47 protein-coding genes (1 of these 47 only partly in view) are annotated in these 50,507 nt (G+C 44.9%); 27 read left to right on the forward strand and 20 right to left on the reverse strand.

Annotation, left to right across the window (positions count from 1 at the left end; all coding sequences use genetic code 11):
* A protein-coding gene (gene smrB / locus R7M92_RS18075; RefSeq protein WP_318133928.1) for an endonuclease SmrB crosses the window boundary here: on the reverse strand, positions 1-299 show its 5' portion. The gene continues 232 nt to the left of window position 1, outside the view; only the first 299 of its 531 coding nucleotides appear in the window; it begins with the start codon at positions 297-299; the stop codon falls past the left edge of the window.
* 62 nt (positions 300-361) lie between these two features.
* Between smrB and prmB the strand changes: the two genes are divergently transcribed.
* Together prmB and aroC are read left to right on the forward strand one after the other, a co-directional pair.
* Complete coding sequence (gene prmB, locus R7M92_RS18080) at positions 362-1,294, forward strand: 50S ribosomal protein L3 N(5)-glutamine methyltransferase (RefSeq protein WP_005380541.1); 933 nt, start codon at positions 362-364, stop codon at positions 1,292-1,294.
* Between the two features lie 179 nt (positions 1,295-1,473).
* Positions 1,474-2,559, forward strand: a complete 1,086-nt coding sequence (gene aroC / locus R7M92_RS18085) for a chorismate synthase (RefSeq protein WP_053349555.1) — start codon at positions 1,474-1,476, stop codon at positions 2,557-2,559.
* Between the two features lie 223 nt (positions 2,560-2,782).
* Here the strand turns inward: aroC and R7M92_RS18090 are convergent, their stop codons facing one another.
* The gene (locus R7M92_RS18090; protein ID WP_005380544.1) at positions 2,783-3,406 is read right to left on the reverse strand and encodes a trimeric intracellular cation channel family protein; all 624 of its coding nucleotides are present in this window, start codon (positions 3,404-3,406) and stop codon (positions 2,783-2,785) included.
* Positions 3,407-3,738: 332 nt separating this feature from the next.
* On the opposite strand from R7M92_RS18090, the gene R7M92_RS18095 reads away from it, so the two are divergent.
* From R7M92_RS18095 to R7M92_RS18105, 3 genes are all read left to right on the forward strand, one after another.
* Positions 3,739-4,269, forward strand: coding sequence for an elongation factor P hydroxylase (locus tag R7M92_RS18095; RefSeq protein WP_213897693.1), 531 nt, complete (start codon positions 3,739-3,741; stop codon positions 4,267-4,269).
* 25 nt (positions 4,270-4,294) lie between these two features.
* A complete protein-coding gene (locus R7M92_RS18100) occupies positions 4,295-4,558 on the forward strand; it encodes a YfcL family protein (RefSeq protein WP_017635933.1) in 264 nt (87 codons plus the stop codon).
* A 146-nt stretch (positions 4,559-4,704) separates the two neighbouring features.
* On the forward strand, positions 4,705-5,229 hold the full coding sequence (locus R7M92_RS18105) for an NADPH-dependent FMN reductase (protein ID WP_005380552.1): 525 nt from the start codon (positions 4,705-4,707) through the stop codon (positions 5,227-5,229).
* Positions 5,230-5,305: 76 nt separating this feature from the next.
* On the opposite strand, the gene mnmC is transcribed toward R7M92_RS18105, so the two are convergent.
* The gene (mnmC, locus tag R7M92_RS18110; RefSeq protein WP_262606916.1) at positions 5,306-7,324 is read right to left on the reverse strand and encodes a bifunctional tRNA (5-methylaminomethyl-2-thiouridine)(34)-methyltransferase MnmD/FAD-dependent 5-carboxymethylaminomethyl-2-thiouridine(34) oxidoreductase MnmC; all 2,019 of its coding nucleotides are present in this window, start codon (positions 7,322-7,324) and stop codon (positions 5,306-5,308) included.
* A gap of 128 nt (positions 7,325-7,452) precedes the next feature.
* On the opposite strand from mnmC, the gene fabB reads away from it, so the two are divergent.
* The 10 genes from fabB (at position 7,453) to purF (ending at position 21,723) form a co-directional block, all read left to right on the forward strand.
* Complete coding sequence (gene fabB / locus R7M92_RS18115) at positions 7,453-8,664, forward strand: beta-ketoacyl-ACP synthase I (RefSeq protein ID WP_005380557.1); 1,212 nt, start codon at positions 7,453-7,455, stop codon at positions 8,662-8,664.
* A 340-nt stretch (positions 8,665-9,004) separates the two neighbouring features.
* Positions 9,005-10,138 carry a 4-phosphoerythronate dehydrogenase gene (locus R7M92_RS18120; protein ID WP_005380560.1) on the forward strand — a complete coding sequence of 378 codons (1,134 nt, stop codon included), beginning with the start codon at positions 9,005-9,007 and terminating at the stop codon, positions 10,136-10,138.
* The gene (locus tag R7M92_RS18125; protein WP_318133930.1) at positions 10,135-11,148 is read left to right on the forward strand and encodes an aspartate-semialdehyde dehydrogenase; all 1,014 of its coding nucleotides are present in this window, start codon (positions 10,135-10,137) and stop codon (positions 11,146-11,148) included. The genes R7M92_RS18120 and R7M92_RS18125 overlap by 4 nt, the downstream gene beginning before the upstream one ends.
* A gap of 197 nt (positions 11,149-11,345) precedes the next feature.
* Complete coding sequence (locus R7M92_RS18130; protein ID WP_258460710.1) at positions 11,346-15,641, forward strand: FimV/HubP family polar landmark protein; 4,296 nt, start codon at positions 11,346-11,348, stop codon at positions 15,639-15,641.
* Positions 15,642-15,783: 142 nt separating this feature from the next.
* The gene (truA, locus tag R7M92_RS18135) at positions 15,784-16,578 is read left to right on the forward strand and encodes a tRNA pseudouridine(38-40) synthase TruA (RefSeq protein WP_005380566.1); all 795 of its coding nucleotides are present in this window, start codon (positions 15,784-15,786) and stop codon (positions 16,576-16,578) included.
* A 197-nt stretch (positions 16,579-16,775) separates the two neighbouring features.
* Positions 16,776-17,702, forward strand: coding sequence for an acetyl-CoA carboxylase, carboxyltransferase subunit beta (accD, locus tag R7M92_RS18140; RefSeq protein WP_005380583.1), 927 nt, complete (start codon positions 16,776-16,778; stop codon positions 17,700-17,702).
* Positions 17,703-17,748: 46 nt separating this feature from the next.
* A complete protein-coding gene (gene folC / locus R7M92_RS18145) occupies positions 17,749-19,011 on the forward strand; it encodes a bifunctional tetrahydrofolate synthase/dihydrofolate synthase (protein ID WP_053349561.1) in 1,263 nt (420 codons plus the stop codon).
* Between the two features lie 14 nt (positions 19,012-19,025).
* A complete protein-coding gene (locus R7M92_RS18150; protein WP_017820797.1) occupies positions 19,026-19,619 on the forward strand; it encodes an SPOR domain-containing protein in 594 nt (197 codons plus the stop codon).
* Positions 19,620-19,680: 61 nt separating this feature from the next.
* Positions 19,681-20,172, forward strand: coding sequence for a CvpA family protein (locus R7M92_RS18155; protein ID WP_005380590.1), 492 nt, complete (start codon positions 19,681-19,683; stop codon positions 20,170-20,172).
* A 36-nt stretch (positions 20,173-20,208) separates the two neighbouring features.
* On the forward strand, positions 20,209-21,723 hold the full coding sequence (gene purF, locus R7M92_RS18160) for an amidophosphoribosyltransferase (protein ID WP_005380592.1): 1,515 nt from the start codon (positions 20,209-20,211) through the stop codon (positions 21,721-21,723).
* Positions 21,724-21,789: 66 nt separating this feature from the next.
* Here the strand turns inward: purF and R7M92_RS18165 are convergent, their stop codons facing one another.
* Positions 21,790-22,665, reverse strand: a complete 876-nt coding sequence (locus R7M92_RS18165; protein ID WP_005384959.1) for a LysR family transcriptional regulator — start codon at positions 22,663-22,665, stop codon at positions 21,790-21,792.
* Between the two features lie 289 nt (positions 22,666-22,954).
* Between R7M92_RS18165 and R7M92_RS18170 the strand changes: the two genes are divergently transcribed.
* The 7 genes from R7M92_RS18170 to recR all read left to right on the forward strand — a co-directional run bounded on the left by R7M92_RS18170 (position 22,955) and on the right by recR (position 28,700).
* Positions 22,955-24,061, forward strand: a complete 1,107-nt coding sequence (locus R7M92_RS18170) for a response regulator (protein WP_005380606.1) — start codon at positions 22,955-22,957, stop codon at positions 24,059-24,061.
* Between the two features lie 223 nt (positions 24,062-24,284).
* Entirely contained in the window at positions 24,285-24,416 is a 132-nt protein-coding gene (locus R7M92_RS18175; protein WP_005380608.1) for a hypothetical protein, read from the forward strand.
* A gap of 33 nt (positions 24,417-24,449) precedes the next feature.
* Entirely contained in the window at positions 24,450-24,836 is a 387-nt protein-coding gene (locus tag R7M92_RS18180; protein ID WP_373920817.1) for a YbaN family protein, read from the forward strand.
* Between the two features lie 162 nt (positions 24,837-24,998).
* Positions 24,999-25,544: an adenine phosphoribosyltransferase gene (gene apt, locus R7M92_RS18185; RefSeq protein ID WP_005380615.1), complete on the forward strand. Its 546-nt coding sequence runs from the start codon at positions 24,999-25,001 to the stop codon at positions 25,542-25,544.
* An 8-nt stretch (positions 25,545-25,552) separates the two neighbouring features.
* Positions 25,553-27,658, forward strand: a complete 2,106-nt coding sequence (gene dnaX, locus R7M92_RS18190) for a DNA polymerase III subunit gamma/tau (protein WP_318133932.1) — start codon at positions 25,553-25,555, stop codon at positions 27,656-27,658.
* An 82-nt stretch (positions 27,659-27,740) separates the two neighbouring features.
* Positions 27,741-28,070, forward strand: coding sequence for a YbaB/EbfC family nucleoid-associated protein (locus tag R7M92_RS18195; RefSeq protein ID WP_005380618.1), 330 nt, complete (start codon positions 27,741-27,743; stop codon positions 28,068-28,070).
* 30 nt (positions 28,071-28,100) lie between these two features.
* Positions 28,101-28,700 carry a recombination mediator RecR gene (gene recR / locus R7M92_RS18200; RefSeq protein ID WP_318133934.1) on the forward strand — a complete coding sequence of 200 codons (600 nt, stop codon included), beginning with the start codon at positions 28,101-28,103 and terminating at the stop codon, positions 28,698-28,700.
* Positions 28,701-28,751: 51 nt separating this feature from the next.
* Here the strand turns inward: recR and aqpZ are convergent, their stop codons facing one another.
* The 3 genes from aqpZ to R7M92_RS18215 form a co-directional block, all read right to left on the reverse strand.
* A complete protein-coding gene (gene aqpZ / locus R7M92_RS18205) occupies positions 28,752-29,450 on the reverse strand; it encodes an aquaporin Z (protein ID WP_005384951.1) in 699 nt (232 codons plus the stop codon).
* Between the two features lie 229 nt (positions 29,451-29,679).
* Positions 29,680-29,928, reverse strand: a complete 249-nt coding sequence (locus R7M92_RS18210) for a YkgJ family cysteine cluster protein (protein WP_065767476.1) — start codon at positions 29,926-29,928, stop codon at positions 29,680-29,682.
* Positions 29,929-30,066: 138 nt separating this feature from the next.
* Positions 30,067-30,315: a GlsB/YeaQ/YmgE family stress response membrane protein gene (locus R7M92_RS18215; protein WP_222712446.1), complete on the reverse strand. Its 249-nt coding sequence runs from the start codon at positions 30,313-30,315 to the stop codon at positions 30,067-30,069.
* A gap of 188 nt (positions 30,316-30,503) precedes the next feature.
* On the opposite strand from R7M92_RS18215, the gene R7M92_RS18220 reads away from it, so the two are divergent.
* Complete coding sequence (locus R7M92_RS18220) at positions 30,504-30,944, forward strand: YcgN family cysteine cluster protein (RefSeq protein WP_005384948.1); 441 nt, start codon at positions 30,504-30,506, stop codon at positions 30,942-30,944.
* 191 nt (positions 30,945-31,135) lie between these two features.
* Positions 31,136-32,815 (forward strand): mechanosensitive ion channel family protein, encoded by a 1,680-nt coding sequence (locus tag R7M92_RS18225; protein WP_005380681.1) that lies wholly within the window; start codon positions 31,136-31,138, stop codon positions 32,813-32,815.
* A 69-nt stretch (positions 32,816-32,884) separates the two neighbouring features.
* On the opposite strand, the gene R7M92_RS18230 is transcribed toward R7M92_RS18225, so the two are convergent.
* From R7M92_RS18230 to gap, 10 genes are all read right to left on the reverse strand, one after another.
* The gene (locus R7M92_RS18230; protein ID WP_005384942.1) at positions 32,885-33,169 is read right to left on the reverse strand and encodes a putative quinol monooxygenase; all 285 of its coding nucleotides are present in this window, start codon (positions 33,167-33,169) and stop codon (positions 32,885-32,887) included.
* A 17-nt stretch (positions 33,170-33,186) separates the two neighbouring features.
* Positions 33,187-33,582, reverse strand: coding sequence for a glyoxalase superfamily protein (locus R7M92_RS18235; protein ID WP_213960455.1), 396 nt, complete (start codon positions 33,580-33,582; stop codon positions 33,187-33,189).
* 140 nt (positions 33,583-33,722) lie between these two features.
* Positions 33,723-34,022, reverse strand: a complete 300-nt coding sequence (locus tag R7M92_RS18240; protein WP_213960456.1) for a ribbon-helix-helix domain-containing protein — start codon at positions 34,020-34,022, stop codon at positions 33,723-33,725.
* 136 nt (positions 34,023-34,158) lie between these two features.
* The gene (locus tag R7M92_RS18245; protein ID WP_318133939.1) at positions 34,159-35,736 is read right to left on the reverse strand and encodes an alkaline phosphatase; all 1,578 of its coding nucleotides are present in this window, start codon (positions 35,734-35,736) and stop codon (positions 34,159-34,161) included.
* 398 nt (positions 35,737-36,134) lie between these two features.
* Positions 36,135-36,494, reverse strand: coding sequence for a hypothetical protein (locus R7M92_RS18250; RefSeq protein WP_005380688.1), 360 nt, complete (start codon positions 36,492-36,494; stop codon positions 36,135-36,137).
* A 251-nt stretch (positions 36,495-36,745) separates the two neighbouring features.
* A complete protein-coding gene (locus R7M92_RS18255) occupies positions 36,746-37,693 on the reverse strand; it encodes a ChaN family lipoprotein (RefSeq protein WP_138939548.1) in 948 nt (315 codons plus the stop codon).
* A 97-nt stretch (positions 37,694-37,790) separates the two neighbouring features.
* Positions 37,791-38,618 carry a 23S rRNA (guanine(745)-N(1))-methyltransferase gene (rlmA, locus tag R7M92_RS18260; RefSeq protein ID WP_005380691.1) on the reverse strand — a complete coding sequence of 276 codons (828 nt, stop codon included), beginning with the start codon at positions 38,616-38,618 and terminating at the stop codon, positions 37,791-37,793.
* Between the two features lie 96 nt (positions 38,619-38,714).
* Positions 38,715-40,751 (reverse strand): methyl-accepting chemotaxis protein, encoded by a 2,037-nt coding sequence (locus R7M92_RS18265; RefSeq protein ID WP_033907353.1) that lies wholly within the window; start codon positions 40,749-40,751, stop codon positions 38,715-38,717.
* A gap of 198 nt (positions 40,752-40,949) precedes the next feature.
* Positions 40,950-41,834: a D-hexose-6-phosphate mutarotase gene (locus R7M92_RS18270; protein ID WP_318133941.1), complete on the reverse strand. Its 885-nt coding sequence runs from the start codon at positions 41,832-41,834 to the stop codon at positions 40,950-40,952.
* A gap of 156 nt (positions 41,835-41,990) precedes the next feature.
* A complete protein-coding gene (gene gap / locus R7M92_RS18275; protein ID WP_005380697.1) occupies positions 41,991-42,986 on the reverse strand; it encodes a type I glyceraldehyde-3-phosphate dehydrogenase in 996 nt (331 codons plus the stop codon).
* A gap of 337 nt (positions 42,987-43,323) precedes the next feature.
* Between gap and msrB the strand changes: the two genes are divergently transcribed.
* Entirely contained in the window at positions 43,324-43,731 is a 408-nt protein-coding gene (msrB, locus tag R7M92_RS18280) for a peptide-methionine (R)-S-oxide reductase MsrB (protein WP_005380698.1), read from the forward strand.
* A gap of 117 nt (positions 43,732-43,848) precedes the next feature.
* On the opposite strand, the gene R7M92_RS18285 is transcribed toward msrB, so the two are convergent.
* The gene (locus R7M92_RS18285; protein WP_053306675.1) at positions 43,849-44,670 is read right to left on the reverse strand and encodes a DUF2989 domain-containing protein; all 822 of its coding nucleotides are present in this window, start codon (positions 44,668-44,670) and stop codon (positions 43,849-43,851) included.
* Between the two features lie 101 nt (positions 44,671-44,771).
* Between R7M92_RS18285 and R7M92_RS18290 the strand changes: the two genes are divergently transcribed.
* Positions 44,772-45,056, forward strand: coding sequence for a YeaC family protein (locus tag R7M92_RS18290; RefSeq protein WP_005380700.1), 285 nt, complete (start codon positions 44,772-44,774; stop codon positions 45,054-45,056).
* A 95-nt stretch (positions 45,057-45,151) separates the two neighbouring features.
* On the opposite strand, the gene ansA is transcribed toward R7M92_RS18290, so the two are convergent.
* Both ansA and sppA read right to left on the reverse strand, forming a co-directional pair.
* On the reverse strand, positions 45,152-46,165 hold the full coding sequence (gene ansA / locus R7M92_RS18295; protein ID WP_017635822.1) for an asparaginase: 1,014 nt from the start codon (positions 46,163-46,165) through the stop codon (positions 45,152-45,154).
* 164 nt (positions 46,166-46,329) lie between these two features.
* Complete coding sequence (gene sppA / locus R7M92_RS18300) at positions 46,330-48,180, reverse strand: signal peptide peptidase SppA (protein WP_170893557.1); 1,851 nt, start codon at positions 48,178-48,180, stop codon at positions 46,330-46,332.
* 224 nt (positions 48,181-48,404) lie between these two features.
* Between sppA and R7M92_RS18305 the strand changes: the two genes are divergently transcribed.
* Positions 48,405-50,417, forward strand: a complete 2,013-nt coding sequence (locus R7M92_RS18305; RefSeq protein ID WP_318133944.1) for an NADPH-dependent 2,4-dienoyl-CoA reductase — start codon at positions 48,405-48,407, stop codon at positions 50,415-50,417.
* Positions 50,418-50,507: the final 90 nt, after the last annotated feature.

A 50,507-nucleotide genomic window follows, 5' to 3' on the forward strand; every position in this document is an offset into this window, starting at 1 on the left:
TGCATATCGAGGAACACGTCCGGTACATACACGCCACGACGTAGACGTTTGACTTCATAATTGGAGACGTCGTCACGTGCATAACGAGTTGGACCTTCATCGTTTAATAGAGGGACAAACTCGTCTGAAAAGTAAAATTCAGAGTCACTCGCTTCACGGTTGGAGCGCTTGATTTCTTTTTGCTTAGTATTTTTTTTTGGTTGCTGGATTATGGTATCCTGTCGCAACTTTTTTACGCCCTGTACTGCTTCCTGAAACAAGGCGAAATCGTCATCGTTCTCGGTGTCTTTTTTGCTCATTAGGTAAACAATTTCATTAATAAACTTTATTGGCAGTATTGTAGCGCTTTTCGGAGGCAATTTTGGATAAGATTTTTGTAGAAGAAGCGGTATCGGAGCTGCATACCCTTCAAGATATGATTCGTTGGACGGTAAGCCGCTTTAATGCAGCGAACCTGTTTTACGGTCATGGTACTGATAATGCGTGGGATGAAGCAGTTCAGCTTATCCTGCCAACCTTATACTTGCCGATTGATGTGCCTCCGCACGTATTGAACTCTCGCCTAACGACAAGCGAGCGTCTGCGTATTGTTGAGCGCGTAGTAAAACGCATCAACGAGCGTACGCCAACAGCATACCTAACCAACAAAGCATGGTTCTGCGGTCTTGAGTTCTTCGTTGATGAGCGTGTACTTGTACCACGCTCTCCAATCGGTGAGTTGATTCAAGCGGAATTCCAACCTTGGTTGGTGGAAGAGCCTACGCGCATCATGGACCTATGTACGGGTTCTGGTTGTATCGCGATTGCTTGTGCGCACGCTTTCCCTGAAGCAGAAGTGGATGCGATCGACATCTCTACAGATGCTCTACAAGTGGCTGAGCAAAACGTACAAGATCATGGCATGGAGCAGCAAGTGTTCCCAATTCGCTCTGATTTGTTCCGTGATCTTCCAAAAGAGAAATACAATCTAATCGTGTCCAACCCACCATATGTGGATGAAGAAGACATGAACAGCCTGCCAGATGAGTTCACGCATGAGCCTGAGCTTGGGCTAGCTGCGGGTACGGATGGTCTAAAACTAGTGCGTCGTATTCTTGCTAACGCGCCAGATTATCTAACAGATAACGGCATTCTTATTTGTGAAGTCGGCAACTCAATGATTCATATGATGGAACAGTACCCAGAGATTCCATTTACTTGGATTGAGTTCGAGAACGGCGGTCATGGCGTGTTTATGCTAACGCGTGACCAGCTGGTTGAGTGTGCAGAAGAGTTTAAACTGTACAAAGACTAATAGAGTCTTGCACTAAACATCAAAACACCGAGCTTTATGCTCGGTGTTTTTTTATGCATACCTCGCCGATATTAACTCTTTACATCAAAACGTAATAAAGCCACTATGAATCCACGAAGAATTGGAAAGCAGCTATGCTCTGTTTTGAGAGAGCGTGGCGATAAAAACTTGAGGAAGTAATGGCAGGAAACAGTATCGGACAACATTTCCGAGTGACGACATTCGGGGAAAGTCACGGTATCGCACTGGGATGTATCGTAGACGGATGTCCTCCGGGGTTGGAAATTACAGAAGCAGATCTACAAATCGATCTCGACCGCCGTCGTCCAGGCACATCACGTTACACCACACAACGTCGTGAACCGGATGAAGTTAAAATTCTTTCTGGCGTTTTTGAAGGCAAAACCACGGGCACATCGATCGGTTTGCTAATTGAAAACACCGATCAGCGCTCAAAAGACTACTCTGACATCAAAGATAAGTTCAGACCGGGTCATGCTGATTACACTTACCACCAAAAATATGGCATCCGCGACTATCGCGGTGGCGGCCGTTCTTCAGCTCGTGAAACCGCAATGCGTGTGGCTGCTGGTGCAATCGCGAAGAAATACTTAAAAGATGAGTTTGGTGTTGAGATTCGTGCTTACTTGTCACAAATGGGTGATGTATCTATCGACAAGGTAGATTGGAACGAAATCGAGAACAATGCATTCTTCTGCCCTGATGCTGACAAAGTAGAAGCATTTGACCAACTTATCCGTGACCTGAAAAAAGAAGGCGACTCTATTGGCGCAAAAATCCAGGTTGTGGCAACTAACGTGCCTGTTGGTCTTGGGGAACCCGTATTTGACCGTTTGGATGCAGACATCGCGCACGCACTAATGAGCATCAACGCGGTGAAAGGCGTGGAAATCGGAGACGGTTTCGAGGTGGTAACCCAAAAAGGCAGTCAGCACCGTGATACGCTTGCTCCTGAAGGTTTTGGTAGTAATCATGCGGGTGGCATTCTTGGTGGTATCTCGACTGGTCAAGACATTGTCGCAAACATTGCGCTTAAGCCAACATCAAGTATCACTGTGCCGGGTGAGACCATCACAAAAGAAGGTGAACCAACTCAGTTGATCACCAAAGGTCGTCATGACCCATGTGTGGGTATTCGTGCTGTGCCTATCGCAGAAGCGATGCTGGCTATTGTGGTGATGGATCATTTACTACGCCACCGTGGTCAAAACCATGGCGTAACAACTGAAACACCGAAGATTTAAGAGCTTTGTGTCATTCCAGCGAGCTATAGCGAGACTAGGAATCTAATTTCAGCACGATGAAAAGAGAAAGAAACATCTCTGACAACAGAGTGCTCGGATAATAGATCCTGAATCATGCTCCTTCGTCGCTGTTCAGGATGACTGAATATAAAATTATGCCACTCACTGAATCGCGGGTGGCACAATTTTATCAGGCAACCTTTTTTGTTTAAGTAGTTTTTGCTTAATGAATCGAGCCTTCGGTTTCCAAATGGAAAGAAGGCAGACGCCACTTAAAGCGTACCGCAGCCATACGCAACATGTAACCAGTAACCAGTGTAATAATAGTGGCAGTGACATCGGGAACATTGAATTCTAATAGCGCTAAGTACATTCCTGATGCGATAAGAGCGACAGAAGCGTAAAGCTCTTCATGCAGTACCAATGGTGTTTGGCGACAGATTAAGTCGCGAAGTAGCCCACCGAATACACCAGTTACTAACGCTGAAACCATACAAATACCAGGGTGCAAGCCCATGCCCATCGCAATTTTTGTTCCGATGATACTAAACACGATTAAACCTAATGCATCGAGGCGAATGAACAGACCTTTCAGCTTAATCACCCATTTCGCTAAACCTGTTGTTAGCACACCTGCAACACACGTAATTGCAAGGAACTCTGGGTTTTTTACCCAACCAAGAGGGTAGTGGCCTAATAGAATGTCACGTACGGTGCCACCACCAATGGCCGTTGCGCTGGCCACCAACATAACACCAAACCAGTCCATCTTTCTTCTACCAGCACTTAACGCACCTGTCATGGCTTCAGCCGTGATACCAATGATATACAACACACTTAGCAACATAGGGAAACACTCAACGTAAAAAGTCACTACGTTCTACGAGAATCAGCGTAGGCGAAGTAACAACACTTACAAACGGTTCTATCTCTCTTAAAAAGTGATTAAAACCAGCAACATGCTTGTAATCAAACGGCTTAAAAATAGCGGTTTGAACGGCATCAAAATAAGGCGAGAGTGTAGTGGTAAATAAGTACGCTGACGAATGAGAAATTGTATGGAGAAAGCGATGTTCAGATAAATTCAACTAATAACCAAAAATGTGGGGTTGCCTTTACCTCATAGCTAAAAACAGCGACAATATGCAGCGCATGTCAAACTGAAGTACAAACTCGACGATGACCCACGAATACCAAGACTTAATCACCATTTTTAATGACACCTTTTTAGAACAATTTAATACGAAATTAGAGTTAGGTGGTGATGAGCCTATTTATCTTCCTGCTGATGATGAACACCCTCATCATCGGATTATTTTTGCTCGGGGTTTTTACGCCTCTGCTTTACACGAGATTTCGCATTGGTGTGTGGCTGGTCCAGAGCGTCGTTTGCTGGAAGATTTTGGCTATTGGTATGAACCCGATGGGCGAACAGCAGAAGTTCAAGCGGAGTTTGAGAAAGTTGAAGTGCGACCTCAAGCTTATGAATGGATTCTGGCACAAAGCGCTGGCTTCCCTTTTACGGTGAGTTGTGACAATCTACACGGCGATTTTGAACCAGATAGGCTCGGCTTTATGAAAAAAGTGCATAAAGAAGTGCTAGGTATTTTGGACGTTGGCTTGCCTTTGCGAGTGAAAATGCTTTCTGATGCCCTGCGCGCATTTTATCAAACTAAGCCACTGGAAGCGTCGGACTTTTTCGTTAAATAACCACTAATAACCTCAGAGATACACCATGATTATTGAATTTGAAGAAAAACTACTGGAACTGATTGATGCTCGAATTGAAACAGCATCTGACGATGAATTGTTTGCTGGTGGTTATTTACGTGGTCACATCTCTTTATCCGCGGCGTCTTGTGAAGAAGAAGGGATTAGCGATATTACTGAGCTGAAGTCACGCATTGAGAGCAGCTTAGAAAATGCGCGTACCGAGTTAAGCCCGGCCGATCGCGTGATTGTCAGTGATTTGTGGCAAGAGCTCCAGGCTCAGGCTTAATCCCTAAGCAGCGTTCTCCCTTTATTTAATCCTAGTAATTTACTACTTCGAAAAATTCGAACCTCTCCATAAAATTTTTGTGGTTGTAGCGAAACTGTTCAACTTTTATTCTGATCAGCATAAAACGTGAACAAAGGATTACAACCATGAAAATTGTCGCATTTGGTGCATCTACCAGCTCTACCTCAATCAACAAACTACTTGCTACATACGCAGCAAATCAAGTCGAAGGCGCTCAAGTGAATGTTCTAGACTTAAACGATTATCAAGCGCCAATGTTTAGCGAGGACAAAGAGAAAGAAATAGGTCAAGCTGAAGGGGCTGTCGCGTTTTTACGTGACTTGGCGGAGGCTGACGCTCTCGTTGTTTCCTTCGCAGAGCACAACGGTTCGTACCCAGCGGCCTATAAAAACTTGTTCGATTGGGCGACGCGCATTGAGCGTAATGTATTTCAAAACAAACCTGTCGTTTATTTAGCAACTTCCCCAGGTCCCGGTGGTGCACAAAGTGTTCTTGCGGCGGCGACAGGTTCTGCACAATTTTTTGGCGCGGATGTAAAGGCGTCGTTATCTGTGCCGAGCTTCTACGAAAATTTTGACGTGGAATCGGGTAAGGTTGTAAACCCAGAAGTGGCAGAGCAAGTGAAACAGGCAGTTGCACTGCTGAAGTAATCTCAGTACGAGCGACTTAATGAGTTAGCGATTCCCGACACGTATCTGTGTCGGGAATTAAAACGAGAGAATACTCTTACAGCTCGGTAATGGCTTTGCCTTTTCTTAGTTTACGAACCCACATTCGACTTGGGTGAAGTTCGCTCAATACATCAACCGGTAATGGCAGCGGGTCCCCACAGATCTGGGAGGCCAACACTTCAGCTAATAATGGTGCAGAGCTCAGTCCACGAGATCCTAAACCTAAGAAGCAGAATAGGTTAGGGTACTGATGAATGGTTTCTACCTCTTCTTCTTTTTGATTTTGTAAGTTGGCGTATTGCGTTTTGATCGTCTCAAAGTCACCCACATTTCCGACAAATGGTAAGTGATCTCGGCTAACACAACGAATACCTTGGCGAGATTGATTACCAGTGATATCTACCTCTTTTGCCCATGTTTGATTCGGTACACATTTCACTAGCTTTTCCGCATTATCTTTTTGGGCGTTTTCATCAAATTCGTAGTCAAGGTGACTGCGGTCGTAGCTTGCACCGATACACAAGTGTTGATTACTTGGGTTAACAGGTGTCATGTAACCGTCGTAACACAACACCGTTTTCAGCTGACTCAGCGTTTCGGTTGCTGGCGCATGACTGACTTGTCCTTTCACTTGTCCCATTGGTAGGGAAGCGGTTTGACTCAATGTCTGGAACTCATGGCCGTTCGCAATTACAACCGTTGAGTGCTCAAATGTTTGACCACTCGCCGTTAGTAGCCAGAGCTGACGCTTTTCATCCCAATCTAATGCCTCAACAAGATGTTCAAACTTCGTTGAGAGTAACGACGTCTTCTCCAATTGTTTAATTAACCCGCGAGTTAACTCGGCAGGGCACAGCCACCCTCCCATTGGGTAGTGCACAGACGCCATATCAATAGGTAACCCGATAGTGTTCGCAGTTTCCTCGGCGGACAGCTTTTGAATGAGCTCTGGAGTGAAGTTACCCGCAAGCATTTTCTCCAGTTTGTCTGTGGATTTGTCATCCCACATCAACTGAGTTACGCCACACCAGTCATGATCAAAATCGATCTCTTGTGCTGCTTGTTCAACAAACTGACGTGCGAACAAAAATGCAGGAGCAAACACTCGTGAAACACCCGTATGCGGGCCATTAAGCAGTGGATAAACGGCTCCTTGTCGATTGCCTGAAGCTCCTTTGGCTGGTTGTTTGTCTTTACAGTAAAGGGTGACGTTTTGGCCACGACGAACTAACGTTTTCGCTAACGCCGCGCTAGCTATACCACCACCAATGATGGCAATCGAATCAAGATTGCTAGATGCTGAGCGATTGAACCAAGGGAGATGGTTCGATTGCTTTTCACGTTGCTCCATAGAGCCGGCGATCATTTCTCGCTTAGTGCCGAAACCTTTCACCTTTTTCATTGTAAAGCCAGCTTCGTTCAAACCACGACGTACAAAGCCTGCTGCGGTAAACGTGGCAACTGTACAATCTTGCTTGGCTAGCTTTGCCATGTTGTTGAACAGGCCTTGGTTCCACATTTCTGGGTTTTTGCTTGGCGCGAATCCATCTAAGAACCAAGCATCAATCAAACCTTGTTCGTTGTATGGAACTTGCGGCATGCAGTCTTTAATGTCACCAAACCAAAGGTCGAGTGTGATTGCGCCGTCTTCTAAAACAATGCGATGACACTCCGGCACAGCGGCAGGGTAGTGCTTTTGTAACTTTTCCGCGTATTCAGCTAGCTCAGGCCAAGCTTCATGCGCCTTCTTTAAATCGGCTTTGCTTAATGGGTATTTTTCAAAGCTAATAAAATGCAGCTCTTTCAATGTTGCGTCCGGATGCTGACGACGAAACTCACTAAACCACTGGCATACTGCTAAGAAGTTTAATCCCGTGCCAAATCCTGTTTCACCAATGACAAAACGTCTTTGGTCAAATTCCTGCCATCTTTCTGGGAGATGATTTTGTTTTAAGAAAACGTAGCGTGTCTCTTCAAGACCGTTTACGTTAGAGAAGTAAACATCATCAAATTGGTCTGAAACCGGAGTACCAGCTTCGTTCCAACCAAGTTCTGCGTTTTTTATTGAAGTCATAATGGTGCAAATTTGTGATTTGGCGCGGTAAGAATGGGGCGATTGTACGAATTTATGGGAAAGCTGACCACTTTTGTTGACTATCTTAGTTATCATCTAGCGGATTTTTGAATTATAGGAATGTCATAATGAAACGAGTCGTAATCACCGGTATGGGTATTGTTTCAAGTATCGGTAACAACGTCGAAGAAGTTCTAGCGTCTCTTAAAGCGGGCAAATCTGGCATCACTGCATCTGAGCAGTTCAAAGAACACGGTCTTCGTTCGCAAGTATGGGGTGACCTAAAAATCAACCCGGCGGAACACATCGACCGTAAGCAGATGCGCTTTATGGGTGATGCGGCTGCTTATGCATACCTATCAATGGAGCAGGCAATCGCAGACGCTGGTCTTACAGAAGAGCAGGTTTCAAACGATCGTACCGGTATCGTTGCAGGTTCTGGCGGTGCTTCTGCATACAATCAAACGGTAGCGACAGACACGATGCGCGCCAAAGGCGTAAAGCGAGTTGGTCCTTACATGGTTCCTCGTACTATGTCTTCTACTGTTTCTGCTTGTCTTGCTACGCCATTTAAGATTCGTGGCGTGAACTACTCAATGAGCTCTGCATGTGCAACATCTGCACACTGTATCGGCCATGCTATGGAGCTTATTCAACTAGGCAAACAAGATATTGTTTTTGCTGGTGGCGGCGAAGAGCTAGATTGGTCTCAAACTATGATGTTTGATGCGATGGGCGCACTGTCAACCAAATACAATGACACGCCAGACAAAGCATCTCGTACATACGATGCAGACCGTGACGGTTTTGTTATCTCGGGCGGCGGCGGCATGCTGGTTATTGAAGAACTAGAGCACGCACTGGCACGTGGTGCGAAAATCTACGGTGAAATCGTAGGTTACGGTGCGACATCAGATGGCTACGACATGGTAGCGCCATCAGGTGAAGGCGCAATTCGTTGTATGAAGATGGCGATGCAAGACGTTGATGGTGTGGATTACATCAACACGCACGGCACATCGACACCAGTTGGTGACGTGAAAGAGCTTGGTGCTATCCAACAATTGTTTGGTGAGAACAGCCCTGCAATCTCTGCAACAAAAGCAATGACTGGCCACGCACTCGGCGCAGCGGGCGTGCACGAAGCAATTTACTCAACACTTATGCTAGACAAAAACTTCATTGCTCCAAGCATCAATATTTCAAACTTGGACGAAGCAGCACAAGGTCTGGACATCGTGACAGAAGCTCGTGATGCAGAGCTAACGACCGTAATGTCAAACAGCTTTGGCTTTGGCGGCACAAACGCAACTTTGGTTATTAAAAAGTACCAAGGTTAACTGAATTTGTTGGCGCCTTGCGAGAGTACTGTAAACGCCAACAATCCAGTTTCCAGAGCTTGATCAGTCACACTGATCGAACAGACGCAGACTCTATCCCATGGAGAGCGGGATAGGATCCTTTTGTTCTGGAACTTTGCCCGGCTATTTAGCCGGGCTTTTTCTTTTCTCTGTTTCTGCTTTTCTCTAGGCTTCCCGTCAATCGATTCTATAGGAGTTACCTCCTTGAGGTTTATTGGTGTTATATCTTGAGATTTTTCGGGAAAAGGGCACAATCGCTTTAGTTTCGCATCTTGCGAATAAACGAACTCTTACAAATGGATGTTAGAACGCTGGCGCTATGAAAATTATTGTTGATGAAAATATGCCGTATGCTGAAGAACTATTCAGCCAACTCGGTAACGTAATTCTAAAACCAGGTCGTACACTGACCGCCGATGATTTAGTGGATGTTGATGCCCTAATGATTCGCTCAGTCACCAAAGTGAATGCTGACCTGATCAGCAAAGCAAACAAGCTGAAGTTTGTTGGTACGGCCACGGCAGGCATGGATCATGTTGACCAAGCACTCTTAAAAGAGAAAGGCATTTTCTTCACTGCGGCGCCAGGGTGTAACAAAGTGGGTGTGGCGGAATACGCGTTCAGCGTGATGATGGTGCTCGCTCAGCAACAAGGTTTCTCGGTATTTGACAAGACGGTAGGTATTATTGGTGCAGGCCAAGTAGGTAGCTACCTAGAGAAATGTTTGAAAGGCATGGGTATTAAAGTTCTCATCAATGACCCATTCAAACAAGAGGCTGGTGATCCTCGTAGCTTTACTCCGTTGACAGAACTGATTGAAAGCTCAGACATCATTACACTACATACGCCAATCACCAAAGATGGCCCATACCCAACGCATCATTTGATTGATGAGAAGGTATTAAATGGTCTCCGCAGCGATCAAATTTTGATTAACGCGGCTCGAGGTCCCATCGTTGACAACGCTGCTTTGAAGCAACGTCTTTTGAAAAATGATGGCTTTACAGCGGCACTCGACGTATTTGAATTTGAACCAGAGGTTGATATGGAGCTTCTGCCTCTGCTAGCATTCGCAACCCCTCACGTTGCAGGCTACGGCTTGGAAGGGAAAGCTCGCGGTACAACGATGATTTTCAACAGCTACTGTGAGTTCTTAAATAACGAATTACGTGCGCATGCCAGCGATTTACTGCCAACCGCGCCTGTTCCTACTATGGTATTGGACAGAGCTTGGGACGAAGCAACACTGCATAACATCACGCAGTTAATCTATGATGTGCGTAGAGATGACGCTCTTTTCCGCCGTGAAATCAGTAAGCCAGGCGCTTTTGACCTGATGCGTAAAAACTACTGGGATCGCCGTGAATACAGCGCTGTCACGCTAGTGGGTAACAAAACATGTAACCTTGCTCCATTAGCAGAACTAGGTTTTCAGATTGAGGTAAGTCAATGAGCCAGCAATATAATGTTGCCATTTTAGGTGCGACCGGTGCGGTCGGTGAAACAATTTTGGATGTGCTTCAAGAGCGCAAATTCCCAGTAGGCGAAATCTTCCTACTCGCGAGTGAGCGCAGCGAAGGCAAGACTTACCGCTTCAATGGTAAAACGGTACGCGTTCAAAACGTAGAAGAGTTCGATTGGTCTCAAGCGCATATCGCACTGTTTTCTGCTGGTGGTGAGCTATCAGCCAAGTGGGCTCCAATTGCCGCTGATGAAGGCGTGATTGTTATCGACAATACATCACACTTCCGTTACGAGTACGACATTCCTCTTGTTGTGCCAGAAGTAAACCCAGAAGCGATTGCAGAGTTTCGTAACCGTTACATCATCGCGAACCCGAACTGTTCAACCATCCAAATGCTGGTGGCACTAAAACCAATTCACGATGCGGTGGGCATTGAGCGTATTAACGTATCAACTTACCAATCGGTGTCTGGTGCAGGCAAAGCGGGTATCGATGAGCTAGCAGGTCAAACGGCGAAGCTGCTAAACGGTCTGCCCGCAGACAAGAAGCAATTCTCTCAACAGATCGCGTTTAACTGTATTCCACAAATCGATCAGATGATGGAAAACGGCTACACCAAAGAAGAAATGAAAATGGTGTGGGAAACACAGAAGATCTTTAACGATCCATCAATCACAGTCAATCCAACGTGTGTACGTGTTCCTGTATTCTACGGTCACGCAGAAGCACTTCACATTGAGACTCGTTCACCTATCGATGCACAAGAAGTCGTTAACTTGCTTGAACAAACTGATGGTATCGAAGTGTTCCACGGTGAAGACTTCCCTACACAAGTTCGCGATGCGGGCGGTAAGGACCATGTAATGGTTGGTCGTATCCGTAACGATATCAGCCATCATAGCGGAGTAAACCTGTGGGTTGTTGCTGATAACGTGCGTAAAGGCGCGGCAACTAACGCGGTGCAAATCGCAGAAGTTCTGATCCGCGATTACTACTAAGTCGCTTACAGTTCATTTCAAAGCCTCGCACAGTGCGAGGCTTTTTTGTACGAACGAAACAAAATAGTGTGAGATTAGTACGAATATGGCGAGAGCCACACATTTTTTATTCTCAACGCTATAGTTTTGCATGCGATATCCGATATATTTAACCGATCACCATTTCAAATTGTATCTAGCACAAAACTGAGCCTTCTATGCGTCAAAATTATAAGCGTTTGTTAGCAGCCCTTGTGTTGATGAGCGCGACTCAGACATCATCAGTGGTTCAAGCCGAAGGAATTCGTCTTGTTGGACCGTCTGGTGAAGTGCAATCATCTCCGAGCTATGCTGAAGATATTGAGCGAGCATTACCTGCTCCTCCTGCGAATACTCAACCGTCACGTTTCTTTGGTCCGACTGGTGAAAATCAAACACTATGGTCGATCGCTTCAGAATTACGACCTTCACGCGGTGTTACCGTTCAACAAACGCTTCTTGCCATTTACCGAATTAACCCTCAAGCGTTTGAGAACCAAAACATTCATGAATTGATCCCAGGTAGTCGGCTACGAGTACCTTCTCTAGAGCAAGTGCAAAGCGCGACCACAGCGCAAGCTGTTGCGATTATGAAGGCGCATGAAGCTAAGTTAAAACAGCCGAAGCCGACAAATAGAGCGACGCCAGCACAACGAGTCACCGAGCAACCAAAGCCACAAATTAAAGTAGAACCCAAGCCTGCGGCTAAGCCAGAGACAGTGGCAGCAACGGAGCCAAAACCAACTCCGAAAACAATACCCGTCATCCCTGCGCCACCAGTAACCACCTCTCCGCAGGGTGAAAAGCAGGTCAGTGCGCTAAAGGACAAACTTCAAGGCTCACAAAGTGAATTAGAGTCATTAGAAGAGAAGAATCATCGTCTTCGATTGATGCTGTCAGAAGTGCAAAGCGAAGTCGAAACTTTGAAAAGCGAGCTGAATGACGAAGAACGCATTCGCTCGGAAGTCGAGAAGCTGCTTGCTGAAGAACGCCAGCGCCTTGCTGAACAACAACGCATGCAACCAAGCACCATGGACAAAATTTTGTCGAATGGTTGGCTTGTTGGTCTTGCGGCATTAATTCCTGGTGCTTTGATTGCGTTGCTAGTTGTTATGCTTCTTGGTCGACGCTCTAAAGCGAAAGAGGAAGATGCGGCTGCACAGGAACAGCAAAACGTTGATCCTCTTGCGGCGCCAATCGGTTTAGCGGCGGCGGATGAGCTTGATGAAGAGCTCACGCTTGATGATGAATTGTTTGCAGATGAAGATATCAACACACAGTCTTTACAAGAAGAGAAGTCAGATTTAGAAGAAGACGTCTTTGCTAACCTCGACGATGAAGAACTTGATTTCAATCTGGAAGGGGACGATGACCCATTTGCAGATATTGGCGATGACGGTGACCTAGATGTTGGTCTGGATGAGTTTGAGTCATCGAACAATGGTATCCAAGTCAACGGCGAAGAAAAAGCGCTTGGTTTAGAAGAAATGGAGCGAGCCTTAGATGAGGTTGCTCCAGAACTAGAAGTGCTCGATGACGATGAGTCTGGCTTCGATCTTTCGGATGATGTGAATGAGAAATCAGACTCGCTTTCAGACGACGCATTTGCCGAGTTACTTGCAGCCGATGAGCCGTCAGAAGAGTTACCAAGTGACACTGTCGACCAGGATATGCTTGATGACTTGTTTGCTGAACTTGGCAACGATGACTTCGATTTAGATACTGATGAGCCTGAGTTAAAACAGCCCGTTTCGGATGATGACTTTAGTGTAGGAGAGGCATCTGACGACGATATCGATAAGCTATTGGCCCAGTATGAACAACCGGCTAGTGAATCGGAAGTTCGAGAAGCTGACGCCAATGAAGGTCCTGTTCTAGATGAAAACAGTACAGAGCTACTCGATGAACTCATTGATTTTGATGAAGATGACACAGACGAGTTTGATCCACTAAACGAGCTAGAAGCAATCTCTGGTTTTGAAGGTGATGACTCGATCGAAGAGTTAGACGCAGATAGCACAGACTTACTGGACGAACTCATTGATGATGTTACCTCTGAACTTGATGAAGAGACTGAAGCTGATTTAGATCCGTTTGATGATCTGATTCGAGAGGACGAGAGCCCAGAGCAGAATAAATCGGAAGAGGAAGAGTTACTGAAATCACTTGGTTTTGGTGAGCCAGACGCCGACGAAAAGCCATCTCCCGTAGTTGGGTCAGAACAAACTCATGAAGATCAGGACATTGAGTCTGGGTTGGACATCGACGCTTTATTAAGTGAAAGCCAGCCAGACACGCAACAAGCTGTAGAAGATCAACCATTAACCGAGCCAGAGGCTGCCTCAGAGCCATTTAGCAGCGATGAATTTCTTGGTGATTTAGAGGACCTCTCACCAGAGAATGATCCTTTAATGAGCGAGCTAGACGACCTATTTGAGTCAGACAGTGAAGAACTTCTGCCAACAGAACAAGAAAAAGCGGATTTTTCTGCTGAACTTGACGCTCTATTTGATAGTGAAGACGATTTACCGCAGCAAGTTGAAAAAACACAAACGGAGATAGAGGAAGCTTCATCACTACAACAAGAGGCTACCGATACTGATTCAACACAAGAACCATCCGTGGAGTCCGATGCTGAGGTACAGCCTCACGTTGAGCAAGAGGAAGACATTCCAGCCTTCACGCCGACACCAAATACAATAGAAAATGAATTCGGTGTTCCACAAGAAGAAGATTGGCTACTGGATGAACCTGAATTGGAGCCGGAAACTGAGTCGACCAACGATTCAGAAGATGAATTCAATTTTGACGAGCTAGATCTTCCAGAATTCAGCGAAGAAGATGCTCTAGCATCTATGGCTGGCGAACCTGCGTTAGAAACGTCCGAGTCCGTTGAGTCAGAACAAGTTGAAGCAGGCTTACCAACTGAATCAGAAGAAGAATTCAATTTTGACGAGCTGGATCTTCCTGAGTTTAGTGAAGAAGACGCATTGGCGTCTATGGCGGATGAGCCGGAGTTAGAAACGTCCGAGTCCGTTAAACCAGAGCAAGTCGAAGCTGACTTACCAACCGAGTCCGAAGAAGAGTTCAATTTTGATGAGCTGGATCTTCCTGAGTTTAGTGAAGAAGACGCATTGGCGTCTATGACGGATGAGCCGGAGTTAGAAACGTCCGAGTCCGTTGAACCAGAACAAGTTGAAGCCGACTTGCCAACTGAATCAGAAGATGAATTCAATTTTGATGAGCTAGATCTTCCTGAGTTTAGTGAAGAAGACGCATTGGCGTCTATGGCGGATGAGCCGGAGTTAAAAACGTCCGAGTCCGTTGAGCCAGAACAGGTTGAAGCCGACTTGCCAGCTGAATCAGAAGATGAATTCAATTTTGATGAGCTGGATCTTCCTGAGTTTAGTGAAGAAGACGCATTGGCGTCTATGGTGGATGAGCCGGAGTTAGAAACGTCCGAGTCCATTGAACTAGAACAAGTTGAAGCCGACTTGCCAACTGAGTCCGAAGAAGAGTTCAATTTTGATGAGCTCGATTTGCCAGAGTTCAGCGAAGAAGATGCCTTGGCGTCGATGGAAGAAGAGCCAGAATTACCGAGCTCTGAGACTGCAGATATAGAACCAATCTCCGGTGAGGATGAAGAGTTAAGTTTTGACGACCAAGATCTTCCAGAGTTCAATGAGGAAGATGTTCTCGCGTCAATGAACGAGGGTGCGTCAGAGAGCCCTAAGGTTGAAGCAGAGACATCGAGACCAGCTATTCAAGCCGATAACGATCATGATGCTTTGTTTGAAGTATTTGCGCAGCAAAACGGCTTTGATACTGACCCAGAAGTGCAGCCAACAGCGACAGAGGGTGAGCCGCTCAGTAATTTGGATGATGAATCATCAATGGCTAACCTTCTTGCGGAAGACGCAAACTCAGAAGTATTTGAAGGTAAACTAGACAGTGACACCATCGCAAGTGCAGGTATGGATTTTGAAACCATGCTTGATGTTGGAGATGATTGGGATGGCTTTAAACCCGCTGCTGATAACGTAAGTTCTACTGAAGAAGTGCCTGAGGACCAGCGTGATGTTTGGAATTCGAGTGATGCACTAAGTCAGCCAGAGATCGCGCAAGAGAACTGGGCAGAGCAAAGCGACTTGGATGACTTCGACCCGAAGAAAAATCAATTTATGACGATTGATGAATTGATGGCTCAGGTCGACAGAGAAGGTGGTGAGTTCGAAGAAGAAGACCTTAAGCTCGATGTCGGATTGAACGAGTTTCCAGATGTTATCGGCGAGATCGGCGATATTGACGTAGATAACAATGCTGAAGCGGCTGGGAAACTGGATTTGGCTAAAATCTATCTCGAGATGAACGATTCTCAAGGGGCGATTAAACTACTAGAAGAGGCGATTGTTTACGGTGAGGATGATATTCGCCGCGAAGCAAAAAGCCTGATTGACGCCATTAATGGCCGATAAACCGAAACAAAAGGGTAGCGTTTGCTACCCTTTTTGTGTCCCGTTAGTAGGATGCTACCTTTATGTCACCCTTGGTGAAACTGGCAACTTGAGGTGACTTGAGTATATACTTCCCGCCCCATTTTAGAGTTCGAAGGTTAAGATGAGAATCGCATTAGGTATCGAGTACAACGGTACAAACTACTTTGGTTGGCAGCGCCAAAGAGAAGTGAAAAGTGTCCAAGAAGAGCTAGAGAAAGCATTGTCCGTCGTCGCTAATCATCCAGTTGAAGTTCAGTGTGCTGGTCGGACAGACGCAGGCGTGCATGGCACGGGACAAGTTGTGCACTTTGATACCAACGTTACTCGAAAAATGGTAGCTTGGACCATGGGCGCAAACGCGAACATGCCAAGCGATATAGCGGTTCGTTGGGCTAAGGAAGTTTCAGATGATTTCCATGCAAGATTCTCAGCGACAGCTCGCCGTTATCGTTACATTATTTTCAATCATGCTTTACGTCCAGGCATCCTAAACTCGGGGGTTAGTCACTATCATGGTGAGCTCGACGAGAAAAAAATGCATGAAGCAGGGCAGTTCCTACTTGGCGAAAATGATTTTACGTCGTTTCGCGCGGCGCATTGTCAGTCTCGCAGCCCATTTCGAAACTTGATGCATCTGAACGTTACGCGCCATGGGAACTATGTGGTTATTGATATTAAAGCTAATGCGTTCGTGCATCATATGGTTCGTAATATCACGGGTAGCTTGATAAAAGTTGGACGTGGCGAAGAGAGTCCTGAATGGATCAAGTGGTTATTAGAAGCCAAAGATCGCAAACTAGCGGGTGCGACAGCGAAAGCGGAAGGTCTGTACCTGGTAGATGTAGACTACCCAGAAGAGTTTGGGTTACCTGAAGTGCCGATCGGTCCACTGTTTTTACCAGATAATTTGAACTAATTTTACAAACTTATTTCAAAATATCGGTAGTGTTTACATTGAATGTGAACGGAAAACATACGCTATTTACGATATCAAAAATAGGTACAACCAGTTTTTTATCTACAGTAGCTGCAAGATATGGTTTAATCCGTCGGTATTATGTCGAATTTATATCTTTCGCAATGAAGCGGAAGAGTTGAGAGAAAAGGTCTTCCATGAGTTGGCTTGAAAAGATTTTAGAGAAAAGCAATCTAGTAAGTTCACGCAAAGCTTCTATCCCAGAAGGTGTGTGGACTAAATGTACCTCTTGTGAACAGGTTTTATACCATGCTGAACTAGAGCGTAACTTAGAAGTTTGTCCAAAGTGTAACCATCACATGCGTATGAAAGCGCGTCGTCGTTTGGAAACATTTTTAGATGAAGGTAATCGAGTTGAATTAGGTTCTGAACTTGAGCCACAGGATAAACTGAAATTTAAAGATTCTAAACGATACAAAGAGCGTATCTCTGCTGCACAAAAAAATAGCGGTGAGAAAGATGCGCTAGTTGTGATGCAGGGTGAATTGCTTGGTCTGCCGCTTGTGGCGTGTGCGTTTGAATTCTCCTTTATGGGTGGTTCAATGGGTTCAGTCGTTGGTGCTCGCTTTGTGAAAGCAGTGGATGCAGCCATTGAAAATAACTGTGCGCTTGTTTGTTTCTCAGCAAGTGGTGGTGCTCGTATGCAAGAGGCTTTAATGTCTCTTATGCAAATGGCAAAAACCAGTGCTGCGCTTGAGCGTTTATCAGAAAAAGGTCTGCCGTTTATTTCTGTTCTAACTGACCCTACAATGGGTGGTGTATCAGCAAGTTTGGCTATGTTGGGTGATATCAACATCGGTGAACCTAAGGCCCTCATTGGCTTTGCTGGTCGTCGTGTAATCGAGCAAACTGTACGTGAAGATCTTCCTGAAGGTTTCCAGCGTAGTGAGTTCCTACTTGATCACGGTGCTATTGATATGATCGTTGACCGTCGTGAAATGCGTCAGCGTGTGGGTGGTCTTATCGCTAAGATGACTAACCACAAGTCTCCTTTGGTGGTTTCGGTTAACGAATCTCCAAATGAAGAGCCATATTCTGTACCAGAAGCGGACGAAAAAGGGTAAAGTATCAACTAACATAAAAACCAAAGAATTTAATGGTTAAAGTTAGATGACCCAAAACCCAACTCCTCAAGCCACATCTTCATTAGAGATGTGGCTTGATTATTTAGCAAATATTCATTCCTCAGCAATTGATCTAGGCTTAGACCGTGTCCAAGCGGTAGCAAACAAAGCCAATCTTACCAAACCAGCTCCAACCGTAATCACCGTTGCCGGAACCAATGGCAAAGGCTCAACGTGTGCGTTAATGGAAGCCATTTTACTTGATGCTGGCTATTCAGTCGGTGTTTACAGTTCTCCGCACCTGATTCGTTACAACGAGCGTGTACGCATTAATGGCGTCGATGTTGTAGATGCAAAGCACTGTGAAGCATTCGATTATGTAGAAAAGCAGCGTGGTGATATTAGCCTTAGCCTCTTTGAATTCGGTACACTTGCTGCGCTACGTATTTTCCAAGTAGAGAAAGTTGACGTTGTCTTACTTGAAGTAGGACTTGGCGGTCGTCTAGACGCCACTAACGTTGTTGACCATGATGTTTCTGTTATTACGAGCTTAGCGATCGATCATGTGGATTGGCTTGGTGATGACATCAATGTTATTGGCTTTGAAAAAGCGGGCATTTACCGTTCAGGGAAGCCAGCAATTTGTGGTCAACCAACGCCACCAGCGACCGTGGCGGCTCATGCTGACGATATTGGTTCTGAGTTCTTCCAAGTAGGTATTCAGTACGATTACCAACTAACTGATAATGGTTGGAAATGGAGCAGTGGGGCATTTGAGTTAGAGGATTTACCAATCCCATCGCTACCATTACAAAATGCAGCCACTGCACTGATGGCACTAGGGGCTTCGGAATTGCAAATCACTGACATAAATATTGTCAATGGCTTGAATAATGCTCGTTTGGCGGGGCGTATGCAGGTACTGCATCACGAACCTGAAATAGTCCTTGATGTCGCTCATAACCCGCACTCTGCTGAGTATTTGGTAGAGAGAGTGAAGCAACAATATCTGGGTAAGAATATCCATATTGTGGTTGCAATGCTGCATGACAAGGACATTAAAGCAACCATTGAAGCTCTAACTCCAGTTGCAACACAATGGTATCCAGCGTCGCTTACTGGACCGAGAGCGGCGACCGCTGATGAATTGTGCCAATACTTACCTGATGGGCAAGTTCATTTTGAAAACCCTGTTGACGCCTTCGAGAGTGCGAGAAGCCACGCAAAGACAGGAGACGTTATTCTGGTGGTTGGCTCATTCCATACCGTCGGAGAGGTATTGGAACATTGGCAATCAAATAATAAATAAGTAAAGGTATTTTGATGGCAAGTAAATTCCAAAGTCGTTTAGTCGGCACCATCATTCTAGTCGCAGTCGGAGTCATTGTTCTTCCCGATGTGCTAGATGGTAAGAAACTGCACTACAAAGAAGAATTTGCCAGTATTCCTATCAAACCAGAACTTGATAGTGATGTGGAAAACTTCGAAATATTAGAGCCAGTGGAAGACGACATTACGTTACCGGATTCTCCGGTTGAAGCTGTAGTGCAAGAACGTGAGGATGCTCAAGTAGCCGTTTCTGAGCCCGAGCCAGCGCCAACATCTAAACCTGAGGTCATCAAACAACCAGAGCAAGTTGAGGTCGTCACTCGTCCTGTTCAAGAGAAAAATCAATATGAAGATTCAGCTTGGATCATTCAGTTGATGGCACTTAAGAATCACGAAAATGCTGTCGCGCTTGTCGCGGATTTGCAAAAGCGTGGTTATCAAGCTCACACAAAGAAAGAAAACGAGTTTACGAGAGTGATTGTTGGCCCTGATGTGTCAAAAAGTAAACTTGAACGACAAGTTCAAGAATTACAAAAAATTACAGGTTCAAAAGGTCAATTGCTTAAATTTAAGCCATTAAATCCATAAGAAAACGTTTGCGTCAGCATTTTTTCTGTTAAAATGCGCGCCAACTTAAGATGAAGAAAAGATGAATTGGATAGATTTTATCATTTTAGGTGTGATCGGATTTTCAGCTCTGATCAGTTTAGTTCGCGGTTTTGCTAAAGAAGCTTTGTCTTTGGTGATTTGGTTCGGAGCGTTTTTTATCTCCAGTAATTACTATGCCAAATTGGCGGTGTACTTCACCAACATCGAAGATGATATGTTTCGTAACGGAGCGGCGATCGCGGCGTTATTTGTCGCAACCTTGGTAGTTGGTGCAGTGGTGAATTACGTCATTGGTCAACTGGTACAAAAAACAGGGCTATCAGGTACGGACCGAATTCTCGGGATTGTATTTGGTGGTCTACGCGGAGTCTTAATTGTTTCTGCGGTGCTGTTTTTTATGGATGCGTTTACTGCATTCCCAAGCTCGGATTGGTGGAAAGATTCACAGTTGATCCCTGAGTTCAGCCGTATCATCGCCCCATTCTTCGAGCATTTACAAGCAACATCAAGTTTTCTGTCTGGCACTATCTAGTAGTGCCAGCTACTGTCGCAAATCGAGGATTAGGACATGTGTGGTATTGTTGGAATCGTGGGCACAACGCCTGTAAACCAGTCTATTTATGACGCGTTAACGGTGTTACAGCATCGTGGCCAAGATGCCGCTGGTATTTGTACCATAGAAAGCAATCGTTTTCGTCTACGTAAGGCGAACGGTTTAGTCAAGGATGTATTTGAAGCAAGACACATGCAGCGCCTGCAAGGCGAGGTCGGAATTGGTCATGTTCGTTACCCTACAGCAGGCAGTTCAAGCGCTTCAGAAGCTCAACCTTTCTACGTAAACTCTCCTTTCGGTATTACACTTGCCCACAACGGTAACTTGACTAACGCCAACGAAGTTCGTCAGAAGCTGTTTGAAAAAGATCGCCGTCATATCAATACCACTTCAGACTCTGAAGTATTACTAAATGTACTGGCGCACGAAATTGACTCAGTAAAAGGAAATGTCACGACCGAAGACGTATTCCGCGCAGTCACCAATGTTCATCGCACAATTCGCGGTGCTTATGCTGTGACAGCTATGATCATTGGTCATGGTATGATTGCATTTCGTGACCCACACGGTATTCGCCCGCTGTGTTTAGGTAAGCGTGAAGTTAACGGCAGAGCAGAGTACATGGTTGCGTCTGAATCGGTGGCATTGGATGCGGTCGGTTTTGATTTCGTCCGTGATGTTGCACCTGGTGAAGCGATTTACGCAACGTTTGACGGTGAGCTTTACACGAAGCAGTGTGCAGATAATCCTAAGCTGAACCCTTGTATTTTCGAGTTCGTGTACTTTGCTCGTCCAGATTCGTTCATCGATAAAATTTCGGTATACAGCGCTCGCGTTGAAATGGGTAAAAAGCTGGGCGAACGTATTCGTGAAGATTACGCAAACCTTGATATCGATGTTGTCATTCCTATCCCTGAAACGTCTTGCGACATTGCACTGCAAATCGCACAAGCGATCGATATCCCTTATCGCCAGGGTTTCGTGAAAAACCGTTATGTTGGACGTACGTTTATCATGCCTGGCCAACAACAACGTAAGAAATCAGTACGTCGCAAGTTGAATGCTATTCGTTCGGAATTCAAAGGTAAGAATGTGTTGCTGGTGGATGACTCTATTGTTCGAGGTACAACGTCAGAGCAGATTATTGAGATGGCTCGTGATTCTGGTGCCAAGAAAGTGTACATGGTCTCAGCGGCTCCTGAAGTTCGTTTCCCGAACGTATACGGCATTGATATGCCAAGTGCTACAGAGCTTATTGCCCATGGCCGTGACAACGATACAATTTGTAAGCAGATTGGTGCCGATGCGCTTATTTATCAACGCCTAGAAGATTTGGTAGAGGCGGTCGGTCTTGGAAACCAAGATATTACTCAGTTCGATACATCCGTGTTTAACGGCGAATACGTAACGGGTGATATTGACCAACAATACCTAGATTTTTTAGATGGTCTTCGTAACGATGATGCGAAAACACAACTTGAAATCCAACAGGATTTAGCAAACCTAGAGCTTCATAACGAAGGCGCATAGGATGCGCTTTCTTAAGTCGTAAAAAAACCAGAGCTTTGGCTCTGGTTTTTTGTTTTCGCTATCTAATTAGTGAATGTTATAAGCGATCACAAAGTCAATAAAGAGGCGAACTTTCTCTGGCAGGTGGTCTTTGTGGTTGTAAAGCATATAAATGTCGCGCGGGTTTGCACTCCAATCTGGCAGTACGCGTACCAAATCGCCGCTCTCGATGTACTCTTTGATCATGACATCTGGCATTAGTGTGATGCCTAAACCTTCGGAACAAGCACTGCGCACCACATTGAGCGCGTTTGCTTGAAAACGACCACGATCAACATTCACCACAGACTCGCCTTTGCTATTAATCAAGGTCCACTTAATAAGTGGGTACCCTTTTAGCAATGAATGGTTAGAGAGCTCTTCTGCATGGTGTGGCGCAGGATTTGAGGTTAGATAGTCAGGGCTTGCAACGAGAATATCCTTCACTTCGCCAATCTTACGCGCGATGAGGCTAGAGTCGCGTTGCGGTCCCACTCGAAAAATTACATCCCATTCAGTAGGGTCAAGCTTGTCCGCATTATTCTCTGTCGTTAGCTCAATGTTGATGTCCGGGTACTGCTTCATAAAGCTGTTGAACATCGGCATCATCATTCGTTTAGTTAAGTTGTAAGGCGCGGATATCTTAATCTTGCCGGATGCTCCTCGGCAGTCGTCAGTGATTTCCTCTGCTGCGGTTGTTAGCCTTTGTAGTAAAGGAGAGCACTCATGGTAAAAACGTTCCCCTGCTTCAGTGAGCGAAAGTTTGCGAGCATGACGGTTCAATAGTCGAAGATTGACAGAGTCTTCTAGCGCTTGAATGCGTCGGGTGATGGTCGCAACCGGGATCATGGTTTTTCGCGAAGTTGCGGTGTAGCTCCCATTTTCGACAACCAGTCGAAACAGGTTTAAGTCATCTAATTTCATATTTCCAGACACATTAAATTACCGATTACGGTTAATTTATAATTAACTTTGTGATCAAAGCTTGCTTTAAGTCAACATGTTGCATCATTTGAACACAGCAACCCTGTTTGAGTAAATACTGTTATACGCCGTAATATTTGTATTAATGCAGTTTCCGAGCTAAGTTTTATAACAAGGCAAAGCGGCCTCAGGTCTTGCTGTGACACGTTTTGCTGGAAGTAAACACAACAAAAATAATGACTTAATAATAAATCTGTTTTTTTGACTGAGCTTTGTGAGGGATAAAGGTATGTTTAAGACTCACAGTCAAACGGCAATGGTCTCGGCACAGGAAGTGATTAATCAAAAACTAATAATGTTGGTGGACGATGATCCAATATTTCGTAAAGTAACCAATGCCTATTTAGAAAGTCAGGGTTTTAAAGTAGTAGAAGCAGAAAACGGCCTAGAAGCGCTTCAACAACTCAGGGAATGCCAACCCGATCTTATCTTATGTGATTTATCGATGCCGGTCTTAGATGGTATCGAGTTCGTCGAAGAAGTTAGTCTCGAATACCCATATATGCCGCTTATCGTGGTATCAGGCACGGATGAAATGTCCGATGTCGCGAAAGCGTTGCGATTTGGTATTAAAGATTTTCTTCCTAAACCGATAGGTAATTATGAGCACCTATCTCAGGCGATAGAGAATACGCTAGAAGATACCGATAGCCACTTCTCAGAACAACGTGACTTTTCAAGTCAGTGGTTCAGGGTTGATGATGGTGGTGAAATCCCAGATGAACAAGAGCTGTATTGGCATCTGGAATATTTACAACAGAATCCGAGTGCGGCAAGAGATTTACTGCAAGCTCTATTGCCAGAAAAGGATGCTGCTCAGGGAGATTGGCGCTGCTCGTACCGTTTATTGCAATCGACGGATGTGATGCCCTTGGTTTTCGATTATCGTTGGTTAATGAATGGTCAATTTGCGTTTTATCTAGTTGATTCTGCTTCCCAAGCTAATGATGGAGTTGCGACGACATTGCTCGTTAGGGCATTGTTTGACGACTATCTCCGTAACTTGAAAAGTTTCAGTGCTGATCTCAAGGACATGGTAGGGATCATTGAAAAAGGAATTGAGTGTTCGGAGTGTGCGGGTGCAGTCAATGCTGTGTTTGGTGTCGCCGACCTCGCTTCATCCTCGGTCTCTATATTGCCTGCGGGTTTAGATAGCCATTGGTCTGACGGAAATACGAATCAACACATCGCAGCAGGTAACCGTTTAGGGGGAGGAAGTATGAAAAACTTCATCACCCGCGATTTACCGCTTAGTGTTGCAGGACAGTTATCTATCGGGTGTTTAGGTTCTTCAAGTTTTAGTTTAAGTATTACCCGGAAATCCCGACTAGTATAATTATGACTTGCAAACCAATAAGCAGCGTCCTTACGCTGCTTATTATCTTTTTAGAACCACCAAAACAACATACGTTTAGTTTAATAACCTTACTTTTTACTGGTGTTTAGATTTGGCTGTTTAATGTATAGTCAGCGCTTAAAACAATAATGACCCATTTGTGCAACGATAATTTAACGCTGTGCCTTGGGAGAAGCAAAGTCAACTAGTGAGAAGACACATCATGGCAGACAAAGATTTTAAAGAGCCTTATAATATTTTTTACTTTTTAGGTTTTATTGCAGTTCTTTTGATCCCAACACTTCCTGCAACGCTAACCTGGCTTCGTGTAATGAATGGTTACGCAGGCTTTTAATCTAGCTATTTTGTACCGGAGTTCACCATTCGTATTAAGCGTTACTTTTTCAATACTGTTGGTGGACTCTGTATTGTGCTCGGCATAGCCGGCATAGCCCTTCCACTTTTACCCACCACACCTTTTATTTTGCTTGCTAGCGCATGTTTTATGCGTGGTAGCCCCGCATTTCATCAATGGTTACATAACCACAAAACGTTTGGACCCATTCTCGGCAATTGGCATAAGCATCGGGCTGTTACTTCAAAAGTAAAAAAGCGTGGTGCGATTTTTATTGCGCTTAGTTTCATGGTTTCAATCGTTGTTGTCCCCCTCGTTTGGGTAAAAATTGGTCTTTTAGTGATGCTAATCGTTTTACTCAGCTGGTTTATGCGTCTGCCTGTGATTGAGTTGGTTGCTGACCGAGAAGAAAATCACTAAGATTGTAGAGAATAGTGTGCCCGCTCTTCGAGTGGGCGTTTGTATTTTCAGCGCCTGTGACTTTTACGAAAATAAGCACATAGTGGTGAAAACCTATTGTTCGTTGCCCTCGTGATACTGCGATTAGAGAGGGCGATGAGCCAATCTAAGTAAATCGGTATTATGACTACAGAAACAATTTCACTGATCAAATCTAGCATCAAAAGCATCCAAGACTACCCAAAGCCAGGCATTCTATTTCGTGATGTGACGAGCCTTCTTGAAGACGCGAAAGCATACCAAGCGACGATCAACTTACTTGTTGAACGTTACAAAGATATGGGCTTTACCAAGGTTGTGGGTACGGAAGCTCGTGGCTTTCTATTTGGCGCGCCTTTAGCGCTTGAGCTAGGTGTTGGTTTTGTACCAGTGCGTAAACCAGGCAAGCTACCACGCCCTACTGTTGCTCAATCTTATGAGCTTGAATACGGCGTTGATACACTAGAAATCCATACAGATGCCATCGTTGAAGGCGACAAAGTACTGGTTGTCGACGATTTATTGGCAACGGGCGGTACTATTGAAGCGACGACTAAGCTGATTCGCCAACTGGGTGGTGAAGTTGAGCACGCTGCGTTCGTTATCAACCTACCAGAAATCGGTGGCGATAAACGTTTAGAAGCATTAGGTCTAAACGTGTACAGCATCTGCGATTTTGAAGGACATTAATACATTCAATGAGTTATTTAGCTTTAGCGCGAAAATGGCGTCCTAATCAGTTTGACCAAGTTGTCGGACAAAAACATGTCCTGACGGCGTTGGAAAACGCACTGGCGCAAAACCGTTTACACCATGCTTATCTGTTCAGCGGGACTCGTGGTGTGGGTAAAACGAGTATCGGTAGGCTGTTTGCCAAAGGCTTGAACTGCGAAACCGGCATTACCGCGACACCTTGTGGTAAGTGTGATACTTGTCGTGAAATTGATGAAGGTCGCTTTGTCGATCTTCTTGAAATCGACGCAGCATCACGTACTAAAGTTGAAGACACTCGTGAACTGTTAGACAACGTTCAATACAAACCTGCTCGTGGACGTTTTAAAGTGTACCTCATCGATGAGGTGCACATGCTATCGCGTCACTCTTTCAATGCGTTGTTGAAAACCCTGGAAGAGCCGCCAGAGTATGTGAAGTTCTTACTCGCAACAACTGATCCACAAAAGCTGCCTGTCACTATATTGTCGCGTTGTCTTCAGTTTCATCTGAAACCAATCAGCGTTGATGATATTCACCAGCAACTTGATTACATCCTAGGTCAAGAGCAAGTTTCAGCAGAGCCAAAAGCGTTGGGTATGATCTCACATGCTGCAGATGGCAGTATGCGTGATGCTCTCAGCTTGACTGATCAAGCAATTGCTTTAGGTAACGGTGCGGTGCAAACCGATATTGTCAGCCACATGTTGGGGACGATTGATACCGACCAAGCGATTCACTTACTAGAGTCAATCAGCAGCAAGCAACCTCAACAAGCCATGGATAAAATCCAGCAATTAGCAGCAAATGGTGTTGAGTGGGATGGTTTGTTGCAGCAAGTCGCAACACAGTTACACCGAATTGCGATGTATCAAGCGCTGCCAGCGTCGCTAGACCGAGCGCAGCCAGATGCAGAAAAAATCGAGTTGTTGAGTAAAGCACTAAGTCCGCAAGACGTTCAGCTTTACTACCAAATTGCATTGAAAGGTCGTGAAGATTTGACTCTCTCGCCAAATGGGCGAGTCGGTCTGGAAATGATTGTGCTGCGTATGATGGCGTTCCGCCCATCAAGTAACAGTGGGGCAAATGTTGTTTCCAGTAACTGCGAATCAGCTTCAGCCCCAGTTCAAAGTGCCAGTCAATCAAAGACTGCACCAGCTCGAACAGTAGCAGCTCCTCGAGCTCAGCAGCCGAGTCCAGCACAAAGCTCACCACAAGTGGCGCCTCAACCTTCATCCAATTCACAACCTGAATATCACGCGAGTGGATATGAGACGGTTCCGCCACAGTATGATATGGCGCCGCCGATGAGCGAAAACCCTGCACCGCAGCATGAAACGCCACCTCAACAAGTGCAAGAGAGCGTTTCAACACCGGCGCGCGGTGGTCTAAGCGGTTTACGTCACCAATTACGTTCTCAGCGTCAAGGCCTACAACAGAACACTCCTCAAAATAGTGGCTCAAAAAAGCCTAAAGCGGCATCTGCACAACCAGAATCGGTTATCGACCGAGTAGCGCAATTGCATGGCAATTCCGCGCAGGTGTCGCCAAACTCAGCTCCGAAGTCGACGGAGCCACAAGTTGAGGAAGCGTATCGCTGGCGTCCAAGCAAGCCTGTTGAGACAAAAGTAAATACAAAACTGACACCTACGCAGCTCAAGCAGGCACTTGAGCATGAGAAAACGCCTGAAATGGCACAAAAGCTCATCGATGAGTCATTAGAACATAATGAATGGGCGAAGCTCATCAGCTTAATGGAGATCCCTAAGCTGGTAGAGCAACTTGCGCTAAACTCTCATTATAGTAAGGAAGGAACAACCGTTTCGTTACTATTGAGAAGCAGCCAAGCTCATTTGAATACTGATAGAGCTCAAGCCGAATTGCTCAAAGCACTTAATACCGTGTTAGGTGAAGAGTGCCACATGAGCATCGAAATAGGGGAGAGTGGAGAAACACCACTTGAACTGAGAGATAGGCTCTACCAAGAGAAATTACAGCAAGCGCTGAACAGTTTAGAAAACGATCCAAATGTTCAATTTATTGAACGTCGTTTTGCTGCAGAGCTTGATAAAGATAGTGTGCGCCCTATCTAATAATCGAATGGAATGGGGTTGAAAACCCAAAGGTATAACCCCATTAATTGATGCAACACCTCATTAAACCAGAGAGATAAACATGTTTGGTAAAGGCGGTATGGGCAACCTAATGAAGCAAGCCCAGCAAATGCAAGATCGCATGCAAAAGCTTCAAGAAGAAATCGCGAATATGGAAGTAACTGGCGAGTCTGGTGCTGGTCTAGTTAAAGTTACTATCACTGGTAGCCACAGCGTACGTCGTGTTGACATCGATGAAAGTTTGATGGAAGACGACAAAGAAATGCTTGAAGATCTGATCGCTGCGGCGTTCAATGATGCAGCCCGTCGTGTTGAAGAAACTCAAAAAGAGAAAATGGCTTCTGTAACTGGCGGTATGCAACTACCACCAGGTATGAAAATGCCATTCTAATCTGCTGATATTTAATTAAGCGGACTTTTAATGCGTACCAGTCATATGCTGGAACAATTGATGGAGGCCTTACGTTGTCTACCTGGGGTTGGCCCCAAGTCAGCGCAGCGTATGGCCTTTCATTTGTTACAGCGCGATAGAAAAGGCGGTTTGCAGCTTGCAGATGCGCTGAGTCAGGCAATGACAGAAATAGGTCATTGTACTGAGTGTCGAACCTTCACCGAAGAAGAAGTCTGTCACATTTGTACCAACCCAAAACGCCAAGAAAATGGTCAAATTTGTGTGGTAGAAAGCCCGGCAGACATCGCAGCCGTTGAAGCAACAGGCCAATATTCTGGTCGGTATTTTGTTCTTATGGGGCATTTGTCGCCATTAGATGGTATTGGTCCAAGTGATATTGGATTAGATGTCCTTGATGACCGCTTACGTCGCGGTGATATTACCGAAGTGATTTTGGCGACAAACCCAACAGTTGAAGGTGAAGCCACTGCCCACTACATCGCAGAGCTATGTAAAGAGCACCAAGTTGATGCCAGCCGCATCGCGCATGGTGTGCCTGTCGGTGGGGAGCTAGAGCTTGTTGATGGCACGACGTTGTCACATTCGCTATTAGGTCGACACAGAATTTAATAAAAAGCCGCTGAATTCAGCGGCTTTTTTGATTTTGAGAGTTGGGAACGATTAATCGTTCGATTCTTTACCAAGAAGGTTTTTGTAGATAACCGCACCAAGCACGCCACCCACAATAGGAGCAATCCAGAACAGCCATAGCTGAGAAACCGCCCAGTCACCCACATATACTGCGACTGCCGTGCTACGAGCAGGGTTTACTGACGTATTGGTGACAGGAATGCTGATCAGGTGAATGAGAGTCAAACACAGGCCAATTGCGATAGGTGCAAAGCCTTGTGGCGCACGTTTGTCTGTTGCACCCATAATGACAATCAGGAACATCATCGTCATGACAACTTCAGTCACAAGTGCAGCGATCATCGAGTATTGGCCTGGAGAGTGTTCACCATAACCATTGGCGGCAAAGCCAGAACCCACAACATCGAATCCTGCTTGTCCAGATGCAATAACGTAAAGCACGCCACCTGCGATAAGCCCGCCGATAACCTGTGAGATGATGTAGGGAGCAACGTCTTTTGTTTCAAAACGACCGCCTGCCCAAAGGCCAACTGTCACTGCAGGGTTCAAGTGACAACCTGAAATATGACCGATAGCAAATGCCATCGTCAGAACGGTTAAACCGAATGCCAAAGAAACGCCCAACAGACCAATACCCACTTCAGGGAAACCCGCAGCCAACACCGCGCTACCACAGCCGCCTAACACTAGCCAGAACGTGCCAAAAGCCTCAGCCAAATACTTATTCATGTTCTTTCCTGATCTTTAATTAAATGACCCGCTGAACATAGTCGAGAATTGTCAATAAATTGTGAGGGAGATCGCGCGAAAACCGCAAATGGAACGCTATGTGGCAAGAGTTCTCAAGGGTGAGATAAAAAGCAGAGGGGGAAAGTGCTAAATCTTGAGTTTGCTTTGATTACTGCCTCGGAGAGAAACAACCGAGGTACTAACTTTAAACGTGTGGTCTAGAGTCGCATTACGTCAATTGTTCTAATTCAGTGATGTTGTCGAGTGCTTCTTGATTGGTCTTGCCGCATACAATCGGACACGGTTTAAAATCGTGACAGACTTTAGGGCGTTCAGGCTTACCAAATAGCTTGCACAAATTGTCGTCGTTGAGTTGCACACAACGAACACCTGCAGGTTTGCCCTTGGGCATTCCAGGTATTGGTGAAGAGATACTTGGCGCAATACAGCACGCTCCACATCCTAATCGACAATCCATAATGTAAACCTCTTAAAAAATTAAGGGGGCAATTATGGTCATTTTGACGTGGATTGGAAGAGTGAAGAAAGAAAAAAACAAAAGGGCGCGCTTAACATTACGCTCCCTTTTTGGTTTTTTGCTTTTAAATCATCGTGATTATTTTAAGAAACGGTTATAAACAAACAACAGAATAAATGCGCCTAGTGTTGCGGTAATGATACTACCAATGTTGACGCCAGTTGCTCCGCCGAAACCGAGAATGTCGCCAAGGAAGCCACCTACAAATGCCCCTGCAATACCAAGTAACATTGTTGCAATCCAACCGCCCCCATCTTTTCCTGGCATGAGCCATTTAGCAAGTGCGCCGGCGATTAAGCCCAAAATAATCCAAGAAATAATACCCATGAAAACTCCTTAATGCCTTCTTGATCAATTGAGTAATGGAAACTTGTTTAAGGATAGAACAGTAAAACGAAAGTAGTTGAATATCTCCACCGTTATGTGGGAAGGATGCAAGATCTTCTCAAAACTTGAACTTTTGCGTTGAGAAGAGTATAAATCGCCCCCTAAATTCCCTTGGTGAGACCTGAAGTATGAGCACTCCATTTTGGCAAAGTAAATCGTTAGAGCAGATGACAGAAGAGGAATGGGAATCTCTCTGTGATGGTTGTGGCAAATGTTGTTTGCATAAGCTGATGGATGAAGATACCGATGAAATCTACTATACCAATGTGGCTTGTAGCTGGCTGAACAGTAAAACGTGTTCATGTAAGGATTACCCAAACCGTTTCACTTCGGGTGAAGAGTGCACCAAGCTGACCCGAGAAGACATCGACGATTTTACTTGGCTGCCACACACGTGCGCTTACCGTCTGTTGGCTGAAAAGCAGCCTTTACCAGAATGGCATCCGTTGATTACAGGCTCTAAGTCCGCAATGCATGCGGCAGGGGAAAGTGTCCGTAACAAAGTTGTTTACGAGATTGATGTGGTGGATTGGGAAGACCATATTTTAAATCATCCCAACCGTCCTTAGTCGAATACAAACAAGCCTTTCATTGATTAAATGAAAGGCTTGTTTGCTATTGGGGCTCCCAACTTTGACGTCTCGCTAACGAAATGCTGCTCAGTTTATTATTTAGTGTTGTAAACTTAGGAGTATGATTTCAACGCTTTACACTTCTATTCCTGATTGTTTTGATCAGGATTGTTCCCTATGAGGTAAACATGACGTTTCATTTCCCCCAGAAACTGCGCCTGACATCTTGGGTGACATTATTCGCACTTGCCGTCATTATGTTCTCCCCAATGGCTGTTCATGCGACTGCTACTGACGATATCCAAGAGCCTTCTGCTGCCGAAATCTCGATTGACAACTTGAACCGAGAGATTGTGGATTTATCCCAAAGCCTCTCGCAAGCGAGTGGCGACGAGCGTGATGCCCTTCAACTGCAACTATTCCAAAAGAATGAAGAATTAAGAAGCCAGTTAGCGTCAGCGATTGAACGTGAAACTATCTCTCGCGACAAGCTGATCTTGCTAGTTAAAAAACAAGAACAATACTCTGAGGACGCGACGAACTATCTATCGGAAAAAATAAAGAAAGTCGTCGAGGATTTAAATAAGGCTAAGGATGAAGAGAAGCTTGCTCTTGTTAATGATTATCGAGAGCTACAGCGTTATCTTGATGTTAGCTTCGATTCGAGCTGGCAAAATCTCGCTTGGTTGAAGGAGCTAGGGGCCCAAAACGAGCGCGCAGAAGCGGAACTAAAAGATAAAATTGATAAACGTATGCGCTTACTGTCTGCTTCTATTGAGTACTTGAGTCAGCAAAGTGAGATCATTGGCTCCCAACTTTCGTCTAGCCCAGAGTCGGAAAAAGCGTCGTTGCAACTTAGTCAGCTCATTACTAAACAAAGGCTAAATATTGCGACAGAAAGCTTACGCAACCTGATTTCAATTGGTGATAAAGTCGGTTTAGAAACGTCTGAATACAAACGCCAAATTTTTGAAGTGACGGGTAATATCACCCATGATTTACTGAATACCAAAGTTGTGTGGTCAATACTGAGTCACTGGTCCAACTCGGCACTGGATTGGTTTGCCGAGAATGCACCGCAGCATATCTTCCAGTTGTTTGTTTTTGCGCTGATTTTATTGATCGCTCGCGGACTGGCTAAGTTAACTCGCAAAGTCGTCCGTAAAGCAGTTGCATCGAAAAACTTAAAACTTTCCCACTTGATGCAGGACTTCTTTATCTCGATGTCCGGCAAATTCGTGTGGGTGATCGGTATCATGGTGGGCTTATCTCAGCTTGGTTTGAACCTAGCGCCAATCCTAACCGGTTTTGGTATTGCTGGTGTGATTATTGGTTTCGCGTTGCAAGACACGTTATCCAACTTCGCGGCGGGTATGATGCTGCTTATTTATCGCCCATTTGATGTTGGTGATTTTGTGTATGCTGGCGGTGTGGATGGCAAGGTAAGCCATATGAGTTTGGTGAACACCACAATCCGTACGTTTGATAACCAAATTATTATTGTGCCTAACAGCAAAATCTGGGGAGATGTTATTAAGAACGTCACGCATGAACGCATTCGCCGCGTGGATATGGTGTTTGGCATTGGCTATGCGGATGACCTCTTAAAAGCGGAGTCAGTATTGTCTGATATCATTACCTCTCACCCTTCGGTACTTCGCACTCCAGAGCCAATGATCAAAGTTCATACATTAAATACGTCTTCTGTAGATTTTATTGTGCGTCCTTGGGTAAAAACGGATGATTACTGGGATGTATACTGGGATGTGACAAAAGAGGTGAAACTACGCTTCGACCGAGAAGGTATTTCGATTCCTTTCCCACAACAAGATGTGCATTTGCATATGGTGGAGAAGCAAGACGCTTAATCACAGGTCCCAACTAGTGAAAGGCACTCTAGATAGAGTGCCTTTTTTGATCTTCGGTTAGCGCTATAGTTACAGTTCGTTAAAGAACACCAGTTTCGGCTCGCATTCTAACAAGTTGTCGATCTGGCTAATCAAAAGAGCAAAGTGTTCTGTTTTACCATGAAGCTCAAATGCTTGTTGGTTTTTAAATTGCTCCTGAAAAACGAAGTGGCATGTATTGTCTTTATCTTGGAACAATTGATAACGAACGCAACCTTCTTCATTGCGAGTAGGTTCAAGCGCTCGGGTAAGTACCTCTTTCAACTCTTGTTCTTTTCCCGGTTGTGCATGAAAGGTAGCCGTCAAGTGAATCATAATGTTTACTCTTTTTGTTATAGGTAACGCCCTTGGCGTTGCAGGAACTCAATTTTGTAACCATCAGGGTCGGTTACAAAAAAGAACGTTGCTAAATGCTTTTGTTGATGGTCAAAGGCTTTGATGTCACCAGTTTCAATGCCGAGAGATTTAATGCGTTTGTGGGCTTGTTCAATGTCCTCCACGCTGACGGCAAGGTGGCCGTAACCTGAGCCGTGAGTGTAGGGCTCACTTTGGTCGTGATTGTGCGTCAGTTCCAATTCAAAGCCAGCTTCTTGGTTGGCTAGATAGGTTAGAGAAAAGCCATCAAAGATGTATTGATCAGCGACTTCTAGTTCAAGTACGTCACAGTAAAATTGTAGAGAGCGGTCCAGATCACTTACTCGGATCATGGTGTGAATCATTTTTGTCATAGGTACTCCTTGATAGTCCGCATAGGTTAGCGATTTCAAAAGGAGTCTGGGTAGTACTCTAGTACGACAAATTAGAAGATGCTCAAGGGTTTATAATACGGATGCATAGCCTAGGATGGTTATTGCTCGGTTGGTTGCTATTAACTGTTAAGTTGCGCAAGTGCTTGGCGAGTGGTCTCTTGAGGTTGGCGGGCGTAAGTGAGGCAAGCGCATCGAAGTAAGGAGGCAAAGTTGCTCACTTCACCATTGTATTCGAGTGCTTCTTGATAAACAGTGCTTATGAATTTAGGAACCGTCATGTTTTGAGCACTAGCGATTTCCTCAAGAATTGTCCAAAAGCTCGCTTCAAGTTTTACACTGGTCGCGTGACCATCAATACGGATAGAGCGGGTGATGAACTGATAGTTGTCTTGGGGTTGCTTAGCAAAGATTTCGCACATTTTCTTTATTCATATAATTAAAGACCCATAATTATTGTGGTGTACGATTTAAAACGTCAACTGTTTTCATGCATAAAAAAACGCTCCCTTGCGAGAGCGTTGAAACATCACGAGTTGTGAAGTAAGTGCAAGTTGATTATTTAATTTGTTGCTTCAAGTACTCGCCTAGTTGCGAGTGGTGCATGATTTTTGATACTGGAAGGATAGTTTCTGCAGGTCCCCAAGCAAATACGTTGACAGGAGTATGCGTATGAGTACCCGTCCCCCATACTGTGTTTTGCTTTGTTGCATGCTCACGCGCTAGCAAGTTGCCACGGTCGTTGTAAGGAAAGAAAGCATCAAAGTCATTGATTGCCGGTACGTTCTCTTCGCTTAAGTATTTGTGTCCAGCAAGTCGGTATGGATTTGGTTTACTTGCTAATACGCGTTCTGCTTGCTCAGGCGTAATCGAAAAATCGCTATTTGCGTTCACGACTTCCGCAAACTTCTCTGGAGTTTGCTCTTTCTTATCAAGCGCTTGGAATTCACTGATCATGCCGTAGTAACTTTTCTTTTGATTGTATAAACCATCGAGGATCTCGAACTGACCAAAGTTGAAGTTTGGCGCGTAATCCTGATTTTTGAATGCTTCGCCGTCGCGTTTTTGTGGTTTAGGCAAGTTTGCTGATGAGTAGCTAAAGCCAAAAGAGCCGGTTTCGTGGTCAGCAGTAACAATGATCAGGGTGTCATCACGGCCTTTTGCCCACTCATAAACTGAGTTTACCGCTTCATCGAATTTAAGCATTTCATGCAGCATCGTACCTGCATCGTTACTGTGGCCAGCCCAGTCAATTTGGCCTCCTTCAACCATCAAGAAAAAACCGTCTTTGTCTTTTGAAAGAATGTCGATTGCTTTGGTGGTCATTTCTTTCAGCGATGGCTGCGTGCGTTTTGGATCGTTTTTGCTTTGACTGTAGGCAATACCATCGTTCATGCCCGAGTAAGCAAAAAGTCCAAGTAATTTGTCACCTTTAGCTTGCGCGAGCATATCGCGGCTGAAAGCCAGGTTGTAACCTTGGTCTTGCGCCTCAGTAAGCAAGTTGCGTTCGTCTTTGCGTTTCGATTTTAGGTAGACATTTCCTTCAGTGAGCTTTTCAAGCTGCTCGTATGTCTCTCCTTTGTCGTTTGTCGACTTTGGAATCCAATGACGAAGTCCACCAGACATCATCACGTCTACGCCTGTTTCGAGCATATCCGCCGCAATACTGTTTTCTAGGGAGCGATGTGGTTGATGAGCGGCAAATGCTGCTGGCGTTGCGTGGGTCATACGCGTATCAGAGACGAGCCCAGTTGCCTTACCTTTACTTTTGGCTTTTTCCAAAATAGTTTCGACATGGTTGCCTTGGCTATCAATGCCAATGACTTCAGAAGCGGTAGGGATTCCTGTCGCTAGCATCGTAGCTGAGCACGCAGAGTCGACGACAATTGCGTCTTCTGGATTGGTTAGTGATGATCCAATCACACCTTCTTGAGCGAGTTTGTATAACGCTGTGCTTTCGCCTTTGTAAACCGAGTTAGGTGCGTGTTTTGCGTAGGTCTCGAGTAAACCAACTTGTTGAGGACCCATGCCGTCGCCGATCATCAAAATGACGTTTTTGATTTCAGCTGAGAGTGCGTTGAAAGAGAGGGTAGATGCAGCCACTGCCGTAACGATTGGAGATACTAAGCGCTTCATTATATTTTCCTTGTTTATTGAAAGCGCAGGCATTAAAGCAATGATTTATGAAAGTTTTGTGTCGGTAATAAAAGTTTAACCAAATTGTCGTTTTTGTTTGGTTTTGCAGAAAAAATGAGTCGCTCTCTAACGTTCGTTAGTTTGGAAAGAAGAAAGCCCACAAACGTGGGCTTGGATTACGCTTAGGAGTTGAAAGCATGGACTAAAGTTATCCATTCAGTGCCTTCACAAGAAACCTAGTTTAGGGAGCAATAAACGAGCATGTATTATCGGGCCACAAGAGCGGTCGAATTCACTTACGTTTGCATCATATCGTTCTTTGGCTTATTAAATTATGGGCTGCAGTAAGTGTTTGGTTCAAATAGGATTTGTTGTCGTGACGATTATCAGACTGGTTATCAGACTAATGCCAGTATGATGCCACCAACGGTAAGTGCCGCAGAAAGGTATTGACCCGCAGAATATGAGCCATCCTCTTCTTTCTCGATTTTATCGGGGTGATCCATGCCAAGCGCACCATGCGTGAAAGATTCGACCTTTTCACCAACAGATTTATCTTCTGCTTCTATTTTCTTGCTGTCGTGCTCGATTTGTTGCAGAGCGGCAAGTAGCGCTTTGCCTTCGGTCGAAAGCGTCACCTTATTGTGTTCGACTTTCAGCGGCGAAGCACTAGTTTCTTCTTGTGCAATACTTGCTTGTTTAGAGGCGACAGATTGTTTGGCATAGCTATTAACAGAAGTGCTTCCTACTGGATTCATCGAATACTCCTTGGAACATCGACACTCGGTCACTGAGTGCGGGTAAAAAGCAGTTATATTTTTATCGGCGGCAAAGTTTATTTCTGAAGCTATTTGGATAAAAACAGGTCTGCTTTTGCCGCTTCTAGTTTCTATTGGTGATCATTAGCAAAAAATAGACCAGCAGGAAGCAGACCCTTGTCACTCGATGAACTCGGAGCGGTGTGATGATGCAACGCAACGACAAGGTAGTAACTTAAATTGAAGACCAGCTACTTACATTGAAGATCGTTATTGCGTTTAGTTAGATGTTGATATGCCGCCATGCGGTGAGCATCTTGTACATACCGTACTGGTGGTGCGAGAACCTCTAACTGATAGTCAGTATTATCGGAAAGCACGTTATCTGTTGGGCTAATTACAACCACTTTTAAGCTCGGGTTGCGGCTTAAGATTGATGCTGCCGTACCCAACCCTTGCTCGGTGTGAAACTTGCCTGCAACATGGACAACCTGAGCGCCTGGGTTGTCGTCTAGGTAGCTAACGATAGATTCCGCCATAGTTTCATCCCAAGTAACTTGAGCTGCAAACTGTTTTTCCGTCTGCTCTGGCTTACCGTGATGCATGGATGCCATGAACTTTTCTTTGTACGGACTACTACCAGTGTTGATGGCTTGTGCAATGAACATCCGCTGATCATCATCGAGCTTGTTAATGTAATCTAGCCCTTGTCGACCAATGCATCGAACAATGCTCTTTGGTGCATTTGCTGCAATGACCGGGAGATTTTTCTGCTTAGCAAACTCCACGAGAGGGCGATAGTCGCTTTGATAATTGGGCCAAGCGTTGGCTTGTTTCATTAAGTACTGTTCGCCGATCTCCCCACGTAGGTAAGCGTCAACAACAGGTTGTTTGTCACGGGTAAATTGTTCCATAGATAACGCGAGTGAGCGGTCGTAGGACGTAAGTTGTTTGAGCATATCGGTTTGAAAGCGATGAATGCCGGCGTGTGTGTGCCATTCACCAATAAGAATGACATCTGCTTGTTGCAGCTCAATTGGCAGTTTGCTTAGAGCGATGTGCTCGCCAGAAGGGGTGTATAGTTGGTAGTCGTAAAAACTAGTGACTTCCGCTGAGGTTGCGTGAGAGTTGGTGTGCGTATATGAAGAGCAACCAGTAAGTAAGCCTGCAAAGAGCAAGCTCAAAGTAGAAAAGCGCATTGAAAAGCCTCCAAAAATGTCCGGATGATATTAATGGAGGCTGAGCAATGAATCAATATAAATGATAACTATTTGCGTTTGTTGTTTTTTTGACGTATTAATTGAGTGTTTTTTTGCGATATACACGCAACATAAAATCAGCCTCACATTGGAAAAGTGTAGCGGATTTCAACTCTTCACGAAGAGCATCGGTTGCTTTCCATGCGAATGGCGTCATTTGCAATAAATCGATTGCGGCTCCGTTTTTCAAGTCCATAACATAGTTAAGATGCTGCTGGTGCTCTAATTCAAACCCTTCAATATGTTCTGGTTCTTCATTGTGAAGACGAACTTCTTGATAAATGCGCTCACGCAGTTGGTATAAGTGGCGGCTAGCAGGAGTAACCGTGACAACAACGCCGTCGTTTTTTACAACGCGCTGCAGCTCCTCAGCTTTACACGGGGCATAAATGCGCAAAATGGCATCTAAGGATTCATTTGCGAAGGGAAGTCGGTGACTAGAAGCCACACTAAAGTTGCAGTGCGTGTAACGCTTCGCCGCGTAACGAATGGCAACTTTGGAAATGTCTAAGCCATAAATCGTGGCATGGTTCGCTTGTGTTTCTATCGTCTTTTGTACTTGATCTGTGTAGTAACCTTCACCACAACCAATATCTAATAATTGATGGGTGCTCCCCTCAGTGTATGTTGCACACAGCTGCGCCACTTCTTGGCGCATTGGGTTGTAGTAATCTCCTTCGAGGAATCGACGACGAGCTTGCATCATCTCTTTGTTGTCACCAGGATCTTTAGAACGTTTGTGGTGCGCTGGCATCAAGTTAACGTAGCCTTCTTTTGCTAAGTCAAACTGATGATTGTTTTCGCACTTAAACGTTTTTTCATTTAACGCTAGAGCTTGGTGGCATAGAGGGCATTGATAGTTCATGACGATCTCGAACAGAAAGTAGGGCGGCAAATTCTATCAAAAAGCGTGGTATCAAGTGAAACAAAAAGAGCCGACTGGGTCGGCTCTTATTAAGTATTAGTGGAAGAAGTCGACTTGCTCTTTCAAGTTTCGTGCTTGTTGTTGAAGTTCAATGGCACTTTGCGAGGTTTTTGCGCTCGTGTTGCGGCTTTCTCGGTTAAGTTCACTGATAGAATGGGCATTTGCTGCAATTTCTTGTGAAACTTGAGCTTGTTCTTCTGAAGTCGCTGCAATGGCGTCGGCTTGAGAGGCTATCGACTGCACTTGTACTGCGATGGCTTCTAATGCTGTGCCCGCGTCTTGTGCTTTGTCCAAGACCTGGTTTGCACTGCGTTGGCTGTCTGTCATCATATTAACTGCATTATGAGTCGACCCTTTTAGTTTCTCGATAATTTCCACGACATCCTGAACTGAGCTTTGGGTTCGGTGCGCAAGTGTGCGCACTTCATCTGCTACAACTGCGAAGCCACGGCCTTGTTCACCTGCTCGTGCTGCTTCAATGGCGGCATTCAAGGCAAGTAAATTGGTTTGCTCAGCAATTTCATCAATCATTTTAGTGACGGTTTGAATACTCTCGCTATCGCGATTTACTTGCTCGATAGCCGTTGCTGATTGATCCAATTGATCGTTAAGTTGAGCAACGTCGATACATACGCCTTCAACAATCGCGAGACCAGACTGGCTATCGGTATTTGCTGAGCGTACGTTTTCCGCAATGCTTTCGACTTGTTGTGCGACAGATTGAGCGGAAGAGGCCATTTCTTCAATCGCTGTCACAACTTGCTCGACTTCTTGTTGTTGTCGGTCGGCTTGGGTCAAATTGCTATGTGCATCGTTGGCAACGCTGGTGGAGTTGCTCTCCACTAAGTCGCTTGTTGAACGGATCTTACCGACAAGTTCATTGAGCTGACTTGCCATACTGGCGACACCCGAGCTCAGGTTCGTAATTTCATTCTTTGATGCTTTACGAGACGCTGGGATGCTCAAGCTGACTTCGCCGCCGGCTAAGCGAGTCATGTATGAGTTTAGAGTCGTGAGAGGTTGTAAGCTGTGATTCAAGAAAAGTGTCAGTACAACAAAAGTAATGATTGCCGCTACCGAAGAAATGATGGCAATGAGTGTGAGAAGCGTGTCGCTACCTTTTGTAACTTCTTTGATAAACGTACCGCCTAGCAGTTTCCAGTTCCAACCTGGAACCTCTGTGTAGACAAGATACTTTTCGCCTACGTTACCTTGGTACTCGAAAGGGTAGCGAATTAATCCACTAGATTGTTCGAAAATCTGGCCAAAAGGCTTGTGACCATTGTAGTCGGCGACTTCTAGTATTGACGAATCTGAGCCGCTTTTTGCTGGATGAAGTAGGTATTTACCAAGATTGTTTTCGTCGTTATCAACGATAATGGTGTAACCAGTGTCGCCCCATTTTATCTCTTCGAGTGCATCGAATAAGGTTTGTGTCGCTTGGTCTACTGGTAAGCCAATAAACGATAGGCCTGCTACCTTTCCTGTCGCATCTTTGATTGGGGCATAGTAGGTAATGTAGCGCTCGCCATACAATTTAATTTGAGCGTAATACGGTTGTCCTGCTTTAAGTTGCTGATAACCAGGATGGTTGATGCCTAGCGTGGTTCCGACCGCTCGCTGACCTTGTGGATCTTTTAGGGAGGTGGACACCCGAATAAAGTCGTCACCCAATGGTGCGAATAGCGTTGCTATAGCGCCGGTATCACGTGTGAAACTGTCGACCAACTTGGTGTCATTAATTAAGCTTTCACTGTATTGAGTGATGTTTGGTACTTCATGTCCCATGAAGTCAACCGTGTAATTTTCGACATAGACACCGGCAAGGTAGCCATTGCGAAAAGTAGATTCGAGGACTTTAGCGGTGTGCAGGTAAGCATCGAATTGGCCAGCAATGGTTTTTGCCATTGATTCTACTTTAGATTGGTGTTCTTTCAGTGTGCTTTCCAATAGAACATCGGAAGCGTTGCGGTAAACAAGCGCTGCAATACTGCTGAAAGCAATGAATAGACACAAAGTGATCACCAGTTTCAACTGGAATCCGACACTTTGATTTCGGTATCTCTCTAACATAGACTAATTCCTGATATTTTTATTATTTATGAGTTTTGTATCGGTATGCTATCGGTTTATATGATCAATTTTTTTGATATTTATTAATGAAACCGTCAAAAGTGACCAGTAACCAATAAGTTAGTAAAGATAGGACCATCTAAGCAGAGTTTTTATTACAAAAAAAGCCGGGTATCCCCGGCCTTTATATGGTGATTCTTACTGCGCTGAAATGACAGTGACAAGTTCATGTGTCTCACCTGGTTGGAGGGTTTGACCTTGCTCAATACTTGGTGCATGAACAGCAGACTCCACACACAACATGGTTTGATAACCATCGTCAGCCATGTCACCCATGCTTTGCGCACCTTCTGCCCAAGGGTTCCATAATACTGCTGAGTTGTGGCCTTGGTTGTGTACGCTTAGCGTACGATCCAATACCGGGTCTTTTACCAAAATTTTCGCTTCTGGTTGCGTGTAAACGCGATCAATGGTGTCAGTTAGTTGTAGAACATTACCACCTTGGCATACCGCATCAGCTTTCAAGCTATCAATGTACTCGGCACCCATGCCTGTCGTTTGTGCTTGCTTAATGTCTCCAACGTTTAGGTAAGTATGTAATGCGCCAGAGAAGGTCCAAGCCTCGTCATCAATGTTCATGACTTTGAGCGTCACTTTTACCTCATCGCCCACTTCAATCACCAAACGAGCGTCAAACATATGGGGCCAAATATCGTGGATTTCTTCTGTCGGGAACAGAGCAAGTTCAACAATCACACCGTTATGGTTCTCACGATGTTCAACCAACTCCCATTCTGCGGTGCGGGCAAAGCCGTGAGCTGGAGCAGCAATACGCCCAAACCAAGGCCAACAAACCGGAATGCCACCGCGAAGAGCAGCTTTACCATCGAAGACAGCTTTTTCGCTCATCCAGATCAGATCTTCTTGACCTTTAGGCGTGAACGACACGACATGACCACCGTGTAGCGAGATGCCTGCCGTTGCTTTGTCATGAATCACGCGGACGATTTTTATCTGATCAACTTCAACGATAGTGACGTTATCAGATAGCACCGTTAGGGCTGGGAGAGTTTTTAAATCCATGTGTAGTTTCCTATCGCTGGGGGAGAGCTTTTAGACGCGCTTCGCACATTAAATGCAACATCGAGCCTGCATTCTCTCAAATTCCAGATACAAAAAAGGCGACTCTAGAGCCGCCTTTTCTTTAACGAAGTTATTCGCTAATTGCTAACTTTCTAATTACTTAGAGATGTGAGCGATTAGGTCTAGAACTTTGTTTGAGTAACCGATTTCGTTGTCGTACCAAGATACAACTTTAACGAATTTGTCAGTTAGCGCGATACCAGCTTTAGCATCGAATACTGAAGTGCAAACTTCGCCGATGAAGTCTTGAGATACAACTGCATCTTCAGTGTAGCCTAGAACGCCTTTTAGTTCGCCTTCAGAAGCTTCTTTCATCGCTTTACAGATGTCTTCGTAAGAAGCACCGTTAACTAGGTTAACAGTTAGGTCAACTACAGAAACGTTAGCAGTTGGTACGCGGAAAGCCATACCAGTTAGTTTGCCGTTTACTTCTGGAAGTACAACGCCTACAGCTTTAGCAGCACCAGTTGAAGATGGGATGATGTTTTGAGAAGCACCACGACCACCGCGCCAGTCTTTAGCAGAAGGACCATCTACAGTTTTTTGAGTTGCTGTAGTTGCGTGAACTGTAGTCATAAGACCAGATTCGATACCGAACTTGTCGTTAAGAACTTTAGCGATAGGCGCTAGACAGTTAGTAGTACAAGAAGCGTTAGAAACGATGTCTTGACCAGCGTAAGTGTCGAAGTTTACGCCGTTAACGAACATTGGAGTAGCGTCTTTAGAGGGACCAGTTAGTACAACTTTTTTCGCGCCAGCAGTGATGTGCTTACGTGCAGTCTCGTCAGTTAGGAAAAGACCAGTTGCTTCAGCTACAACGTCAACACCGATTTCGTCCCATTTTAGGTCTTCAGGGTTGCGCTCTGCAGTAACACGTACAGTTTTACCGTTAACGATTAGGTTACCGCCTTCAACTTCAACAGTACCGTTGAAACGGCCGTGAGTTGAGTCATACTTAAGCATGTATGCCATGTAATCTACATCGATAAGGTCGTTAATACCTACTACTTCGATGTCGTTGCGCTCTTGCGCTGCACGGAATACGAAACGACCGATACGGCCAAAACCGTTAATACCTACTTTGATAGTCATTATAGTTGCTCCACAACTTAATTTCTGATTAAAGATAACTGGTAGTAAAATTACAGAATCCAGTAAACATCTGCAAGTGATAATCGGACTTAACTTGTTTAAAGTCAAAAAAAAGCGACGCTTTTTTTAACAATTCTTTGCAAATGTACGTTTTTTAAACTTTTAACTGATTCTTCTGCAGCCCAGTTGGCGTAATATAACTGGTGAGATAAGTGCTCTTATCAAATTAATTACGCATGGTGTCCTGGTGAGAAAGTATGTGCTACAACTGTTAAGAGAAGCAAGTTTTTTGCTAAAAAAGTCAATACCAAGAACAGTAAATAAGGAGCCGAAAGTCGTGGAACAAAGCGGGAAAAAAGTGACGAAGTCAGATGAACAGTGGCGTGAGCAACTGTCTGATGAAGAGTTCCGTGTTTGCCGAGAGCAAGGTACAGAGCCTCCTTTCAGCGGTAAGCTACTGCATAATAAGGAAACTGGTGTTTATGCTTGTACTTGTTGTAATGCCCCTCTCTTTGTCTCTGATAACAAGTATGACTCTGGCTGCGGATGGCCAAGTTTTGATGCGCCTATCAACGATCAAGCGGTGCGCTATTTAGAAGATCTAAGTCACGGAATGGTACGTACAGAGATTCGTTGTGCAACGTGTGATAGCCATCTAGGGCACGTTTTTGAAGATGGCCCACAGACCACAGGAGAGCGTTTTTGTGTTAATTCTGTGTCGTTAATTTTCAACAAATCAGAATAATAACGACAAAATTGTGCTCGAGATTGTTTTATCCTTTCAGGATGATTCAAGCTCAACAGTGATCTGAGTGTCGCTCGACTTAAATAAAAACTCCCGCTCATTGCGGGAGTTTTTCGTTTATATCTCAGTGGGTATCATTGTTGGGGAATAGATACCTTTCTCTATGGCTTTCGCCACCGATTCGGCTAATTCATCCAACTGCTTATATCGCTCTGGATGACTGAAATTGAACATACGTTGGAGCTGCTTTTCATCAGCAAGCGGTACGTCGAATCTCTTCGCGACCATTGCCCATAGATACGCTTGCTCTTTGTCTCCAAGCCCCTGATGAATACTTGCCATTGACTTGAGAATGACCGGATTGATGTTGTCTTCATCAGATAAAGACAACGCGTTATTAAGAAGCTCCAGGGTTTTCTTGGTATCTCGGTTGGTATAAAAAGTGGCTAATGCATATTGCATCTCAGCATTATTTAATTGGGGAGACCCTTCCATTTGTAAAAATGCGCGCCGAGCTTGAGTATCTCCCGTTTGAGACCATAAGAAATACAAAGTAGCCGGGTCTTCTGAGCCTTTTAACTCGTTTACAATGCGCTCTAGCTCATCAATACTGTGTACCAATGCATTAAAGCGTTGTCTTTTGAGAGCACTTTGATCAATAGGGGTGATCTGGGAGGCGAGTTCTAAGCATTTCCTATATTCAGCGACCAGACCGTATTCGATGATTTGGTTGGCCTCTGATGGGTTTTTCAATTGCTCAAACCGATGCCAAACCAAATTTGTTCTTGGAATTCGACATTGGCCGTCATCCATATTGAGCTGCTCGCAACGCAGTTCTGGTGTTTTTTGGCACAACTCTTCGGTTGTCACGTTACCTTCAAAACAGCCCGATAGCGCAAAACATGCGAGGCTGAGAAGTAACCAGTTTGTTCTTTTCATGGCTTTGCTTGTGATCCGTTACACCAATTCATTTTCGTATTCTTGACTCAGTTTCTTAACCCGTTATGTTCTGTAAATAGAATGTAATAAGAAGGTACACTATGGACGCAGAACAACTATTACAAGCGATGACTCCAGAAGTTTATGATCGCTTAGTCTATGCAGTAGAAACGGGAAGATGGCCTGAGGGTACAACACTTTCTAAAGAGCAGCGAGATTCGTGTATGCAAGCTGTGATGTTGTATCAATCAAAACATAATACTGATGCGCAGCATATGACGGTTGCAGCCGGTGGTGAAATCAGTTTTAAATCAAAACAAGAGCTTAAAAAACAATTCAGCGGAGAAGAGAGCGATATTGTTCGTGTCAATCCGAACATTGATTAATCCTTACGCCTTATTTCTCAAAATTTTATTATTTTGATTTTGAAAGAAAAAAGCCCAAATTGTATTGGGCTTTTTAGATCGTAGAAAGCTTGAACTTACAGGCTCATTTCACCACGCAGTACTTGTTGCATTCTCTCTTTTACTTCTTCGTAAGAAAGGTTTTGGCTTAGAAGGTAGTGTAGTTTTGCCAGCGCCGCTTCGGGCGTCATGTCAAAGCCACTGATAACACCAGAGTCTGCGAGAGCACAACCTGTGGCATATCCGCCCATATTCACTTTACCTGCCAAACACTGAGTTAGGTTTACGACAATAACGCCGCGCTCAGAGGCTTCTTTCAGGTGACCAAGCAGTTCAGGGTTCTGAGGAGCATTACCGACACCAAAAGTCAGAAGAATCATCGCATTCACGGGCTGACGAAGCGTGTTGCGGATAACTTCGTGTGAAATACCAGGGTACATGGTGATCACACCGATTGGTTGTGGCGTGATGTTGTGAACCTTAAACTCACCTTCTGGTTGTGCACCAACGGTTACGCTGTTGCTAACTTGAATATTGATCCCAGCTTCCAATAGTGGAGGAAGGTTTGGTGAAGTAAAGGCATTAAAACCGTCTGCATGAGATTTTGTGCTGCGGTTACCACGCATCAATTGATTATTGAAGAACAAAGTTACTTCGTTGATCGGGTAGTTTGCCGCAATATGTAGCGCGTTTAATAGGTTTGCTTGGCCGTCAGAACGCAGCTCTGCGAGAGGGATTTGTGAACCCGTTACAATCACTGGCTTACCAAGGTTTTCAAGCATGAAAGACAATGCGGACGCAGTGTACGCCATGGTGTCAGTACCATGTAGAATAACGAAACCATCGTATTTGTCATAGTTGTCACGAATATCATTCGCAATCTGCTGCCAGTCAGCAGGTGTCATATCTGATGAGTCAATCAGAGGGTCGTATTCGTGGATGGTGTAATCCGGCATTTCAGGACGATGGAATTCGGGCATGCTTGCTAATTGCTTTTCCATAAAGCCAGCAACAGGCACATAGCCGTGGTCGGATTTTTGCATTCCGATGGTACCACCGGTGTAAGCGATGTAGATGTGTTTTCTAGTCATCGTTTTTTCTTTCGTGTAGGGGAACAGAGGCGGGGATTATATACCTAAATAACCTTGAGATGCGAGGCTATACGCACAGCATCAGAAAGTCATCTGAGGAGATGCAAAGCCTAATAAAAAGGGCACTTCAAGTAGAAGTGCCCTTTGTAATATTGATGGAAAAACTACTGCACTTGGCAGTTCAAACAAAATGCGTATTGACCTTTAGGATCGTTGAAGCTTTGGAGCAAGCTTGCGTCTTGTTCGAATTGTTGAGCTACGGGTTGAAGACTTTTTGGTAGCAAGCTTGTTGCATCAATACCTAGAGAGACTTTCACCTGTTTCATAAACTCTTGCAGAAATAGTTCAGTAGGTGAAAGAGGCTCTTCTACCCAGTAAATGCCGTAATCGGTCACGTTCGCTAGTTTCGCCGCTAGCTCTACAGCATCATCAAAGTCACCCATTTGATCGACAAGACCAAAGGATAGTGCATCTTGGCCAGTCCAAACTCGACCTTGAGCAACTTTGTCAACTTCCTCTAGAGACATATCGCGATTCTCGCCAACTAGAGAAATAAAGCGCTTGTAACCGTGTTCGATACCTAATTGGAACACTTGAGACGCGCCCTCAGAAAGGCCAGTGGTAATACCGTCACCTGAGAACGGCGATGTGCCAACGCCATCAGTATTAATACCTAACTTGCTAAAGCCTTTTTCAAACGTGGTGATGACACTAAATATACCAATGGAGCCCGTCAGGGTTGTTGGCTGAGCAACGATTTTGTCTGCGCTCATTGAAATCCAATAACCACCAGAAGCGGCCAAACTCGACATGGATACAACAACCGGCTTACCTGCTTGCTTCAGAGCTTCTACTTCGTTACGAATCACTTCAGAAGCAAAGGCACTGCCTCCTGGACTATCTACTCGTAACACGACCGCTTTCACTTTTTCATCATTGCGTGCTTGACGCAGCAAGCTTGCGACCGTGTCACCACCAACAGTTCCGCGAGGTTGTTGACCGTCCATAATCGCGCCACTGGCTAGAACAACGGCGATGTCGTGTTGAGGTAGTGTGTAATCAGGACGAATCGTTGCAAGGTAGTCGTAGTAACCAATCGCGTTGTAGCTGTCTTTGCCGTCGCTACCAAACTGTTTTGCAAATAGAGTGCGAATGTCTTGGCGTGTCGCGAGTTCATCCACTAGTCCCAATTTGACTGCGAGCTGAGCAATATCGCCATTTACAGACTTCATCTCGTTAATCAGCTCATCCATGGTTGGATTAAGCACTTTCGCATCAATGTTTCGGTTTGTTGTTACGTCATCAACAAAAGCACTCCATAATTGAGTAACCCAACGTGTTGCTGACTCTTTCGCCGCATCGGACATGTCATCACGAATAAACGGTTCGATAGCGGATTTATAAGTACCTACGCGAAAAACATGAGTAGAAACGTCAAGCTTTTCAAGTAACGTTTTGTAGTACATTGAGTAAGCGCTGTAACCTTTAATCAATACACCACCATCAGGTGCCAGATAAACTTTATCGGCGTAACTTGCCAAGTAATATTGGCTTTGGTTGTAGAAATCACCTACGGCGTAAAGGGGTTTGCCTGACGCTTTAAATTCGTTCAACGCTTTCGCGATGTAACGTAGTTTCGTGAGATTTGTTTCTGGCATGTCTCGCAGTGCTAGCACTAATCCAGATACTTTAGGATCGTCTTTCGCGTAGCGAATAGTATCAACGATATCGAAAAGGACGTTTTCTTTCGGTAACTCATTACCCAAAAGGGAACCAGCAAAAGAGTCCATTGGGTTTACATAACGTCTTTGTTCGACAATTGGGCCTGAAAGGTTCATCACCAATGCCGATTCTTTTTCGACGACAGGTTGACCGTCTCCGGTATAAGTAAAGGCAAAGTAGAAAACGGCAATCATCAGCAAGAAAATTAGGTTTGCCAGTGCGAGTCTGATGAAAGTGATACTTTTCCATATCCCTTTAAATATCAAACCAATAAATTTGAAGAGTTTTTTCATCTTGTCTCCATAACGAGATAGTTACGCCGAGTCTAACAAAGTATGGGTTCTTATCTCTAAGATCTCAAAAGATAACATTTTTTTAGCTTATCACGACCACTCAACAATTGGCATATTTTCACACGAGATTGATCGGTGTTACAAAAATGTAAACGCTTGTTTGATTTTTTGGTTGAGCAGGCTTAATCTGGTCAGACCATGATAATAACAATGGATGTTAAGTGATGTCTGCCATGTACCCAAACCTATTAAAGCCACTGGATCTCGGTTTCACACAATTACGAAACCGAGTTCTGATGGGATCAATGCACACGGGCTTAGAAGAGCACAAAGAAGGATTACAGAAGCTCGCTGCTTTTTATGAAGAACGCGCGAAAGGCGGTGTCGGACTGATTGTAACCGGAGGTTTTTCTCCTAACTTACGCGGTCGTTTACACCCGTTGAGTGCTGAATTCAGCAAGCCAAAACATGCTAAAGCCCATAAAGTTGTGACAGAAGCGGTGCACAAGCACGGTGGTAAAATTGCGTTGCAAATTCTCCATGCTGGGCGTTATGCAATGCATCCATTCTCGCAAAGTGCATCTGGCATTAAAGCGCCAATTGCAAAGTTTGCTCCGAGTGAAATGAGCGACCGCCAGATAAAGAAAACCATCGACGCGTTTGCTAATAGTGCGGAGTTAGCACAGCTTGCTGGTTATGATGGCGTCGAGTTAATGGGCTCGGAAGGTTACTTGATAAACCAATTCTTATGTAAACGTACTAATATGCGTTACGACGAATGGGGTGGCAGCTATAAAAAACGTATGCGTTTTCCGCTAGAAATTGTTAAAGCGGTACGCAAGGCGGTAGGTGACAAGTTCATCATCATCTTCCGTCTTTCTATGCTGGATCTTGTCGAGCAGGGCAGCACTTTTGAAGACGTTATCGAATTGGCGAAAGCACTTGAAGAGGCTAGCGTCACGATTATTAATACGGGTATCGGTTGGCATGAGGCTCGAATTCCGACAATTGCGACTCAAGTACCACGCGGTGCGTTTACATGGGTTACGGAAAAAGTTAAACCTCACGTTTCGGTTCCTATTATCACTTGCAACCGTATAAATACGCCAGATGAAGCAGAACGTATTTTATCTTCAGGTCATGCCGACATGGTTTCGATGGCGCGCCCATTCTTGGCCGATCCTTACTTTGTTGCTAAAGCCGAACAGGAAAAAGCGCAGCTTATTAATACGTGTATTGGTTGTAATCAGGCGTGTCTAGATAACGTGTTTAAAGGTAAGCGCGCCAGTTGCTTAGTGAACCCTCTAGCGTGCTATGAAACCGAAATTGTTGTTGAACCAGCCTTTAAAAAGAAAAACATTGCAGTTGTTGGTGCTGGACCTGCGGGCTTGGCTTGTGCGACCACACTGGCTGAACGTGGCCATAAGGTTGATTTGTTCGAAAAGAACGACCGCATCGGTGGTCAGTTCCGTCTTGCGATGCAGATCCCTGGTAAGGAAGAGTTTCGAGAGACGATACGATATTTCGCTAACCGTATTGATGAAACAGGCGTGAATCTGCACTTATCGACGGAAGCGAACTATGACTTACTCACAGAATACGATGAGATAGTGATGGCATCGGGTGTTGAGCCACGTAAAGTCAATATTGATGGAATTGATAACCCAGAGAAAGTCGTCGACTATCAAACTCTCATTCGAGACAAAACGCCAGTCGGTGAGAAAGTGGCTATCGTTGGTGCTGGTGGCATTGGCGTAGATGTCGCGACCATGCTTACAGAGCCAGTTGGACAAACGTTGGATGACTGGTTGCATGAATGGGGAATCGACAAGGAGATGTCTCAGCCGGGCGGTTTATACCCTTACCCTGATGCGGTCAGCGATAAAGAAGTCTGGGTACTTCAGCGTCGTAAAGGTCGTGTAGGTAAAGGTCCGGGTAAAACGACAGGTTGGATCCATAAACGTACCCTTGAAAAACGGGGCGTACATTTAGTCGGCGGCGTGTCTTACGATAAAATTGATGATCAAGGTTTGCACATTCATGTAGACGGAAGCGCGCAGGTACTTAATGCAGACAAAGTTATCATTTGTGCTGGGCAAGAGTCTGTACGTCCGTTTGAAGATAAATGGTCTGAACTTGGAGAGAAGATTCATATCATTGGCGGAGCTGACCATGCGGGTGAACTTGATGCTGTGCGTGCGATTCGTCAAGGTGTTAAATTGGCGGTAAAAATCTAGCCTTTTAATGTGTGTGACCCGTCCTGATATGGGTTGACACTTTTTAACTAAAACGCTCGATGTACTTCATCGGGCGTTTTGTATTTTAAA

The sequence above is a fragment of the Vibrio sp. Vb2880 genome (genome assembly GCF_033337975.1).
Classification (GTDB): Bacteria; Pseudomonadota; Gammaproteobacteria; order Enterobacterales; family Vibrionaceae; genus Vibrio; species Vibrio alginolyticus.

What these genes read in the sequence shown, in the direction of transcription:
- aroC (WP_053349555.1), top strand. Translation starts at nt 1,474, where the DNA reads ATGGCAGGAAACAGTATCGGACAACATTTCCGAGTGACGACATTCGGG.
- R7M92_RS18090 (WP_005380544.1), bottom strand. Translation starts at nt 3,406, where the DNA reads ATGTTGCTAAGTGTGTTGTATATCATTGGTATCACGGCTGAAGCCATG.
- R7M92_RS18095 (WP_213897693.1), top strand. Translation starts at nt 3,739, where the DNA reads ATGACCCACGAATACCAAGACTTAATCACCATTTTTAATGACACCTTT.
- R7M92_RS18100 (WP_017635933.1), top strand. Translation starts at nt 4,295, where the DNA reads ATGATTATTGAATTTGAAGAAAAACTACTGGAACTGATTGATGCTCGA.
- R7M92_RS18105 (WP_005380552.1), top strand. Translation starts at nt 4,705, where the DNA reads ATGAAAATTGTCGCATTTGGTGCATCTACCAGCTCTACCTCAATCAAC.
- mnmC (WP_262606916.1), bottom strand. Translation starts at nt 7,324, where the DNA reads ATGACTTCAATAAAAAACGCAGAACTTGGTTGGAACGAAGCTGGTACT.
- fabB (WP_005380557.1), top strand. Translation starts at nt 7,453, where the DNA reads ATGAAACGAGTCGTAATCACCGGTATGGGTATTGTTTCAAGTATCGGT.
- R7M92_RS18120 (WP_005380560.1), top strand. Translation starts at nt 9,005, where the DNA reads ATGAAAATTATTGTTGATGAAAATATGCCGTATGCTGAAGAACTATTC.
- R7M92_RS18125 (WP_318133930.1), top strand. Translation starts at nt 10,135, where the DNA reads ATGAGCCAGCAATATAATGTTGCCATTTTAGGTGCGACCGGTGCGGTC.
- R7M92_RS18130 (WP_258460710.1), top strand. Translation starts at nt 11,346, where the DNA reads ATGCGTCAAAATTATAAGCGTTTGTTAGCAGCCCTTGTGTTGATGAGC.
- truA (WP_005380566.1), top strand. Translation starts at nt 15,784, where the DNA reads ATGAGAATCGCATTAGGTATCGAGTACAACGGTACAAACTACTTTGGT.
- accD (WP_005380583.1), top strand. Translation starts at nt 16,776, where the DNA reads ATGAGTTGGCTTGAAAAGATTTTAGAGAAAAGCAATCTAGTAAGTTCA.
- folC (WP_053349561.1), top strand. Translation starts at nt 17,749, where the DNA reads ATGACCCAAAACCCAACTCCTCAAGCCACATCTTCATTAGAGATGTGG.
- R7M92_RS18150 (WP_017820797.1), top strand. Translation starts at nt 19,026, where the DNA reads ATGGCAAGTAAATTCCAAAGTCGTTTAGTCGGCACCATCATTCTAGTC.
- R7M92_RS18155 (WP_005380590.1), top strand. Translation starts at nt 19,681, where the DNA reads ATGAATTGGATAGATTTTATCATTTTAGGTGTGATCGGATTTTCAGCT.
- purF (WP_005380592.1), top strand. Translation starts at nt 20,209, where the DNA reads ATGTGTGGTATTGTTGGAATCGTGGGCACAACGCCTGTAAACCAGTCT.
- R7M92_RS18165 (WP_005384959.1), bottom strand. Translation starts at nt 22,665, where the DNA reads ATGAAATTAGATGACTTAAACCTGTTTCGACTGGTTGTCGAAAATGGG.
- R7M92_RS18170 (WP_005380606.1), top strand. Translation starts at nt 22,955, where the DNA reads ATGTTTAAGACTCACAGTCAAACGGCAATGGTCTCGGCACAGGAAGTG.
- R7M92_RS18175 (WP_005380608.1), top strand. Translation starts at nt 24,285, where the DNA reads ATGGCAGACAAAGATTTTAAAGAGCCTTATAATATTTTTTACTTTTTA.
- apt (WP_005380615.1), top strand. Translation starts at nt 24,999, where the DNA reads ATGACTACAGAAACAATTTCACTGATCAAATCTAGCATCAAAAGCATC.
- dnaX (WP_318133932.1), top strand. Translation starts at nt 25,553, where the DNA reads ATGAGTTATTTAGCTTTAGCGCGAAAATGGCGTCCTAATCAGTTTGAC.
- R7M92_RS18195 (WP_005380618.1), top strand. Translation starts at nt 27,741, where the DNA reads ATGTTTGGTAAAGGCGGTATGGGCAACCTAATGAAGCAAGCCCAGCAA.
- recR (WP_318133934.1), top strand. Translation starts at nt 28,101, where the DNA reads ATGCGTACCAGTCATATGCTGGAACAATTGATGGAGGCCTTACGTTGT.
- aqpZ (WP_005384951.1), bottom strand. Translation starts at nt 29,450, where the DNA reads ATGAATAAGTATTTGGCTGAGGCTTTTGGCACGTTCTGGCTAGTGTTA.
- R7M92_RS18210 (WP_065767476.1), bottom strand. Translation starts at nt 29,928, where the DNA reads ATGGATTGTCGATTAGGATGTGGAGCGTGCTGTATTGCGCCAAGTATC.
- R7M92_RS18215 (WP_222712446.1), bottom strand. Translation starts at nt 30,315, where the DNA reads ATGGGTATTATTTCTTGGATTATTTTGGGCTTAATCGCCGGCGCACTT.
- R7M92_RS18220 (WP_005384948.1), top strand. Translation starts at nt 30,504, where the DNA reads ATGAGCACTCCATTTTGGCAAAGTAAATCGTTAGAGCAGATGACAGAA.
- R7M92_RS18225 (WP_005380681.1), top strand. Translation starts at nt 31,136, where the DNA reads ATGACGTTTCATTTCCCCCAGAAACTGCGCCTGACATCTTGGGTGACA.
- R7M92_RS18230 (WP_005384942.1), bottom strand. Translation starts at nt 33,169, where the DNA reads ATGATTCACTTGACGGCTACCTTTCATGCACAACCGGGAAAAGAACAA.
- R7M92_RS18235 (WP_213960455.1), bottom strand. Translation starts at nt 33,582, where the DNA reads ATGACAAAAATGATTCACACCATGATCCGAGTAAGTGATCTGGACCGC.
- R7M92_RS18240 (WP_213960456.1), bottom strand. Translation starts at nt 34,022, where the DNA reads ATGTGCGAAATCTTTGCTAAGCAACCCCAAGACAACTATCAGTTCATC.
- R7M92_RS18245 (WP_318133939.1), bottom strand. Translation starts at nt 35,736, where the DNA reads ATGAAGCGCTTAGTATCTCCAATCGTTACGGCAGTGGCTGCATCTACC.
- R7M92_RS18250 (WP_005380688.1), bottom strand. Translation starts at nt 36,494, where the DNA reads ATGAATCCAGTAGGAAGCACTTCTGTTAATAGCTATGCCAAACAATCT.
- R7M92_RS18255 (WP_138939548.1), bottom strand. Translation starts at nt 37,693, where the DNA reads ATGCGCTTTTCTACTTTGAGCTTGCTCTTTGCAGGCTTACTTACTGGT.
- rlmA (WP_005380691.1), bottom strand. Translation starts at nt 38,618, where the DNA reads ATGAACTATCAATGCCCTCTATGCCACCAAGCTCTAGCGTTAAATGAA.
- R7M92_RS18265 (WP_033907353.1), bottom strand. Translation starts at nt 40,751, where the DNA reads ATGTTAGAGAGATACCGAAATCAAAGTGTCGGATTCCAGTTGAAACTG.
- R7M92_RS18270 (WP_318133941.1), bottom strand. Translation starts at nt 41,834, where the DNA reads ATGGATTTAAAAACTCTCCCAGCCCTAACGGTGCTATCTGATAACGTC.
- gap (WP_005380697.1), bottom strand. Translation starts at nt 42,986, where the DNA reads ATGACTATCAAAGTAGGTATTAACGGTTTTGGCCGTATCGGTCGTTTC.
- R7M92_RS18285 (WP_053306675.1), bottom strand. Translation starts at nt 44,670, where the DNA reads ATGAAAAGAACAAACTGGTTACTTCTCAGCCTCGCATGTTTTGCGCTA.
- R7M92_RS18290 (WP_005380700.1), top strand. Translation starts at nt 44,772, where the DNA reads ATGGACGCAGAACAACTATTACAAGCGATGACTCCAGAAGTTTATGAT.
- ansA (WP_017635822.1), bottom strand. Translation starts at nt 46,165, where the DNA reads ATGACTAGAAAACACATCTACATCGCTTACACCGGTGGTACCATCGGA.
- sppA (WP_170893557.1), bottom strand. Translation starts at nt 48,180, where the DNA reads ATGAAAAAACTCTTCAAATTTATTGGTTTGATATTTAAAGGGATATGG.
- R7M92_RS18305 (WP_318133944.1), top strand. Translation starts at nt 48,405, where the DNA reads ATGTCTGCCATGTACCCAAACCTATTAAAGCCACTGGATCTCGGTTTC.